This window comes from Psychrobacter urativorans (assembly GCF_904846695.1).
Lineage (GTDB): Bacteria > Pseudomonadota > Gammaproteobacteria > Pseudomonadales > Moraxellaceae > Psychrobacter > Psychrobacter urativorans.
The window spans coordinates 57,672-115,342 of record NZ_CAJHBR010000006.1 but is presented as its reverse complement, the minus strand read 5'-3'; the positions used below and the strand labels follow the sequence as shown (position 1 = coordinate 115,342).

The following is a 57,671-nucleotide window of genomic DNA, read 5'->3' as shown; positions in this document are numbered from 1 at the left end:
GTTGTAAGATGTACTTGCTGTAGTTGGGTTAATCCTGCTGCCCGTAATGCGCTGACCACATTGACGCAAGTATTGCCTGTTGAGGCTTCATCATCGACCATAATAAGGGTCTTGGTTGCTAGCAGCTGGGCCTGAGTCACCTTATCAGCACTTTGATAAATCAGGTGCTGACTGGCATGACTATGGTCTTCGCTAAAAGTGGTCAATAAAACATTGTCGTTATTACTATCATTACCATCATCGTGCTGGGCATGGCGAGTAGAGTTAAGCAATAACGCATTGGGATAGCGTGTTTGCAACGCTTGATGAACGCCAGCGGATAGCCCAACTGCTGTCTCTGCCATACCAATCACTAGGATAGGTTCAGCTAACTCATCAGGGACCAAATTGGCCAAATCAGTAAAGGAGGTACGCATAACACTCGGCGCCACTGGGATATGACGTCCTAAGACTTTTGAGACAAAAAGAAATGCACGCTTAGGATTAATACGCTGGGCAAAGTCTAATAAGTCTTCTAATTGATAAGGCTGCTCGCCAGCACCGGCACGTTTAATAGCCGCATTTATCTGATAGCTTAGCGCCAGCTCACCACGGGGTAGAACGATATTACGTTTGTGAACATTAATAGATTTAGCACCGTTTTCAATCATCGCCTATATATTTCCTATTTTATAAATTCTATAAATAATTTTTATGATATCTAGTACATTATACCCTTAGCCTTACATATTTGGGCTTAGCGGGTTTTTATTTGAAAAATTAAATGGCTTTTTTTAATCTTTATTTTAGTTGTCTTAAACGAAGTTTATTTGTAGGTGCAGCAGTTATTCCTATGGTACAGTTGTACACTATCACTGCTGTTCCTAACTATAATTATCTCGCTCTGCTTTTGCTAGGGAAAATACCCTTAAACCAATAGCTCTATAAAAATACATACCAAATAGGATCTATTTACCCATGAATAATATCATTATAAAAGCATCAAGAAACACGGACAGTGTCGCAAAATGCCCATTATCAACGCAAACCGTTGCGTTTTCCCATTATAACCATCTCTCTGGCCAACTACCTGTTGATCCACAAACCAAGGCCGTAGTCGCCGGCGATATTAGCGCACAGACAACCCAGTGCCTAGACAATATTAAGGCCATCGTTGAGAGTATTGGTCATGTTATGGATGACGTGGTTAAGATCACTATATTTCTAAAAGATATTACTGATATTGCCGCTGTAGATGCTGTTTATGCTACTTTTTTCCAAAGCTATCTGCCAACACGTACCGTGCTAGCAGTAGCAGCGCTTCCTATGGATAAGGCCTTGATACAAATAGATGCCGTCATCTCAAACGGTGAAGGGACTCAGCCACAAGCACCTTGTGATTTAGTAAAAGTGACCAACAACACGGATAATGCGCCAAAAACTAGCGTCTCTACGCAAACCGTCGCTTTTTCTCACTATAATAATATTTCAGCGCAATTGCCAATTGATCCTAAGACCGGCAGCTTAGTTAGCGGCGATGTAAAACAGCAGACCGCTCAATGCTTAAAAAACATTAAGGCTATTTTACAGAGCATCGATGTGCCCATTGATGATATTGTAAAAGTAAATATCTTTTTGACGGACCTGACAAATACTGACGCTGTAAATGAAGTCTACAGCACCTTCTTCCCAGATTCGGCTATTGCTAGAACTGTTGGTTACTGGCCAGCACGCACGGTTAGTGCGGCCACTGCGTTACCGATGCAGGCGCTAGTACAGATTGATGCGGTGGTGTCGCATGGTGATGGGACGCCTCCGCAAGAAGTTGAAGATAGACATGGTATCGTCATAAAAGCTAATAATACTACTAATGCTCCAAAGAGTTCAGTAGCCACACAAACCGTCGCTTTTTCTCACTATAATAATATCTCAGCTCAACTTCCTATCAGTGCTGAATCAGGTAAAATGATTACAGGCGATGTGACGGCTCAGGCAACGCAGTGCTTAGAGAATATCAAAGCAATATTACAAAGCATTGATCATGTTATGGATGATGTGGTTAAAGTCAATATCCAGCTTAAGAACATTGCTGATATCGATGCAGTAAATGATATCTATACTCCGTTCTTTAACAGTGATTTGCCTGCGAGAACAGTCATCGGTGTGTCCGCCATTCCAATGGATGCTTTAATACAAATTGATGCTGTGGTTTCTAATGCTGAAGGTACACCACCAGCTTTATAGCATGTTGTAGATAGTTAATATTTATACAGTTAAGATTTAGCTAGTTAAGGGCAGTAGTCAAGGCTTTTAAGGATAGATACTACTGAGCAACCTGACTTAATAAAAGGGGACTAATAGCCAAAGCTACTAGTCCCCTTTTTAGTGGTAATACTTGCTTTATACTGCTGGCAGAAGTAGCGTTGGCATCGATAAGTAATGCAATATTATCGAACTCAACGGACATTTATCTTCCTTAGTGCAGCGCTTATCAGTAGCTGTTTGCATCCTATTAAAAAATTATCCCTCACAACCTACCAACCATAGCGCACCCCGGCTTTGCTTACTTAGCTGCGGTGTGGTTAGTGGTATATGGCTGGCCATAGAAGAGAGTGAGTGGTTGGCTAAAGCGTTAACCGTATCATCGGTTAAAGCCGTTAGGCTGATACCGGCACTGCTTAACAGCGCAGATAATAACTGAAATTTCACCGCGTAATTCATATTTTGTGCGTGCTCATAGTTTAAACTTGACGTAACCATGCCTAGCACCTCCCCAGTAGGTAATAATAGGGGGCTGCCACTAGAGCCAGGTTGAATCGGGGCAGTAAATTGCATATAGCGGATATCATTGCCAAAACCCGTCAGTCCTGAGACACAACCTTGAGTAACTTGTAGTTGACTGCTCACTCCAGATAAGGGAAAGCCCAAAGTAGTAATAGTCTCACCTAATAGATCATCGCATTGCTGCGCTAACGTTAGATAACTGGGTAGTGGCTCACTAACTTTTATAATCGCTGAGTCGCTACCGATGTCGCTGAGCACTACTTGTGCCTCACGATCAGGATAGCCTTGCTGGCGGATAGCGATCAAAGCTGCGGACTCAATCACATGGTAACAAGTGAGTAGATGATAGCGATCAATAGCAAAAGCAGTACCTGTCCAAGTTTCACCTGCGGTTACTTGTCGTGGCGGTCGCTCATCGCTATTGGACTGTCCTTGCTGCTGGCGTTGGGCTTCTTGTAGCAGGGCATGAGTATCTGGCGGGCGGATATCAAGACTAATCTGAATACGTTGCTCTAGACTTGCCAATCCTTGGCTGGAGGCCTCACCCAATGCCCGACATTTAAACTGCCCATTGCGCTGATAGATCTCTAAAATGATAGCGGCTTTGACATGACGCTCATTGGCAATAAAGTCATAATGAATAGTGTCATTGTTTACCGCTAAGCTAACGGTATTTAGCTCAACAGCCGGTAAATTAAGCGTAGGTTCGTAATAGGCATAGACGATAAGCTGTAAATAGTGGATACCCTGAGTGTTAAAGAGTGTCTGTAAGTCTAGCTGCCAAACCTTTGGCTCATCAGCATTATCCAATTTTGCCCACTCCTTAGGCTCATGTAAATAAGCTGGACTGCAAGCTGCCTTGCGACTCTCGTCTAGAGGTAGCAATAGTAGTCCAAGCTGCTGACCAAATTTGAGCGGATCTGAGGTAGAAAAACTCACTGAACATTGCGCTTGCTCAATAACCGTATTGGCGCCTAAAACTAAGGTCTGTGTACTCATAGCACGTCTCTTCTAGTTTTGCGGTAGGGTGGTTTATCATACTTAGGCGTATTTAGGCGTATTTAGGCGTACTGACACCTACATAGGCTTCACTTTAGTGACGCTAACAAAACAGCTTTACTCTGTAGCATTATAAACCGTGTCCACAAAGTAAATAAATGCTATCTATGCTTGCTAGATTTTTGTTATTTTGCCATGCTACCTTAGTTGTGCTTAGCTGATAATATCCATTATTAAGCCAAGTATGTTCTAAAAGATAATGTTTTGGTAGGTCTTATGGCAAACCCTGTTACAGCCGATTTAGTGACGCTTCGAACCCAATACCTTCGTGTTATGTTAATGGGTGTCAGCGCGTTCGTCATCAATACCACAGAATTTGTTCCGGTAGCTTTACTAAGTGACATTGCCAAAGACTTTTCTATCACTACCGCCCAAACAGGTTTGATGTTGACCCTTTATGCTTGGGTCGTGGCTGCTATGTCGCTACCGCTCATGCTGTTGACCAGTAGGCTTGAGCGTAAGCGCTTACTATTGGCGCTATTTGTAGTATTTATCGCCAGTCATGTACTGTCTGTTTTTGCTTGGAGTTTCCAAGTACTGCTCATTAGTCGAGTTGGCATTGCGTTTTCACACGCTATATTTTGGGCAATTACTGCCGCTATAACTTTGCGCGTAGCACCTGAAGGCAAGAGGGCTATGGCACTTAGCATACTAGCGACAGGAACTTCCTTAGCGCTAGTGTTGGGCGTTCCTATAGGCCGAGTATTAGGCCAATGGTTTGGTTGGCGTACTACTTTTGCGGGCATAGGTATTCTTGCTTTTGTGGTATTTATTCTACAAATAAAATTACTGCCAAACTTGCCTAGTATGTTTGATGGCTCTTTTAGAAAGCTACCAGAACTCCTTAAAAATCGACTATTAGTTTCGTTATATATCTTTTGCTTTGTAGCCTTTAGCGCTGACTATGCCGCTTATTCCTATATCGAACCCTTTATGAATCGGATCGGCTCTCTTAGTGAAAACTCAGTCACCTTTATACTGTTACTATTTGGTGGTGCTGGCCTTATTGGTAGTTATATATTTGGTCGTTGGAGTGATAAATCCACGCCCATGATGATGCTGGTTTCTATAGTACTGATATTAGGGTCTATGTTATTGATGTTATGGTCAGTCAAATCGATATGGTTATTTAGTATGGTTACCGTGATTTGGGGTACAGCCATGATGCTATTAATGCTGACTGTTCAGACCAAAGTCATTGAGATTGATATCAATGCGCAAGATATGGTGATGGCCATGTTCTCGGGCGTTATCAACTTCGGTATTGGGGCTGGGGCGCTACTGGGTGGCTATGCCGTTAGTTATATCTCATTGTCTAGCGTAGGTTTCGTAGGAGCTGGTATTGCAAGCTTGGCGCTCCTACTTATGGTGGTTATGCTAAGACGCTTTCCTGAGTTGCGTTAGAAGTTAGTGTTAAAAAATATCTAAGATAAAATTTAACTAAGTTAACTTTAATCGGCCTATCTTAAGAATATATAGTCAATCCCTTATACAGTATTAGAGTAACAAATAAGGTGCTACTGGGATGAATTTTGTGCAATCTCTACAAGCGCAGCATGCAAGCAAAATTTATACCAGTAGCAGGCGGTAATAGCTGCCCTGTTTTTATTTAGGAGTAGCTAGAGTAAAAGTGCCTTTCCTGTTATAGCTGCTATATTTTTAGTCGTTATATTTTAATCTTTATTTTTTTGAAAACATTAGATCTCAGCCTCAATTTTGACACTAGTCATGATCGAGCGCACTTGGCAGGGCTTAATTAGCTTGATGACGTCTGCTAACTTGGGCTTAGCGGTTAAACCAAGCCAATAACCAAAACCAATTTGGGTTAAGTCTACACCGCTATGAGTAGTATAACTGATGCCCCCAGCAGGGCGACTATTGATTTCGAGGACACGATGCACGCCCTCATCATCAGCCTTAGTCTGTACACTTACGATACCATCACAGCCAAAAGCTTTGATCAAAGGAATAACCACTTCCATCACTGATTCTTCATAGCCTATATGTTGGATTTTGCCAGTTTTATAACGGGTTACAGCAGCTAGCACTTCGCCATATTCACAGACTACATCGATAGAGTATTCTTGTCCTGACAGATAAGGCATTAATAGCATCGGAATAGGACGCTCTTTGATCATTTGACTGTTGTCATAAGCGGCTATAAATTGCGCAGTATTAATCTTCTTCTCTTCAGTAAAATAAAGGTGCTCAAAGCTATCATAAGGCTCATCACAGCTCTTACCAGTATCCAGTCGCCAAAACCCTTGGGCAAAGATACCTATAACAGGTTTGACACATAAAGGCTGATGGTCATGCAGCGTTAATAAAGCTTTTAGCTCAGCAGTATTATCAAAGCGCCAAGCGGCTGCTACTGGAATATCATTAGCATGACACTGCTGCATAAAAGCAAACTTGTCTTCTATCGATGCCAAAGCTGCGACGCTAGTAGCACCTGTTAACAGTCTGATACCTGCAGCTGTAAAGGCTTCACGCTGCGCCTCATAATCTATGCCATTACGACCAGTGAGCAGCACTTTGACATTATTGCGCTTGGCATTTTCTAACACAAACTGCCAGCGCGGGATAGTAATCGAAGGTTGAGATGCTATCTCTTCATCCGCCACAGTAATAGTAGGCTCCCTATATACCTCATCAGCATATTCAAAAATCTCGGGACGATCATGACGATGTGAGGCAATGATAGTGAATGGCACAGGGCTATGAGATTTCAATATTTGTAAGCTGGCAAGCATATCACGTTGGCTAGATTGACCTTCAGCGAGCCAAACGGCTGCTTTTGAATTACTAGGGTTAGTAGTTTGGTCAGTAATGGTTTGACTAGTGCTATTGTTTACAACGTCATTCATAACTTTCTCAGGGTTGGCTTATCAGTATTGAGGTCAGGCTAAGTAGTTGAGAGATTATGCGCAAAACCCACTGTAGATACAACAGTAAATGGTCATAAATGCAGCTTTGAAATCTAACAAAAAGACAGTATAAGCAATACTATGATTATTAAGGTTAGGCTTCAACCGAGCAAGACAGTCGCTTTATTCATGCTACTATAGGTCAATGCTAAAAACCCTGTTACCCCTTAATTATAACGACTTTAAAGGACCAATAGTATGAGCCAAAAGCTGATTGCTGGAGCCAATGCGCCGCTACCAACTGATAATATTAGCATCCGTATCTTGAGCCAGAGCTCTATTGACTGCGCCGCTTATCGCTTAACCACACAAGGTAAAGTGCGCGGTGATGGCGACATGATTTTTTATGGACAGACTAGTAGCGATGATAATAGTGTGAGCTTTCGCGGTCATGATAGCGATGGGTTCTTCGATATCAATTTATCGAGTCAACCTGCCAATATTGATAAGATTGCTTTAGCGTTTTCTAGCGCCCAAACGTTGGCCCAAATTGGTGATGTAGATATTCAAGTATTGCAAGGCAGCCAAGTATTAATGACTTGTCAGCTCAGTAGCGCTGGACGCAACGAGAAAGCTATCATCTTAGCAGAATGTTATCGCCGTCAAGGTAATTGGAAGTTCCGTTTTATCGCTCAAGGCTTTGAGGGCGGGCTAAAACCTTTATCGGAGCACTTCGGGGTAGAGATTGCGGATGAAGCACCTGTACCTGCCGCAGCTATCAACACCTCAAAACCTGCGCAAGCCAATGCTGCCAATAGTCCACCACCTATTCCGGCAGCTTCTTCGATTAACCTCAGTAAAATTACTTTGACCAAAAATCAATCCAGCATTAATCTAAAAAAACGCGACGATTTTGGTAAAATATCAGTCAACTTAGACTGGAATCAACGTCCAAATACGGATAAGGCTGCCCCTAAAAAAGGCTTGCTAGGCGACTTGTTCAAGCAGCATGGCGCTAGTGGTATTGATCTCGATGTTGGGGCAATGATCCACCTTAAAAATGGCGAAAAGACTCTGATTCAAGCCCTAGGCAATCGCTTTGGCAGCTTGCAGTCAGCCCCTTATGTTTGTTTGCGTGCAGATGATAGAACCGGACAAGTTAGTGGCGGTGAATGGCTAGATATCAATGGTCAGCAGTGGGCACAGATTGAAGAGGTGTTTATCTTTGCCTTTATCTACGAAGGCGCACCCAATTGGGCTCAAACTGATGGGGTAGTGACAGTGCATGTTCCTGAGCAGCCACCGATCGAGACTCGTTTAACTGAAGGAGCTGGCAACTTGCCAATGTGTGCGATTGCACGCTTGGTAAACCAACAAGGCAGTATCAACGTTGAGCGTATTAACCAGTACTTTAAAGGCCATCAAGAGATGGACAAAGCCTTTAATTGGGGCTTTAGTTGGAAGCGTGGTCGCAAGTAAGGTTTTTAGCACTAATAATAGGTCAATTACACTCTAGTGACGATTTTGGCAGTCGTTGCTAGAGTGGTCAGTACTTGTTAAACCGCCTATATATTTTCAAGCCTTTATTTGCCTTAAACAACGCTTATGCTTCAAAAAATTGTCATGTTCTAAGCAGCTTATATGCTCTAAAAAACTTAGATACTTTAAACACCTGCTATGTTCTAAACACGTTTTAGGCATGCAGCACCTCCTATAGCCACTATAAAAATGAGATATTTCGATGTGGGAAATATTGCTCCAAATGCTCTCAAGAATGACCCTCATTATTACTATTGCTTATCTAATTACTAGACTGCCTATATTTAGAAAGATGATTTACCAGAGAGTCGGCATAGGGGGATTATTCGTATTAATAATAATATTCGGTATGTTCGGCGTCATCGGTAACTATACCGCTCTTGTGGTAGAGCCTGGCAATCAAAGTGTTGTATCTAATTTGTGGAACCCTACGCTTCAGACAAATAATGCAGTAGCGGACACACGAAATATCGGCATTATTATTGGCGGTTTCTTCGGCGGTCCAATAGTGGGTATAGGCGCATCCATTATTGCTGGTGGGCATCGGTTATTAATGGGTGGCTTTATCAGTGAGGCTACTCTTTGGGTATCTATCTTAGGAGGCTGTCTTGCAGGATGGTTTGGTTACAAGTGGCGCGAAATGCGATTTATTAAACCCAAGTACATGTTTTTTACCAGTATTGTCATTCTAACGGTCCAAATTTTGGCTATTCCCTTTATAGCTGACAATCATCGTGCCGCCTTTGAATTAATTAGTTTTACAGGCCCCCCAATTATTATTGTTAATGGTATAGGAATATGGATCTGTGCCATGATTTTTTATAACGTCGTACAAGAAGAAGAGAGAACCAGAGCCAATCAAACCGTTAAAACCTTTTCAATTGCTGACCGCACTTTCTCCTTATTTCGAGGGGGTTTGAATGAGAAATCAGCTAAAGAAAGCACTAAGATTATCAAGCAATTAACGGGAGTCGAGCATGTTGCGATTACTAGAGGTATTCGTGAGCTGGCTTATACTGGGTCATTGAGTAATCACAAAAGACACGAACAAGAAGATTTGGTCTTACGCAAGCAGGTTTTAGCAACTGGCAAATCAGTGTTAAGGGAACCAAGAGCAAAATGGCTGTTTTCTAAAAAATCTAATAGCAGAGCCTTTATAGTGGTCCCCTTTTATGTCCATGATAAAACCATTGGTACGATCACTTTTTACTACGCAAGCTCGACTCACATTACTTCCGTTGAAAAGGAATTGGTTGAAGGTCTTGGTAAGCTGTTCTCAAATCAACTAGAGCTTGGTGAGATTGAACGTCATAATTTATTGCTACAAAATGCAAAAATTGAGGCATTACAAGCACAGATACAACCGCATTTTTTGTTCAATGCCCTTAATACCATCGTCGCTTTATGTAGAATTGATCCCATGCTAGCTCGAGATTTATTACTGCACTTATCTACTTATTTGCGCAACAATTTATCAGGTATTGCTGATTTTTTAGTACCGATCAGTAAGGAGATGGAAAACGTACAAGCCTATTTGGCTATTGAACAAGCACGTTTCCCAGATAAATTTGAGGTGCATATAGCAATAGATCCTGAGTTGATTGACTATGGCATTCCACCTTTTATCATTCAACCTTTGGTAGAGAATGCGATAAAGTATGGCGGATTTAAAAAGACAAAAGCCAAAGGTAAAGTGAGTATTGACATTAAGAGAGTATCAGAAACCTTGATCTCAATTGAAGTAGCTGATAATGGTGTTGGGGTGGCAGCGGATCGAATAGTAGATTTGGGTGAGCGAGTGGTACAGTCATCTAAAGATGGCAGTGGTACGGCATTATTTAACATAAAAGAACGACTTACCGCATTATATAGTCAAGAGGCTTGCTTTGTAGTAAATAGCGATATGGGTAAAGGGACTAAGGTTATAATTATATTGCCAGTTGAACACTAAGGAAACGTGTCGATGAATGTATATGTTATTGAAGATGAAGTGCTGGCTAGACAAGAATTGATTTACCTACTAAAGGAGACAGGTAAGATCAATGTTATTGGTGAAGCTGAAGACATGCATCAAGCTTTATGGGATATCAATGACAAGCAACCAGATGCCGTTTTTTTGGATATAGAACTCGAGAACGGCAACGGTCTTCAACTTGCCAAACAATTTCGCAATATGAAAAAGCCACCTATGATTGTTTTCGTGACTGCTTATGATGAATATGCGCTGGACGCATTTGAATTAGATGCTATAGATTATATAGTCAAACCCATTGATAGAGTGCGCCTGCTAAAAGCAGTGAATAAGTTAGTGAAGCTGAGTAGTACATCTTATACAGAGAGTAAGGTTGAGATTTTGCCCTTAGTTAGTAAGGACAAGAAACATAGTATTAGTATAAAAGAGGAAGATCGAATTATAGTTATCAATACTAAAGATATCTTATATATAGGAACAGAAAATCGGCAAGCTTATGTTCAAACTATAGAAAAAAAATATATAACTGATACTTTACTTTATAAAATGATGGATAAGCTTGGTGATGATTTTATTCAAGTGCATAGAGGCTATATCGTCAATATAAAACAAATAGCAGCATTAGAGCCTTGGTTTAATCGAACCTATTTAATTATCCTAAAAAACGGCGCTAAAATCTCGGTAAGTCGTTCTTACGTTAAAGTAGTCAAACAACTTCTTGAGTTATAAAAAATAAGGCGGGTAGATGTAATAAACATTTACCCGCCTTATCTGAACAAAGCTATTTAATAATTGGTTATGACCAACCAATCATTTGAGCGACAATTAACGAGCCAATGGCAATCATGGCCCAAACGGCAAAAAGAGGTAAGAAAAAGCGCATCCATTTTTGATAAGGCACACCAGCGATAACTAGGGCCGCCATAAAATATCCGCTGGTAGGGAAGAGAACGTGGGTAAAGCCATCGCCAAGTTGATAGGCTAGTACCGCTGTTTGTCTAGTTACGCCAACCAAATCAGCAAGCGGTGCCATGATAGGCATAGTCACTAGAGCTTGGCCACTGCCAGAAGAGATTACAAAATTAATTGCAGTTTGGACGAAATACATACCAACAGCTGCAAGCTCAGGGGGCAAGTCTCCAACTAAAGTCCCTAAAGAGTGTACAAGGGTATCCATAACGTTGCCATCTTCTAAGACGACAGCGACTGCGCGAGCTAAGCCAACGATAAACGCGCCCATCAATACATCTTTAAAACCTTGGTTAAATCCATCACATATCTCAGTTAGCTTAAGACCAGCAATCATTCCAACGACGATGCCCATGATGACAAAGAGTCCAGACATCTCTATCATAAACCAGCCTTGCTGCAGCACGCCGTATACAAGTACTGCAAATAGAATGAGCGTGGCATAGGCAGCTAGCTTCTGACGAAATGTCATGGTAAGAGCAGTACCACCAACAATTTGATTAAACTCTATTCTCTTTTCACTATCCTCTTCATAGACATAACTTTTTGAAGGATCTTTCTTAATCTTCTTCGCATATCTTATAATAAAGAAAATCACAGCAGTGACTGCTAAAACAAATACGATTGAACGTAATCCCATTCCTGAGAATACTGGTAATCCAGATAGTTTTTGTCCAAGCCCTGTGTTGATTGGATTAAGCACGCCAGCACTAAAACCCGCACCAGTGCCACATAATGAAATCGCAGCAGCCGTTACCGAGTCATAGCCTAAAGCAATAATCAACGGCATAATAACTGGGATATAGACTAATGATAATTCGGGTGTACCAATTAGGGTGGCAATAAAAGCAAATACAGTAGTTAAAACGGCTATTAGCAGTAGACCATTATTGGCAAATTTACGCGCTAGTTTATCAACGACAACTTCAATAATTCCCGTCCTTCTAAGAACCATAAACATACCACCGATGATGAATGTGAAGAACACGACTTCACCGGCATCGATAAGACCCCTAGGCACAGCAGTTAAAAATTCGGTGACCCCAACAGGCGTTTGCTCTATCAGATGGTAGGAGGTGGCATCAATGGTTGTTCTACCTTCTGGTCCAAGGACACGGTCATATTTACCAGAGGGTATAAAGTGGGTAAGAATAGCAGCGATGGCACTGAATACAAATAAGATGACATAGATATGCGGCATCTCGAAATTCTTCTTTTGCCCCACTTTTTTATCAACGCTCGCAATGCTATCAATTTTATGGTCTGACATTTTTTTACTCCAAATAATCCGTTTTAGAGAATATGACTTATACGTCCTGTGTAGGTAAAACTGTATTATAAAAAGTACTGACAGTGTTGGGAATCATACGAAATGGTCATATAGACGACGAGTTGTACATCAGGAGTAACGAGTTGCTCATTAGTGTTATATCCATAAAGCATCAAAAGATAACCAAAGTCTTGAGTTAAGGCTTTATTGATTAGTAGGGTAGGCAGTAGTAGAGCTAAAAATTGATAGTTATAAGGAGCAATAAAAAAGCCCAGCTATTTTAAATAGCTGGGCTTTTTTATTGCTCTATGGTGATTAACTAAGCGTGCGGAGAAATGGCCGGCATCAAGTCATGAAAGGTACGACCAGTAGCAGTTTCGCCAATAGCGTGCATTTTCCACTCATCATTATGACGATAGACTTTAGCCATGATCATAGCAGTATGAGTACCTTGCGATGATAAGTTATAACGAGCTACTTCACTATTATTATCCGCATTAACAATGCGGCAAAAAGCGTTTTCTACGGTCTCAAAGGTTTGACCAGTAAAACTGTTTACTGTAAATACTAGTGAAACCACATTAGCTGGAACTTTTGAGAGGTCAACATTGATGACTTCATCATCGCCATCGCCATCGCCAGTACGGTTATCACCTGTATGTAGGATACTGCCATCTTTGGACTGCAATTGGCTAAACCAAATGGCATCGACGGCTTGTTTATTGCTATCGAACATAATGCAAGAGGCATCTAAATCGATAGAATCACCGCCACCGCTACCGCCGCCAAACAGCTTACCTAAAAATCCGCCTTTCTTCTCTGGCGCTGCTGATTGTGCAACATCCCAGCCTAAGCCTAGCTTAACTTTAGTAAGCGTACCGCCGGCTTCTTTGCTTAAGGATATTTTCTGTCCCTTTTGTAGACTAACTGCCATGTTATATTCCTTATACTAGTCATTAAAATGAATTATTAGAAACGAGCTCTTAAAAATAAACGGTTAATAAAATAGAACTTATAACTTATAGTGCAGCATTTATAAAAGGTTACCTAGCATGCCACTGTTACCGCCACGACCTCCTGAGCTAGTGCCTAGGATACTCTGTAGCCAGCCTTGATAGCTGTCACGATTTCTGGAACAAATAACAACCTTTCCGTTACCTGAAAAATTCAATACCATACCTTCACCGCTAGTAACTGAGTTGATGATATTACTCATAAAGCCTTTTTTCTTACTAGTAGCGACGGAGAGCTTATACTCTAAATTTGAATCCCAGCAAACCACATGACCATTATCGATAATGACATCTTTACCCGGGGTTACTTCAATCTCAAATAATGAGCCAAAACCAGAAACTACTACCTGACCATTACCTTGAGTCTGCATAACCATAAAGCCGCCGGTATCCCCGAATACAGCCCCACCAAGATTGCGTTGAATTTTAGCTTTAACATCAACACCGGTTTGTGCCGCTACAAAGGCACCGTCACTCAAAGTGTACTGCTGAGCACCGACATCTAGTATTTGCATATCACCGTCTAGAGTAGGAGCTAGCAAACAATCTCCTTCGCCATTGACTGCTTCAATCTGTTGCTGAAACAATGATTCATCGTTGGCAAAACGGCGCATTAGTGACTGCACTAAGCCGCCTTGCAGCTTACCTTTAAGCTCAAGGTTAGACTCCATCATCACCATTGCATTGGCTTCACAATAAATCGAATCGCCTTTTTTAAGATTACAATGTAGAAACGGTTCGATGGTACCGATTAAGCTGAATGTTGCCGCCATGGGATGAAAATCCTTATATCAATATTTTAATAGTGCTTTGCTAGGGTTTAAACAATTAGGGTTTAAACGATTATAATTTAACGGTATTTCTTTGTTTTTGTATAGCTGTTTAAAAAAAAGACTTTCACTAGCCCATTAATTTTAAAGCCATCAAATGTGATTATAAAACACAGTTGATGGCTTATTTTAAATTGGCTAAGTTAGCTTTTATTGTTAGACATTAACGCCATAAGATGAAGCTAATGGACCTAAACCGCCGCTGAAGCCTTGGCCTACTGCACGGAACTTCCAATCACTGTTATGACGATATAATTCACCAAAAATCATCGCCGTTTCAGTACTACCATCTTCTGATAGGTCATAGCGAGCGATCTCAGTTTGACCATCGTCATTCACGACACGGATATAGGCATCACCAACTTGGCCAAAGTTTTGGTTACGAGCTTGGCCTTCGTAGATAATGGCACAAAGCGCGACTTTACTGACATCAGCTGGAATGTTAGCTAGGTTTACTTTGATAGCTTCATCATCGCCGTCACCTTCGCCAGTACGGTTATCGCCAGTATGTTCTACAGCGCCATTGTCTGACTTTAAGTTATTAAAAAAGATAAAATCTTGATCGTTACGTACTTTACCGCTTTCATTGACCAAAAAGCCAATAGCGTCTAAGTCAAAATCTTGACCGTCAGTAGCACGTGGATCCCAGCCAAGACCAACGGTAATATTAGTTAAGCCTGGTGCTTCTTTTGATAAGTTTACGTTGCCGCCTTTCGTTAAGCTAATAGCCATAAAAATTGTCCTTTGATTTATTGATTGGATTGATTTTTTGTTGGAGATACTGGTACTAAAAATACTAAGTTCAAAATACAGCTTTTATAACCTTACCTACTATAGTGGTACTACTCATAATTTTACTTACTAGCTAGCTATATTAGTAATTATTATAACTAGCACTCACCATAACTAGCATTTATCATAATTTTTAGCTGCTATGTCAGAAATGATATCAGCAACTATAGTTGGTAAAGAGGCAGCTGCTTAGATAGCACTCATCTACTTGGACTAAGTGAATCAAGCCATAGATATATTTAAGTTTTACTATACTAAGCGCTTACAGACTAAGCAAGTCGTATTTTGTGCATATGTATTACACTTGTATCGTAGTTGAATTATGAGTGGTTCAAACCTTAATCAACTCCTGCTAACTATAGTGAATATGTAGTATTAAGCTCTATAAATCTCAAATTTTAAGCCCTTGTTAGCAAGTCCGGTCAATAAGTGTAAAGGCTATAGTCAAAGTATTGTTTACAAGGACAGCGTTGCGCAGGATAGAGCTTACACAAGGTGAAGAGGCTCAAACTTTGCGCTAGAATCACTTTAGCCATAAGTACCATTTTGCTTTATAATAATGCGCTCTCAGGTTCCCTCAACCCTGATTTAAAAAAAGGACTCTTTGATGAGCATCAGTAATATTTCTATCACTCCGCTTCAATCCATACGCTACAGCCGTGCTTTATTCTGGCTAGTCGGCCTCCATATCTTTATCATTGCTATCAGTAATTATCTGGTGCAAATACCTGTCGGATTATTTGGTTTTATCACTACTTGGGGAGCGATTACCTTTCCGTTTATCTTTTTGATTACTGATCTGACCGTACGTATATTTGGTCAGCAGTTAGCCCGAAGAATTATATTTTTCGCCATGCTTCCGGCGCTGGTTATCTCCTATTATTTCTCTGTAGTCTTTGCAAACGGTCTATTTGTTGGCCACGAGAAGCTATTAGATTTTAATCTGTTTGTGTTTCGCATTGTCTTGGCAAGCTTTGCCGCTTATGTGATTGGTCAGCTGTTAGATATCCAAGTCTTTAACAAATTGCGCCAGCTTAAAACTTGGTGGATTGCACCCCTTGCATCAACGTTTATTGGTAATTTGATCGATAGTCTGTGCTTTTTTGCTATTGCCTTTTATCGAAGCCCAGATGCCTTCATGGCGACCCACTGGATCGAAATTGGCACTATGGACTATCTGTTTAAGATGGTGATGGGGGTGTTGATCTTTTTACCGCTGTATGGTGTGGTATTAGCAAAGTTGCAAAAGATGCTGGCAGGGAAGTAGAAACTAGATGGTGGCTATAGTCAGTTCATTGTAAAAATGATACAGCGAGATTGAGATCGGTTATTTGCAGCCTCTGTCGGCGTAGGCGCAGGTATAGGTATAGGTATAGGTATAGACACAGCAAGCAAAAAAAACTCTTTACAGTCTTGTGTCATAAAGTGAAGTATCTATTCTACCTGGTATCGACTATATAAGTGGACTGCTGACGTTATTGTATATCGCCAGCAAAAACATGACTGATGCTGTATAAAGTATCTGTATAGCAAAAACTGGGTAGCAAATACCGCAGAGCAACTACTAGTATCAGGTTATCGGTTTGTTTAATTGATAGCCGAATATGACTTTTGAGTACGTTCCACTGTCAGCAAAATATTTATAATCTGCCTCTATTGTTAGCCCATCAACTTAACCTAGGCTTCGCCTGACGCACAAAATGGCTGCGCTTTAAATTCGCCAGCACCAATCCCAATAAAATTAACCCCATCGCCAACATCTTCCACCAAGTTACCACTTCACCAGTGAGTAGCACCGACGTTATCATGCCAAATATGGGCACGAGTAGCGCAAACGGTGTTACCTTTGAGGCGTTATTTTCACTCAATAACAATGCCCATAATCCAAATCCAACTAGGGTAGAGATATAGACAATAAAGACAAGTGCCCACCAAGATTTTATTGAGGCGTGCGTAAATGTAGCAACTTGCCAACTATCGGTCTCAAATATTAATGAAGCAATAGTCAAGATCACACAGGCTATTAAGCCGCCCCAAACCACCAGCGATAATGCTGATAATGGCGCTGACTGTGCAGTAGTTACTGGCGCTAGACTTACTCCTGTATTAATAGGTTGAGGTGTATTTGCAGACAGTGGCCTTGCTGCCTGACTCGAAGCCTGTTTGGAGGCAATATTGCCAAAGCTCCAGCCTGTAGCGGCAATCAAAATACAAATAAACCCAAGCAGCGGCATATCCCCGCCTAAGTTGGTCGCAATCACCGCCAGCCCCAATACGCCAATGACCATCCCCACAAGCTGCATTCGGCTAACAGGCTCACCCAGCATAAAATAGGCAAGCGATACAGTGATAAATATCTGTAATTGCAATAGCAGCGCCGTCAAGCCAGCTGAGGCACCAAGGTGCATGGCAGTGAATACAAAGGCGTATTGCATCACAAAGGTGCCGATGGCATAAATTAATAGGGTGCGGTTAAACTTAGGTGGCTTGATAAATAGCACCAAGGGAATGGCAGTAAAAAAGAAACGCATGGCGCTCAGCATCAGCGGCGGAAAGCTCTCAAGCGACCAAGCAATAAAGGTAAAATTGATACCCCAGATTAGGGTGACAATGACAGCAAGCGCAAGGTGTAGTGGGGTCATTGATTATCCTTTGAGTTGGCGTGTTCTGAGGGAGCAGCACGATAATAGCTAGACGGCGTACCCGACTCATTAAATGTATGCCAAGCTCTTCTCAACTGAACATCAGAGCTAAATCCTGTATTATTATCAATCGCACCATCCTCAGCAAAGTTGTGGCAATGGTTCAGTCCTCCTTTAAATAAAAGCTGCAAGTATTGATTAAAAGCACAGCTATTGGTTTAGCCTTAAAAGGACGTTGCGGTAGTACTGGCTATCATTATTTTTTGTTTGATAACCGCTATTGTACAAGCCTTAACATGCTGCTGCGATTTGCTAGGCGCCAATGACCGAACAGATTGGGACATTTTTATGCTATTACCACTTTATGGAGACTGGTTTAATTTTGCTGATTGAATCCTAAATAGGTTTTAGTAGGAAACTTGGTAGGTTGCTAAAAAGTATGCTGGTAGCAGATATAAGCATAATGGCTATGAAAGAGAATCAAATTAAAGACTTTAAAGTGATTCTCAAGCTTTTCATAGAAATAGCAGCTTCTTCTAACGGCTCTCTTGAGTGAGTGTCTAAGATGGCAGTTATAAGCTTAGCTGGCCTTATAAGCTACGTTATCAACCGTAGTGCCTACAAATTCATCGGCTTCGATAGATTTACCGAGAATACGGTTGCCAACGACACCGGAAGTGATAGAGCCACTAACATTCACTAGTGTGCGCATCATATCGATTAATGGCTCGATTGAAATCAACAGTCCGGCTAGCTCTAACGGCATGCCTAAAGTCGATAACACGATGATAGCTGCAAACGTTGCACCACCACCTACACCGGCCACGCCGAATGAGGCGATCATAGAGATGCCCACTACAGAAGCTAGAAACCCTGCGTTCCAAGGGTCAATGCCCATCGTTGGAGCAATCATAATCGCTAGCATGGCAGGATAAACACCGGCACAACCATTTTGCCCAATAGTAGCGCCAAAAGACGCAGAAAAGTTGGCAATAGGCTTAGCCACGCCAAGCTCATTAACTTGCGCATCAATATTTAGTGGAATTGAAGCGGCAGAGCTACGTGAGGTAAAGGCAAAGGTCAGTACAGGAACGATTTTTTTAAAATGCGCAATAGGTGAGCGGCCTGTCAACATGATAATAAACGCGTGCACTATTAGCATGATAAATAGCGCAACATAAGAGGCCAATAAGAACTTGGCCAATTGCCAAATAGCAGTAGCATCAGTGGTGACTATTACTTTAATCATCAATGCTAAGATACCATAAGGGGTCAAGCGGATGATAAAGCGCACCAGAGCCATGATCCAGCTTTGTAAGACATCAATAGTGCGAATAATGACTGCACCTTTTTCGGGATCATTCTTATTGACCGTCAACGCTGCCACACCCAATAAGCTGGCAATGACTACTGCCGCTATCATCGAGGTACTTTCTAACCCGGCGAATGTACCACCGATACTAGTAGGAATAAAGCTTAATATTAAACCTGGAATCGTTAAGTCTGCAACTTCCGTACTGCTCTCTACCATGCTTTGGCCACGAGCGATTTCTGATTGACCTTGCACGATTGAGCTGGCATCAAGATGGAATAAATTGGCGATAATAGCACCATCTAAAGCAGCGATACCGGTAGTAATAAGTAAAGTGCTGATGATCCAAAAACTCATTGAACCGATCATAGAGGCTTTTTCTAAGCGAGCAATAGCGGCCAATATCGAGATGAAGACTAAAGGCATAGCAATCATTTTTAATAAATTCACGTAGCCATTGCCGACGATATTGATCCAAGGTAAGAAGTCAGTCGTATCAACGTTAAGAGCTGAGAGTATCAGACCGTACACAACACCTAAAAATAGACCAACAAACACACTGCGACTCAAGGAATCACTTTGGCGGTGATAACGCCACAAGCCATAGAGCAGTAATATAAAAACAGCAACTAATAATAATAACATCATAATAAAGACCTTAAACACCGAAAAATATAAAGAAAACCTGAAAATCAATCTGGGTCATTATCCTGATCTAGCTCATAAGGTCTAGCGCTAAGTAACGATGTTGTTATTCCATTTCGTTATAAGCATCAAACAATTAGGTTATAAGTCTTTTTTTGTCTGGTTTATAGAGTTAACTATCCTACTAATCACCTCTAATTATCTCCTATGCTATATCTAAAGTATTAGCCATAAAAAAAACAGGCGGTAGCGAATAATTGCTACAGCCTGTTAATTTTCTGACAGTTGTAAATTAAATTGATTTAAATGACTAAATTAATCTAGCTGTCTGACCTTTAAATCAGGATCATTGGTTGCTTTTAAAGCTTCTTGTCGACGATGCTTAAGGGACGCTAATAACGCCCAACCGATAAAGGCAATACCGATAAGACCAGTGATAAGCTCTGGCACATGGAACTTCATCGATATCAACATAATAAGCGCTAAAGCACCAATAGCGTAATGCGCGCCATGTTCAAGGTAGATGAATTCGTCCAATGTACCTTTATCTACTAAGAAGATAGTCATAGAACGTACAAACATCGCACCAATAGCTAAGCCTAACATGATAACGATAACGTCGTTAGTAATAGCAAAGGCACCGATAACACCATCGAAACTGAATGAGGCATCGAGCACTTCTAAGTATAAGAAGCCGATAATCCCGCCTTTCATAATAGCACTACCTGCAGCACCAGTGCTGCCAGTACTACTGCCTTCACCCTCTAATTCTTCTTCTAAGTCGCCCTCTAACATACCAGAAATTACTTGCACCCCTAAGTATATTAAGATACCCCAGACGCCAGCTATTAGCACTGCAGCTGACTGATCAGGTTGAACCCAAGTTAGAGAAATCATCAAAATTACTAGCGCAACAAATACGCTCATAGCATCGACTTGACCAAATTTGGCTAAGCGGCTCTCAAGCCAATCAAACCAGTGTACTTCTTTATCATCAAAGACAAAGTTTAAGAATACTAGTAATAAGAACATACCACCAAAAGCTGAAATTTCAGCATGATGCGCTAGTAGCTTAGCTGAGTATTCTTTTGGATCATTCAAGGCCAAGTCGATAACTTGCATCATTCCTAAGTCAGCGGTGACAGCAACAATGACGATCGGGAATACTAGGCGCATACCAAAGACGGCAACCAAAATACCCACAGTCAAGAAAATCATCTTCCAAAAGTCATCCCAGCCTTTGAGCACTGAAGCATTGACTACTGCGTTGTCGAAAGATAACGAGATTTCCATAACTGCCAAAATAGCAGTAATCGATAGCGTAGATATGAGCCCGCTCATACCGCTATGTGAATACCCCCACCATGCGGCTACCGCTAAAGCGATAGCGGTAAAGATAAAATCTAAATAAAAATGTCTCATGACATGTCCTGTCTGATTGCATAAAGCTAATGTCGTTAAAGCTGGTTTGTCGCTGAGGAAATAACCTAGGCCTATACTATAAAAAGCAGCTATTGCTAGCTACTTTTTGAGTATAGTTATAAATAAAAATCAATAGAAAGATAAACCATTGCCGAAGGTTTTACTACTAAAAAATGCATAGTTTTGCAATTATTTGTACTTCATCCTTAGTCAACCCAAGATATGGGCTAAGGACTGTATATCAATTTTTTATACCCAGCCGCTATTGGATGGTCCACTATCTATTATAAAAATATCGAGACTAAATTGAGAATTAGATATCAACGCCATACTGCTGACACATAGCTTGCAGACCACCAGCATAGCCTTGACCTACTGCGCGAAATTTCCACTCGTTGTTATGGCGATAGACTTCACCGAATACCATTGCGGTTTCGACAGAGTAGTCTTCTGCTAAGTCAAAGCGTACCACTTCAGTGCCCGTTTCTTCATTAACAACACGGATAAAAGCGTTAGCAACTTGACCAAAGTTTTGACTACGTGCAGCCGCATCATGAATGGTAACTGTTACGACGATTTTGTCTACATCAGCTGGGACTTGAGTCAAGTTAACTTTAACCAATTCATCATCACCATCACCTTCGCCAGTGCGATTGTCGCCAGTATGCTCAACAGCACCGTTATCAGATTTTAGCTGATTATAAAAAATGAAATCGTGGTCGCCGCGCACTTTGCCAGCAGTACTCAATAAAAACACACTGGCATCTAGGTCGAACTCGGCCCCTGAAGTAGCACGTTCATCCCAGCCTAAGCCAATAAGTAATTTGGTTAAGTTAGGATCAGTTTTGGTTAGCGATAGGTTACCGCCTTTATTTAATGATAAAGCCATGGTTATGTCCTTTTTATTAGAATAAAATTATTTTAAGAGCAAAGAAGCTAAACGAATGAAGATATATATTATTTAGGAACGGTCTATCATAACAACAATAAATGACCCAATCAAAGCTGATAAGGTCATTGTTATTAAGGTTTATGTAGTTTTGCTATAAATTTAGCTGCTTTGCACAGCAAAATAGCTGGTTAGACGGCTTTGCTGTTGCAAGCGATCAGCGATGACGAATCTCAAAGCTCTGATGAATAGGTTTTTTAACATTGAAGTCGAAACCAATAGTCTCTTGAGTCACATCGACAATATCATAACGCTCAGTCAGCTGCTCATCGAGCTCAAAGCGGGTAAAGTTGTTAGAGAAATACAACACCCCATCAGCAGTCAGGCGATTCATTGCTCGATTGATCAGTGCTGAATGATCACGTTGAACATCAAAGGTACCTTGGAATTTCTTGGAGTTAGAAAAAGTAGGGGGATCAATAAAGATAATATCGAACTGTTCAGTATTGTCTTTAATCCACTCAAAAATATCCGCAGCGACGAACTGATACTTATTACGGCTAACATCAAGACCATTAAGCACGAAGTTTTGCTTACCCCAGTCTAGATAGTTTTGCGATAAATCAACGCTAGTCACTTTTTTGGCACCAGCAAGGGCAGCATGGACACTAGCAGTACAAGTATAAGCAAACAAGTTCAGTACCGCTTTGCCGCGGCTATTGTCTTTGATGCGTGCGCGCATATTACGGTGATCAATAAACAAACCAGTATCTAAATAATCAGTGAAGTTGACATAAAAATAAGCATCGTCTTCACGAGCGATATAGAATTTACCTTTCTTCTCGGTATTGCCTTGCTTACTATACTGGTCATTACCCGACTGGCGAGCACGAGTCTTGATAAACACTTGCTCACGGTTAATGCCTAAAACTTCACGGATACCCATCAAGGCTAAATTAAAGCGCTTTCTAGCGGTTTCAGGTGGGATAGTCTTAGGCGGTGCATACTCTTGTACGTGCACATAATCACCATATAGATCAATGGCAACCTTAAAGTCAGGCAGATCGGCATCATAGACACGTATATTGCTGACTTTCTCTTTAGTAGCTTGTTTTCTGAGGCGACCGAGATTCTTTTGTAGACGGTTGATAAAGTCTTGGCCTTCCTCAGTATCAATCTCACGCTTCTCAAAGCGACTCATTAGATTGCCAACTTGGCCAGGGATTAGCTTGCCGTAACGGAAATAAACCGTGATAGCACCATTATGACAACGCAGAGTTTTTGGCTCGCTAATAGGCAGAATATCGACTTGTTCGACATTGGAAGCCAAGATACCAACCATAGGATCGACGTCGCTACCAGCAAAGCTATCCTGCAGGATAAGCCCTATAGCCTGATAAAGAGGACGAATATTCTCCTCATCGCCTAGACGCTCACCATAAGGCGGATTGGTAATAATCAGTGGATTACTCAATCTACCGTCTTTGACCATCGGACTCAAAGTACTATTAAGTTGATCAAGGGCACGAGTCTCAAGGTCTATCAGCGGTAACAAGTCTTGTAAACCGGCGGCAATTAAGTTTTTCTCAGTAGCTAGTATCGCGCCACTATCGGCATCAAAGCCTAAGATTAGCGGTAGAGTATCCGGTTGCTCGCAAGCAATAGCTAAAGCGTCACGGAATCGGGTTTGTGCCTCATCCACCATCGCCATCCATAAGGTCTCATCGTGATGCTGCCACTGATAAAAACCAAACTGATTGGCGGCCTTATCAATGCCAACCGCATAATCGCAATGCATTAGCAGCGCTTCGATAATAAAAGTACCTGAGCCACACATCGGATCGATTAGCGCATTATAAAAAGGCGTGTTATCAGTCTCATTCTGCTTATGCCAGCCCGCACTGTATAACAGAGCTGCAGCTAAGTTTTCTTTTAACGGCGCATCGGTCATAGCTACACGATAACCACGACGATGTAAGCTAGTACCAGATAAATCTAAATACAGTTCGGCTTGCTTATCATTGACCGTTGCAAAAATAGCAAAATCTGGGTTTTTGCTGTCGACATTTGGGCGGCTGTCATAGACTTCATTAAAAGTATCGGCAATCGCATCTTTGATACGCAACATAGCAAACTGTTGACTGACCGCCACGCGCTTGTCTACTGATAATCGAATAGCAAAAGTCTGCTCAAGCTTAAATTGCTCAGTCCAATTGATCGACTTGGCTAGGCCATATAACTGCTCCGCTACATCATATTCAGCATTGATATTTTTGCGTTTGATCAGCATCAATACTCTAGAGGCCACCCGCGACCACAAGCAAATAGTATATAAATCACGCAAGGATCCGCTGACGTTTAGACGCCCTGTACTTTTGATTTCACTGGCGATACCAAAGCTGGTTAGCTCAGTCTGTAGTGGTGCTTCTAGCCCATCAGCACAAGTGATGATAAGCTCAAGCGCTAAATCTGGCGCTGCTACTGGCAATGAGGTTGATAAAGGCGCTTGCGCAGCTGCGGGCGTGGTTGGTTCGGTCATACGGATACCTGTGTCTAGATAAGCAAATCAGAAAATAAAGCGTTAGCGTTTAACCGGCGATTTTACCATAATTTCGGTCGATAAAGTTTAAAGCACAGAGGTTTAAGCGATATTAGATAACCGTAATAATGGTTAATAAAGCCAATACTCTAATAAGTCTAAAGCAACTCACTCTATTTTCTTTATCACCAAACTATTAATAATATGCCAATAGCATTAACAAGATAATCATAGCCGATTAGCATCCAACAGGGGTAAAGGGATAAGTTATGCGTGGCCTAAAGTGAGAGGGTCAGTTATTATCCTTCACCATTATTTTTAGCCAATAAGGTTTTGTCTTCTACAATTTGAGTAGTAGTGGCAAAAGGTTTAGTCGGGATAGGGTAGTCAACGTCTTTAGGCATAAGCAGACGCATATGCGGATAAGGAGTCGAGATATTAGCGTTGTCAAAGGCACGTTTTATAGCCTCTTGTAGGTTTTCCTTAATCTTAGGCATACGGGCAACTGATGCAGGTTTGACCCAGAATCTGACAATAAAGAACACCCCATACTCACCGATTTCAGCTACTGTGGCTGAGGTTTCAGGACGGCTCAATACTACCTCAGTATCTTCTAATATTCGCATGATTTCTGCACGCGCCGTATCGACATCATCTTCAAAAGCGATACGTACTCGAATATCGAAACGGATAAAGTTTTTGGAGGTGATATTAGTAACTTCAGAAGAAGCAACATTGGAGTTGGGGATGATAATAGTGATGTTATCACGAGTTAGGATATGAGTAGTACGCAAAGAAATAAGCACCACTCGACCTTCTTTGTCATTGATATTAATCCAATCCCCTACTTGGAAGGATTGCTCGAGCAAAATAGTAATACCAGCGATAAAGTTGGCCAATGTAGACTGAGCGGCAAAGCCGACTGCCAAACCAACGATGCCTAAACCGGCTACCAGCGAGACTATGTCGAAGCCAAACTGAGCCATTACGCTGGCTAGACCTAGTACTAATAGCAGTACGGATAGAATGTTTTTGAGTAGCTGTTCAATAGAAGCGTTTAGACCATAATGTTGCAGGACTTTATGAATGATCTGCCCTGATGAGGTCCATAATATGTAATAGATACCGGCCCAAGTACAAGCTTTGGCAGTCGCTTTGACAGTAGTAGGCTCAAAATTAATTTGGCTCATAATCGCAATCAAGCTAGCTACTATCCAAATATAGCGCAGGATGGAGCGAGCAATTTTGGCGCGTCGATCATTAAAGCGCAAACGCATCTTATTATGCTTAATAAAGTAAATAGTTAGCCAATAAAAAAACCCTAATACTGCGAGCAGAATTAAGATTTTTATACCTGTACTGACTAGCTCTACCGCATGCGATGACCAATCTAAAGTGTCTTCTTCTACTGAGCCACCAATCGCTAAATAGAGACTAGTATGCAAATCACGAATGATCTCTTGAAAAAACTCAGTAATTGTAGCTATTGCCATTGTTTGATCCATAAGGGTGGTAGGAATCAGCTTTGATTAGAAGTGTAGCTGAGCCACTATCTAAAAGCCATCTTGCTGTGCATCGTTGGGTTGACGCGAAATCGACATCTTATCTTGCACATCTCGCAAAGCAGTACGTAACCCTTCTAAAATAGTAGGGTGATAAAAAGGCATGTTGAGTAAGTCTTTAACGCTTAAATCATTAGTAATAGCATTGGCTATTATGTGACCAATGTACTCCGCATCAGGACCTACCATGCTAGCCCCTAAGATGGTATGGGTTTTTTTGCAACCATAAACGTGCAGCAGACCACAATTAACCCCCATAACACGGCTGCGTCCTTGATTATCAAAACTCACTTCACCGATAACATACTCAAGCCCTGAATTTTTAATTTCAGGTAGTGACATGCCTACATTAGTAATTTGCGGCTCACAAAAGACGATAGAAAAGGGCACGGCAGGAGCTCTAACGTAGGCATCATCATTGTCTTTACAGACAGCATTACCAGAGCTAAAGCCTTCATCGCTAGCGACATGCAATAACGGAATATGAGCATTAGCATCGCCGATGATATAGACGTCAAGATCGCCAATCTGACCAGTAGCGATATCTAAGTCTTGTGGCTTGTTACTATCATCAAGGACTACCCCTAGATTTTCAACGCCCAACTGCTCAATGTTATTACGTCGTCCAGTGGCTACTAAGACGTATTGGCCTTCCCAGCGGCTCTTGTTATCCTCTTTATCTTTATAGTTAATAAAGGCTTGGAGTTTTTTATCCTCAGTAGTCAAAGTCCCGACCTCAGTAACTTCAGTAGCCAGTTTCATGGTCAGATCACTACTCAAGCATTCAATAGCTTTTTGATTGATAGCTTCATCTTTAAGGCTAGCCACTCTATTGACATTATTGAATAGAGTCACTGCTACCCCTAAACGAGTCATAGCTTGGGCAAGCTCTAAACCTATCGCGCCCGCACCAATGACCGCCATTGATACTGGCAGATCAGAGAGCTCAAATATAGTGTCAGAAGTCAGGAGTGTAGTGCCTAAGTTATTTAGCCAATCGTCAGGGACAAAAGGAGAGCTGCCAGTAGCAACGATAATTTTATCAGCTTTGATTATTTCGTCGTTAACTTCAATCAAACCTTGCTTATTGATATAGGCCCGCCCAGATATCTTTTTGTCCGCAGGCCAGCCTTCAACTTGTTTTTTAACGCTATTAGCGAAGTGATCACGCTCAGCTTGAACTCGTGCCATGACTTGCTTACCATCGATACGTACTTCAGTATGAATACCAAATTGGTCAGAGGACTCAGCTTCATGAGCACGATTAGCAGCAGCGATTAATAGTTTGCTGGGCATACAACCAATAGTGGCACAAGTGGTTGTCCAAAACCCATCATTAATAATAACGATATTTTTAGTTATCTTGCTGGCTTGGCTAAAAGCATTTTGTCCAGCAGTACCAGCACCAATCACTGCAACATCGACATGGCGAGTGATTTTGGTAGTCGATGACTGGTCATCAGCCTTACTAGCAACTTGGTTATCAGATGATTTGCTCATATTATTCTCAACTTAAAAGTAATAATTTTAGGTTATATAGCTTAACGATAAGCTTTGATCGATTATAAATAGTTTAGCTATTATCTAATAATCAGCAATTAGATTAAGTAAAGCTACATAAGCACACAGCACTATAAATGTAGTAGGCTGTTGCAGAAATGTTTTTAACTGAGCCTACTACAACCTAAGCTTGATAACCAAGACACTATATCAACTAGAGCACTAGGTAATGCGCAGCTATTTATTAGGCTAAGGTTTCTAGCAAACGCTCAGCATAATCCTTAGCTCGTAAGTTGCGCTGGGCATGAGTGAGTACTCCTTGCTTATTAAATACAAAGGCTGAGCGCACTAGGCCGATAGTGGTTTTGCCATACATATTTTTTTCTTGAATCACATCGAAGTATTGGCATAGCTTCTCGTCACTATCACTGATAAGCGCAATTTGTAAGTCGTATTTTTCGATAAATTTTTGATGTGATTCTACACTATCACGAGACACACCAATGATGTCGTATTCAAGATCATCAAAAGCATTGAGGTGTTCAGTAAAGTCATTCGCTTGAATAGTGCAGCCAGGGGTATCATCCTTTGGGTAAAAGTAAAGAATAAGCCCTTTGCTTTTATGAGTAAGAAGGTCCACTAAGCTAATATCATCATGAATGAAATGCCCATCTAACTGGCGAACTAGGGTTACTGGAAAAGTAGGTAAGGTGATAACTTCAGTAGTGGCTTTAGCCATGATAAATTCCTTTTTATATTCATTGACAGAGTTAGCTAAAAAGCTGCTAGAACGACAAGCTAATTTAGCAGTTTTACACTTTGCTAGATTATAGGCAACTGCTAGCAACAAAAAAAGACTGACTAAGGTCAGTCTTATTTGTAGGACGATCAACCATAGCTTAATTAAAGCTCTAACTATTTAGCCGTTAAAAGCTTTGCTAAGTTATATTAAGCAGGCTTCTGTGGTTGTTTTAGATTCAGGCCTTCAGTACATTGCTGCAACTCTTTCTGCATCTTTTTTACATAAGACAAGCTTGAAGGGTCTTTTTTGTTTTGCGCGTAGCTCTCAATTTCCCACATTTGGCCAATAGTCATTTGACTACGCACATTGATAGTACAAGTGCACAGTTTAGTTGCAGTATTTTTATCTGCTACTTTATATTTGACGGCGCCACTGACACAGCTATTGATATTGTCTTGCTTGATATCGGCGGCATTAGCTTGCGGCATAGCGATCAGACCGATAACTACTAAAGGTAAAATTTGCAATAACTTCATAAGGTTTCTCTCTCGGACAATATAAACAGTGGGGTTAAAAAAGTAGATAACTAGACATTAGCATCAGTTACTATAATCTGCTATTTTGGGCTAACTATTATAAGGCATGTTGTACACTCACAACTAGATCCTGCTATGGTCTATCGTTCAACACGCCTATTCACAAACTGGCTTTTATTGTTTATAAGCTCATAGCGACGAGCTTAGCCGCTACAATAACAATTATGCTGAGAAAAAAACACTACGCTCCTGCTGTGATGATGCAATCAAATGTTACGCTTTTGTTTAATGAAGCTGTTTATTGGGCATTAATAACTTAAGGACCCATCAAACTGGCTATTATTAGCCTTGATAGCGAGTTGGATCACTGACCTTGGCTTGTGCGAATCCTTGGCGACGCAGTACACAGCTATCACATATCCCACAAGCTAAACCCTGAGCGTCTGCTTGGTAGCAAGAGATAGTCTGAGCATAGTCGACCCCTAGAGTAATACCAAGCTCAATAGTCTGTGCTTTTGATAACTGTTGCAAAGGGGTTTGAATCCTTAGCTGATGACCAGTAACACCAGCTTTAGTGGCTAGATTGGCTAAGCGCTCAAAGGCGGCTATATATTCAGGGCGACAATCAGGATAGCCTGAATAATCCACTGAGCTGACACCGATGACAATATGATTGGCATCAGTAACTTCCGCTACCGCTAGGGCGTAAGATAGAAAGATAGTGTTGCGTGCTGGTACGTAAGTATTAGGAATGGCATCATTATCAACTTCATTATCGACGCTTGCATCAGCAGCCGCGTTGGTACTTTTAGTCGTGAGCTTATCAGCAGTAGTGAACTTATCAGTATCACCATCAGGTATGCTCATGCTGTGATCAGTCAGTGATGAACCCCCCAGCTGGCCGATATCGAGGTCTATAATACGATGAGCGACACCAGCATTTTGGGCGATAGCTTTAGCGGCTACCAGCTCACTATTGTGGCGCTGACCATAATCAAAGCTTATAGCAGTAACACAAGCATAGCGCTCTTTAGCCCAATAAAGACAAGTTACTGAGTCCAAGCCACCGGACAGTAGCACTACAGCATTTTGAGTATTAGAATTACAATCAAAATCAGTGATCGGCATAGTGTTAGTCATAATAATATTTATCGTTAATAGGCAAGGGAGCTATTTTAGCAAAATTATTATCATTACAACACCGTAGCTTAGAAGACTATTAAAGCTGCATAACTATTTTTTTTAGCCTGTTAATAATATTTGTTATAATTGTCGCTACTCTAGATAGCATAACTATTATCAGGCCCTCCATTATGCGGTTGCTTTGGCAGTTTTTATACCCTAATCCCTTTGAGCCCAGTCCTTTATTATCCAACTTGTATAGATATTGAGTATTTTATGACCGCAGCCACTGTTTTTACTCCCGATCCTTCTACTGCCGAGCAGCCAGCCATAAGCTCTGTGCCTATGAAGCTAACAGCGGACTTTGGCAAACTACAAAAAAAGCTACGTCGGCAAGTGTCATTAGCTATTCACGACTTCAATATGATTGAAGAAGGGGATGTGATAATGGTCTGTGTTTCTGGCGGTAAGGATAGCTATACTTTGCTAGATATATTGCTACTATTAAAAAAAGCAGCTCCTATCAACTTCGATATTGTTGCGGTTAATTTGGATCAAAAGCAGCCAGGCTATCCAGAAGAAGTGCTGCCTAATTATCTAAACCAGCAGGGAGTGCCGCATTATATTTTAGAAAAAGACACTTATAGTATCGTCAAAAGCGTAGTGCCCGAAGGCAAAACTTATTGCTCAGCATGTTCGCGTCTGCGCCGTGGTTCGCTGTATGGTTTTGCCAAACAAATTGGCGCTACTAAGATTGCGCTCGGTCATCATCGCGATGATATGCTGGCCACTTTTTTTCTAAATTTATTTCATGGTGGTGCGCTAAAGTCTATGCCGCCCAAGCTACTCAGTGATGATCAGCAGAATATCGTTATTCGACCTTTAGCTTATGTCGAGGAAAAAGACATTATCAGCTATGCAGGTCTAAAAGAGTTTCCTATTATTCCTTGTAACTTATGCGGCAGCCAAACCAATTTGCAACGCGCTATCATCAATGACATGCTGCGCGAGTGGGATGATGCCCATCCGCAGCGTTTAGCCTCAATTTTTAAGGCTATGCAGAACGTAGCTCCCTCGCAATTAGCCGATCGTGAGTTGTTCGATTTTGAAACTCTCAAGATAGATCGTAATGCTACTGAGCGTCTGTTTGAGGGGCATAATATTCAAGTCGGACAAACTGCTAGTCTTACGGAAATGGGTATGCCTATTGCCCCAGAGATGCAAGACTTTAAGGCTAAAAATGACTTAACTAACCATAGCCATAGCCATAGCCATAGCCATAGCCATAGCCATAGCCATAGCAATGGCTCCCTAGCAGAGCAAGGTAGCATCGACAATCACCGAATTCCAACCATCAACCCAGTATTATCTTAAGCTTAAAGCTAAAAAAGTTTTAGTGAGTATGGTTGAAACATGAATCGAAGCCCAATAAAAAACCAGCGATTAGACTAGTCGCTGGTTTTTTATTTAAAGGCTCAACAGGCTTCGCTGCACAAAATTTTATGAGCGTTAGCTAGGTTTTTCAAATACCGGTAAGGGGTCGAAGCTAACCTTTGCACGCGGCAGCTTTGCTACATCACGCATGCGCCAATCCTCTTTACCATCATTACTAACTTGTAGATAATATTTAGCTTTTACAGGATCAAGATTGACAGCTGGTGCGCTATATTTATTAGCGCTCTCATGATGCAAGACTACATCACGATCTTTTTTGATGTCAGTAGCATGAGATATAGATAGTGCCAACTCATCAGGGTAGACGAGTGGGGTACCATTGAGTAGCTTACCGGACTGCAGGCTTTGCTCAGGATAATTAAGATAAAAGGTAATATCGCCATTATCTGCAAACTGCATTTGACCATGTAGGTCTAAATCATAAGTAAGCTTATCGCGGGATACATCATGATATAAAGTTTTGCCATCCATATACCAGTCATCACGTACCACGCTATCACGGATTTGATAAGAATAATAAACGAACCAAAGACAAGCCACTACCACGAATGCTGGCAGACCAATCACAAAGATAATGACCATGTAGTTCTTGTACCATGGCTGGCTATCTTGGTGCTTAAAATTCGGTGATTGTGTAGGAGTAGACATATAATACCTATTTAACGCATCAGTTTATAAACGCAACTGCTAAATGCAGCCCACTTAATGCTAATTAATAACCGCATCAGTATAGCCTGATTTAGTAGGCACCGCATCTGCTAAGCACTCTATAAATAAGTACTTAGCAGGAAATGATAGGTGAGTTGTAGGGCTAAAAAAGTTGTCTATTGATAACTTACTGGCCTTGAGTTGTGAAGACGTTGTCTTTGCTAACTTTATACTGACCATCTTCACTTACCACGTTGAGAGTGACAGGTGTTTGACCTTCATCGACAATAGCAGGATCACCATAAATACTTACTGCCATATCAAAGCTCTCACCAGCATCGAGGGGAACGTCATTAAAGCGTAATTGTAAGCTCAAGCCATCTTTAGGCGCTAAAGTAATCTTATAAGTATGCTCATTTTGAGTTTTGTTAGTTAATTTGACGACGTAACTGTTCTCAATCATTCCTTGAGTATTCAACGACGATAGCTGATTACGATCACGGCGAATATCAATCTCTAGAGGCACACGATCGGTTAGCGCATAGACTAAACCGCCACATAGCACTAGCAGTAGCGCTAGATAAGCGAACAGCCGCTTACTAAATACCCGAGTATTCTCTTTTTCTGCTAACTGGCGCTCAGTAGTGTAGCGAATCAAACCACGCTTATAGCCGACCTTGTCCATAACCTCATTACACGCATCGATGCAAGCAGCACATTGAATACAGCCCACTTGTAAGCCATCACGAATATCGATACCAGTAGGGCAGACTTGCACACACATTTGGCACTCAATACAGTCGCCTAAGTTCTCAGGATGAGTGCCTTTTTTGCGAGTACCACGTGGCTCACCACGCTCATAATCATAAGAAACGATTAAGGTGTCTTTATCGAACATAACACTTTGGAAGCGACCATAAGGGCAGATCTGGATGCACATTTGCTCACGCATGTAACCTGCGTTAGCATAAGTTGCAAAGGTAAAGATAAACATCGATACCCATATCCAAGTTGGCCAGTTTGGAATAGGGATTAATCCTATCAGCTGCCAACTTTGATAAATTTGGTCAGTACCAGCCACGTAACTTACAAAAGTTGCTGCAGTGATTACCGATAGAGCTAACCATATAAAATAAACTAAACCACGCTTAAAGGCTTTAGTTGCGCCCATAGGAGATTTATCAAACTTGATACGCTTATTACGATCGCCAATAACCCACTTTTCAACGTGCTGATACAAGTGGGTCCAAATGGTCTGTGGACAGGCATAACCGCACCATACTCGTCCAGCATAGACCGTTACCATGAATAAGGTAAAGGCAGCAATAAGTGCAAAGGCGGCAATAAAATAGAAATCCTGAGTCAAGAAGGTCATGCCAAAGATATAGTAATGCTGCGACGGAACATCAAACCATATAGCCTGTCTACCATCATATCGCAGCCAAGGTAACAATAAAAACAGTGCTAGAAAGAAATACATACTAACCAGACGAATGTTTTGATAAAGACCTGTGACAAAGCGAGGATGGATGCGATGCTTAGTAGCATCAAGATCAATCTGCTGCGTAGGAATTTTATTAGAGTGTTGTGCTGACATAAACTTGCCTCTTTAAAAAAAGAATCAGTCTGCTGGCATGAGTAACGAACATAAATTATAGCTATTGAATGTATAAATCTACGCTTTTATCAATGTCAGTAAGGAGTTGAAACTTGCATCATGGCTACCACTTATAGCTACTGTTGATGATACTTAGCATCTAAATATCGATACAGTTTCAACGACCAAATGATCGATTGTATATAACCAACAACAATTGAAAATATGTTGATCATCCACTAATTACTATAAAAAAATGTCTTAATAAATAGTTATTTGAGTCACTATTTTAGCATTACCCTTACTGTAAATGGGGAGATGTAATAAAAAATAGTCACTATATTCAGGTGGTTGATAATTGTTTTTACTTTTTGTAGTTACTACCTAATAATAATAAAAAGGAGAACTGTATTAACAGTTCTCCTTTATTTCACATCCTATCTAACACTAACCACTGACGCTTAACTAAAATATTATAGACTTTAGTTAGCGCTGCTTACTTTTACTGCAGCTACAGGAGCAGTAGCACTAGCGGTAATATTGGCATCAGCTTTAACTGTCTTAGCATTTTTGTCTGACAGCGAGTAGACATAAGCAACGACTAACATAATACGCTCATTACCTAGCTTAGTTTCCCACTGTGGCATAACACCAGCGCGACCATAACGTAAAGTATTACGTACTGTCTCACGATCACCACCATATAACCATACTTGATCAGTAAGGTTAGGAGCGCCAGCTGAAATCATACCTTTACCATCTTTACCATGACAAAGCGCACAGTTTTGAGCAAAAATAGCGCTACCTTGAGCTACTAAGGTTTTATCAAGTTCGCCATTAGCTTTGCTACCATTGTTGGCAGATAAAGATAAAACATATTCAGAAGCGGCACGCACACCTTCTTCACCAATCTGTTCACGCCAAGCTGGCATACCGCCGACACGTCCATTATGAAGTGTGGCTAGAAGATTACTGGCATTGCCGCCATATAACCAGTCACCATCCGTCAAGTTGGGATAGCCAAGTGCACCTTTGGCATTAGAGCCGTGACAGACTGCACAATTCTGCAAGAACAGACGGCTACCAACTTTTAAAGCACCTGGGTCTTCAGCCAGTTTCTCAACAGCTGGGGCAAGCTCTTCAATTTTCTTATCTATTTGAGTCTGTAAGTCTGCTGGTGGTGTCTCACTGCGACGCATAGTCGCTTGAAGAACAGAAAGTTCATTCAAGGTTTCAGTAGCACTAGTAGCATTTGCTTTAGCTAAAATAGACTTCTCAAAGTTATCAGTGAATACTTTATTGTTTTGTTCAAGCTCACTATAAAGCTCATTTTTCGAGGTCCAAGGCACTGTGTCGCCATCGACTTCTACTGTTGCGATGCCATGCCAAGTACCAGGGAACATAGCTGGGAAGAATACCCAATAAACTATACCCCAGGCTATTGAGCCAAAAAATATTACTAACCACCATTTAGGAAGTGGTTTATCGTATTCTCGAATACCATCATAGTCATGACCAGTAGTACCATCTTCTTCTACTTCAGGTTTAAACTTGAGTACCATTAACAGTATGCCAAGAATAAATAACCAACACGAAAAGGCAATTATGGTAATCCAAGAACTCCAAAAAGCTGTCATCTTTCATCCTTATTGCGCTGCTCTTCAGATAAAGTATCTACAACCTCATCGTCAAGCGCAAGCTGTGCATCTTCTTCGAAGCGTTTTTTGTTTTTTGGCGAATACGCCCACCATGCAACACCTATAAAGGCAACAAAAGCTGAAACAGTTGCAATTGTTTGTAATTCACCAATGCCCATTAGCGCTGTCCTTCCATTGCAGTACCTAACTGTTGAAGATAGGCGACTAAAGCGTCAAGCTCCGTAGCGCCAAGTACAGCATCAGGAGCGCCGTCTATGTCCTCTTGAGTGTAGGGAACACCGAAACGGTCACGGAATAAACGCATCTTAGTTTGCACGTTAGTACCGTTGATCTCATTTTCTGCAAGCCATGGAAATCCTGGCATAATTGATTCAGGTACTAATGAACGTGGGTTCATTAAATGTTGCTTCTGCCAGTCTTCTGAATAGCGTCCGCCAACTCGTGCTAGATCTGGTCCAGTACGTTTAGAACCCCACAAGAAGGGATGATCCCAAGTTGATTCAGCAGCACGTGAGTAAGGGCCATAACGTTCAACTTCTGCACGTAGCGGACGTACCATCTGTGTATGGCAAACATGACAACCTTCACGAATATAGATGTCACGACCTTCAAACTCAAGTGCAGTCCACGGTTCCATAGAAGGTAGCGGTGCGTTCACACCACCTTCTTCAGGACCTTTGTTATCATAAATTAGCGGTACAATCTCAACTAAGGTTGCAAAGCTGATTGCGATAACGATACCGATAACCAACAAGCCTGTGTTTTTTTCAATAATCTCATGCGGTGTACCAGCCATGATCGTTCCTTATATTTTAGCCGTTTTCGACTCATTGACACTAGGGTTATGATCAGTTGGATCAGCGATATCTACAGGCTTACCTTCTGGCATTTTAAGGGTTTTATAACAGTTATAAGCCATTACGAACATGCCTGAAACATAAAGTAGACCGCCGAATGCACGACCGATATATGGGAAATGTGAGAACTCAACCGTGTCAACGAAACTATATACTAAAGTACCATCAGGGTTAGTAGCCAACCACATCATACCTTGGCCGATACCTGAGATCCACATCGAAACGATATAGAAAATAGTACCTGCTGTTGCTAGCCAAAAGTGAGTAGTAATCAAGCTGATAGAGTACATTTTTGGCTTATTATAAATACGAGGTAACAACACATATAACGAACCTATAGTGATCATACCTACCCAGCCAAGTGCGCCTGAGTGTACGTGACCAATAGTCCAGTCAGTATTATGCGATAAGGCGTTGACGGTCTTAATAGACATCATCGGCCCTTCGAACGTTGACATCGCATAGAAGGATAAAGCCACGATCATAAAGCGAATAATTGGATCGGTACGTAGTTTATCCCAGCTTCCTGATAGAGTCAGAACACCATTAATCATACCGCCCCAAGAAGGTGCAAATAGGATAATAGAGAACACCATAGCTAATGACTGTGTCCAATCTGGCAAGGCTGAATAATGCAGATGGTGACCACCAGCCCACATATACGAAGCAATCAATGCCCAAAAGTGAACGATAGAAAGGCGGTAAGAGTAAATAGGACGACCAATCTGTACAGGAACGAAGTAGTACATCATTCCTAAGAAAGCGGCAGTTAGGTAAAAGCCTACTGCATTATGTCCATACCACCACTGCACCATCGCATCGGTTGCACCACCAAATAGAGAGTAAGACTTAAACGCACTAACAGGGATAGCCATACTATTAACAATATGCAGTAATGCAATTGTGATAATAAAGGCGGCAAAGAACCAGTTAGCCACATAAATATGTGAAGTTTTGCGCTTAATCAAAGTACCGAAGAAGACGATGGCATAAGATATCCACACTAAGGCGATCAAAATATCGATCGGCCACTCTAGTTCAGCATATTCTTTAGTAGAGGTTAATCCTAATGGAAGAGTGATGACAGCGGATACGATAACTGCCTGCCAACCCCAAAAGGTAAACCAAGCAAGGTAGGGGGCAAATAGTCTAGTTTTACAAGTACGCTGGACAATATAATAGGAGGTAGCGAACAAGGCTGAGCCACCGAATGCAAAAATAACAGCATTAGTATGTAGTGGTCTTAAACGACTAAAAGTCAGCCATGGTGTATCAAAGTTAAGCGCTGGCCATGCCAATTGTGAGGCAAGGAAAACACCGAGACTCATACCGATAATGCCCCATACTACGGCCATAGTAGTAAAAAATCGTATAATAGTGATTTCGTACTCACGGTCCACTGGAGCGACTGCTGTGTTTTGTAAACTCATTGGATGATTCCTTTACAGCCTGAATGATCAACAGTGTTAACTAAATATTCACCGTGCCCTCATTATAAAAAATAATTTTATAACTAGTTAACGATCGCGGTAAATGCGCGTTATAAATTGTTGTCTGATTTATTACTTTAATATTATAACTTATCAAAACAAGGCTTTAGCCAACTGATAGTAGGATTATATATAACATTGAAGTAACAACAAAACTGCCGTCTTTTGAAATCAAATCGAGGTTTGATAGGGTGCATTAGTACTTATATAATTAACTGGTCTAGCGTCGATAAAATAAGTTGTTAATTATAGAATTAAGCTGGCGGCGGCTGACAAAAAAATATTTGCGTAATGTTTAGTTAAAACTCCCGACTCTGTTTAAGGTATTGTAACGCAATCTTAATGAAATATCATCAAACTCATGCGCCAAAATACAAACTCTTTGGTAAATGATTTAACTGATAGCTTTTAATAATTCGCTGATAAAGCGCTGCGGAATACTGGAAAACAGTACAATAAAGCATTACATATATAGGCACTCATAATAACAAAAAAAATCAATATATCAATATGAAATGTAAGGAATTAAATTCGAATAGCTGATTAGTAAGTAAAATCAGCTGACTACCTAGGTTGCATACCGTTACAAAACACTAATATTTTATTGCTTACAGGTTGCTGATACTATTCATCCGGGTTAACCCTCTTTACTTCTCCAAAAACCACGGCATAATAATGGAGAGCCTTCGATTATCTTATCTAATAGCTCTATTAGTTGATCTAGTGGATAAGAAGGATCTTATCGAGGTTACAAGAACTACTTTTAGTTTACGAACTACTCAATCATAAAGGATAATGAAATGGCTCTTTTTTTAACTGACGAATGGTTTGCACAAGTTGAAGAATTTGGTAACGAAGCAGGTGAGTTGAACTTACCACCAGCTCTTGCCAGTATGGTTATTAATCTTAAAGTTGCTGATGGCAGTGAGACTATCGAAGCTAGCTTCGCTAATGGCTTATTGCATCGTGTCTTGAATGACCAAGCAACGACTACACTATTATTAGATCGTGCTACGCTTGAATCTACCATTACTAATTTTGACATGAATGAAATCATGGGCGCTTTCATGAGCGGCAAGATTCGTGTTGAAGGCGATATGTCGCAGTTGATGGCGCTACAAACGGCTCGTCCTAGCACTGAACAAAAAGAGCTATTTAAGCGTATCAAGTCAATCACTACTACCGCTTAAGCTATTTCTGTAGCTAGATTATTATTTGATGTTAGCCTGGCCGTTGGTGACAATATAGTCTTTGAACGCTATTCTTTCAACGCTATATAGTTATAAGGTTTTGGCAGCAATCGTAACTACGCAAAAAGCCCTTAATATAGTTAAGGGCTTTTTTATGGGCCAGCTTATCGATTTAAGCCAAGGTTTGCTTAGCTAGCAGCTACACGTTGCAGCTATGCTGACTACATTAGCTTGGCTAACTGGCTCGCGATTGAGTTTGCAGTTGCAACTTAGTATTTTGTTTGTTTTGATTTTCTTTATAAATAGCTGCTTGTAGCCAAATATTAGCTTGAATATAGTTGAGTACACCAATGGCTTGAGTTTGTGGGGTACTAAGCGCAGCGATACGAACCACGAATGGATCGGCATTTTGCTCACGTAAGATAACCACATCGAACAGTATAATATCTTTGCCATTGAACTGACACTGTTGCTTACCTAACACTTGTCCTTGACACCAAGCTTCGTCCTCTTGACCTAAAGTATCACCGAATAAATAAGCACACATATGGCCTAGGTTGATTTCTACTGGCTGCATTTGCTCTTTAGTGGTTGGCTGCCAGTCTTTAACTTGCTCTTGGATGTCAGTAGGTACTTGACCGTTATTGGCTGCCACGATATCGTTAAAAGCACGGTGAGAGCGAATGGCTTCTTGATCTTCAACCATGATCACTTCTTGTTGTTCGCTGATAGTAATCTCATGCGCCCAAGCACTGAAGTTGACAAAATAAGAAGTGCCTTGCTGATATAAATGGCGATTGGCGGTATAAAGCTGATCAAAGGCATAGATTATACTGCCATCAGCGGTTCGTAGACGCAGTACCGCATCATGAGTAGTCTCATTGACGATCATACGCTCAATAGTACAATTAAGACCGTACAGACTATCGACACAAGGGTAGGCGTTGACAAAACGTTCAGGTTTACCGTTTTTCATCGCTAATACTTGATTGATATGGCAAGGTTGATCCTCAGAGAGCAATAAGCAGCTATCTTCAGCACTGACATTGCTATTGAGACCTTTAGGCATTGTAGCTTGCTCAATCATCTGCTGTAACCATTCAGGTACATCATGACTCATGTCATCGGTTAAGATACGCCAATGATCAGCATGACCAGCCGTTTGGGCCTCGGTTAAAGTGATTTTGGTAGGAGATTGTAGGTTTTTATAATGATAATTAGTAGTCATGAAAATACTCAAACTTAAGTCAGCTGTGAAGTTTGGACTTAAACAGTTCAACAAACAACACTGATGGGTTAATGACAATAATCCTTTACATACAATATATAGGTATAGACTTAACTAATAGCAAGGGCCCTATAAAAAATAATAACAAAGCAGTACTTTTTTAAAAATAGCGCTTTTATTTTACTGTTAAGGATGACGTTTAATAGCACATTTTAGACAAATTGTGTCAAACTATCTCCTTTTTGCTAGCCTCAACCTTATAAACACCAAAATACAAAATCATATAAAGTGTCAATACAGCATCAAATAATTAGCAGGTCTGTCTAAAACCATATCTAATCCTCAGCGCAAGGCTACATCATTATCCTAGCATTTGTGCTGCTGTGGTTAGATAAGATAAAGAGTTTGAATATGTTTCGTCCTTTAGCCTTATTTATTGGTCTACGCTATACCCGAGCAGAGCGCAGTAACCGCTTTATCTCTTTTATATCGCTTATTTCAATGGTCGGTCTGACTCTTGGGGTGGCGGTATTGATCACTGTATTGTCAGTGATGAATGGCTTTGATCGCGAGCTCAAAACCCGTATTTTGGGTATGGTGCCACAAGCGACAGTTATCTCAACTGAGGTTATTAGTGACTGGCAGCAACTGGCTGATGAGATCAAAAAAGATCCAGAAGTCGTCGCTGTAGCGCCTTTTATTCAGCTGCAGGGTATGCTGACTTCCAACGGTCAAGTGGCTGGCATCATGGTCACTGGGATCGATCCTGATTACGAGAAAAAAGTCTCAATTATCAACGATAACATGACTGAAGGCAGCATCGATACCCTAAAAAGCGGTGATTTCAGTATCGTATTGGGTGAGGAGATGGTTCAGTCGCTAGGGTTACGTATCGGTGATAAAGTCACGCTAGTATTGCCAGAAGCATCACCGTCAGCAGCTGGGGTTATTCCGCGTTTTAAACGTTTCACTTTGACAGGTATATTCAGTATCAGTCCGGAAGTAGATAGTTTGATGGCCTTTATTCCAATGAATGACGCCGCAAAATTACTGCGCTTGCCTCCTGGTGCTCAAGGGATTCGCCTAAAGCTAAATGATATCTTTACTGCACCTATGGCTGCACAAAAAGCTGCTGCTATAGCACCTGATCAGCTCTATCCCAATGACTGGACGCAGACGCATGGTAATTTATTTGGTGCTATCCAAATGGAAAAAGCTATGGTCGGCTTGCTGTTATTTTTGATTATTCTAGTAGCGGCATTTAATATCGTGTCCAGCTTGGTAATGCTAGTCACTGATAAAAAAGCCGATATCGCTATCTTAAAAACTTTTGGCGCCTCGCCAAAGTTGATCACTCAAATATTTATGGTGCAAGGAGTAGTGATTGGCTTTATTGGCACTATCGCTGGCACGATTTTGGGCATTATATTTGCGTTAACGGTTGGTGACATCCTAGGTTTTATTAACCAAACCTTTGGTCTGAATCTATTCGATGCTTATTTTATCAACTACTTACCTTCGGAGCTGCGTTTTGTCGATGTGGCATTGATAACTGGGGCTTCATTTGTCTTAAGCTTTTTGGCGACTATTTATCCAGCACGTCGAGCCGCTAGGATTCAACCAGCGCAGACCTTGCGTTACGAATAATCGCGATAAAAGAAATAATAAGTTGAATTGTAATATAAAAAAAGGAAGTGCTATGTCTGCTATTTTAGAGGCGACCAACATCAGCAAAATATATGATGAAGGCGCCGTACGCACGCAGGTATTAACTGGTTTAGACTTGTCGGTAAGACCTGGCGAACGCATAGCCATCGTTGGCACTAGTGGCTCAGGAAAGAGTACCTTATTGCACCTACTCGGTGGTTTGGATACGCCTACTAGTGGCGAAGTGTGGCTGCATGGCAAATGTCTTAATCACATGAATGAGACTGAGCGTGGGTTAATGCGTAACCAGCATTTAGGGTTTGTTTACCAGTTTCATCATCTATTGGCGGAGTTTACTGCTATAGAAAACGTAGCTATGCCGTTATTGATGCGTCCAAAAGTCTCTACCGCTGATGCTCGTAATCAAGCGATTGAAATTTTAGAAAATGTCGGATTGGGTCATCGGTTAGAGCATAGACCAGGTGAGCTGTCAGGTGGTGAGCGTCAACGTGTCGCTATTGCGCGTGCGTTAGTGACTAAGCCCTCGCTAATATTGGCAGATGAGCCAACGGGTAACTTAGATTATGACAATGCGCAAAGTGTTTTTGCCATGCTTTCTGAGTTACAAAGCACTATGCAAACTGCGCTATTAATGGTGACTCATGATCGCAACTTGGCAGCACTGGCTGATCGACAGCTGTTACTGCGTAATGGTCAGTGGGAACAGTATTAGTAGCAAGGGCTCTAATGGATGCTGAATATTCAGTGGCTATAAGCTCAGTAGTAGTGTGAGTCGTCTCTAATCTAAGTGGCTAGTGGAATTTATTTTTGCTAGCGGCTTTGCATAATTATTCTAATGGCTGTTTTAACGGTTTGTCTTTTGCTGATTTGCCCTTACTTTTTGCATCTTGAGGACGTTTTTGCCAACTGACGATAGTTTTATAACGCCAAATAGCTTTAAAAGCTAAACCACAAATCAAGCTGCTTAGGATGGCTAATAATGTCAATCCTAAACAAAACGCTCCGATCGATACCACCCCTTTATAAGTGATAAAGGGGTTGGCCCCATCAGATATTATCCATAAGCTAAAGTCAGTAATCATCCGCCCAATCAGCCGCAAACTGATCATTGGCACATCAAGAATCTTGGCACCTACATAGTAACCAGCATAGAATACCGGTAAGGTTGTGAGCGGATTGGTGATCCAAGTCAGACCAAGAGCCATTGGTACGTTGGCACGAAAGACGAGCGCTCCGATCAATGCCAGTAGCATCTGTCCTGGCAAAGGAAAAAAAGCACTCAGTACCCCTATATACACCGCTTTATTCAAACTGTGGCGATTAAATTGCCAAAGCCGTGCATCGGTTAGGTACGGTGCAAACAGTTTTAAGGTGCGACTCTCAAGAAGTTTTTCAGGGGTGGGCAGCAGGTTTTTTAGGTGTTTTTTTGGCACAGGCTTGCCTTTGATCATGGTGTAAGGGTCACCACTACTGACATTAAGTGGCTGATAGTTAAAGATATAATAAGTAAAATAGCAACGGTTATGAAGCAGAGCTTCAGCTGTAATGGCCAATGATTGCAACAACTGCATTCAGTATAGGGTAATATAAATATAAATGCTATTGTTCAGGCTAAGCTATAAGGCAATCGTAGAGCGAGGCTAATGAGCATAAGGGTTGTAATAGTTTCACCTTATTTTATACAGTTCGCTCAGCCAAGTTTACCCTCTGACTTATTGGACGATCTAGCGTATTTGGCGAAGTAGGTCATTAACTAAGGAGTGCTAGTGTATTGGTTACTAAGCATACTTATCTTAACGGTGATGATCGCCGTCTTAGCTATTGCCAGTAGTAATACCTTGCCAGCCAGTTTGCTATCGTTAGACATAGCTAGCCTATCAATTTTGCCTTATCTATTAGGTATGTCGTTAGTTTTAATAGTTATCAGTCAAAGAGGTGTAGCCCCTGTTGCTACTATCCTAAGCACTAATTTATCTACTAAAAAAACCTCATTGATCTTTAGCTGGTTGTCTCAAGCACTGTCTTCCTTATGTATGGTCGCTTTAGTCACTCTATTAGTCATGGCTAGTGCCTTGCAAGCTTTGAGTAGTCATCAGCGTGCTGAAAATACTAAGCTAGCCTTATCAATGCGAGTGCAAGCGCTAGTGACTATAGAGGGTATCAGCGATAGCTTATATGATCCTACTAGCAACAGCGGTTATCGGCAAGTGGCCACTCTCAGCTATTTAGCGCCGCTCACTGCTGAATTAACTGCGCAGGAATTAGCGACTATAACCGTTGAGCAGTTACCGCTAAACGCTAGCAATAAGGATGGCTTTAAGCAAAAATTCAATGATCTCTCTATTAACAATAACCAAGTCGCAACTTATCGAGTGCTACTTAGTGCTTATCCCAAAATAAACACCAGCAGCAATAATCTAGCCACTGTTAACCGCTTGCAGCCAGGTGATCAGCTAATGATGAGCTTATCACTGGTGCCCCTGGCAACCTCAGAGCAAGCCCTCAATAATGCGACTGGCTTCGATAGTTATCGTTGGCTACGAGGGCGTCATATTGACGGGATGGCTAATATTATAAGCGTTGGTGTTCCTATCAATAACCTTGCTAATACGGTTAATAGCGCCCAAATGGCTACTGCTAGCGCCGCAGCCGATAATGCTATCGCACCCCTGACTGTTTTATCAAATACTAGCCTCAACTTTAAACGTTGGCGTACTAAAATTGATCAACAGCGCTGGCAATTGCGTCAGAGCTTTTATCAACACTGGCCATCATTAAGCCCAGCACAGCAGCAAGCCAATGCGGTTGCTTTGAGTCTATTGACTGGCGATCGTAGTTTGATAAGTCGTGAGACTAAAGACTTATATCAGCTAGCAGGTATCTCGCATTTATTAGCTATTTCTGGCACTCATGTTTTGTTTTTAGCCATTATGCTGGCAGGTCTAGTAGTGCTAGCCTCGGATCGATTTTGCCCGATACTATATAGCTATTTGCCACGCTGGCAACTGCGCTGGGGAGTGATGATCAGTGCCGCTTTTATTTATGCTTTGTTCACCGGGTTCGATGTACCTGCAGCGCGTACGGCGTGGATGTTACTGGCTGTTGGCCTCGTGCGTTTATCCTTACTACCAGTGAGCGCTATGCGAGTATTATTAGCCTTAGCAGTACTGCTAGCTTGGTTTGATCCTTATGTGCTATGGCAAGCGGGATATTGGCTGTCCTTCGTCGCCGTAGCCCTAATACTGAAATACGATAATGGCTTGCAGCAACAGCACTCGGATAATAGCTTTAACAACAGCCGGCAGCTTGTTAGTAAACACCAGCAAAACTGGCGAAATAATAGCCTTATTTATAGTATTTTGACAAAAACTTGGCCGTTAATTAAGCGTCTGTTCAAGCTACAGTGTTGGTTATTTATAGCGCTGCTACCGATTACTCTATTGCTGTTTGGCAAAGCTTCATTGTGGAGCTTAGTGATTAACTTGTTCGCTATAAGTTTGTTCGGTTGGGTTATCATACCGCTGAATCTATTGGCAGGGCTGTGCTATCTTTTATGGCCCTCTGTTGCATCCACTATTTGGCTGTTAGTCACCACTATAATGGTGAATGTGCATCAGCTAATAGCTTGGTTGACTTCGTTGCCAGCAGTCAGTAATGCTTGGCTATACACTCCAGTAAACACTGCTATATTATTGATGGGGTTGTTAGTATTATTACCTTGGCTTTTGCCGCCTAAGTTACTCAGTCGCTGGCTAGCATTGCCACCGCTAAGCTTGTTAATAATAACCCTCTATGCCAATCAACAGCGATTGAGCTCAATGCCAACTTTATATATTTTACCTACTAACGACAGTTATTTGACCGCGGCTGTATTACAGTATCCCGTTGATGCTATTAAAGTGAAAGATTTTAACCGCGATGATAAAAGTGCTCAGCAAAGCTCAGATAGTATCAGTTGGCTAATCTTAGCCGATCACCGACCTAAAGCTGCACGCACTACCGCAAGCCTACTGACAGCCGATCAGTTATCTGCGACTTTAACGCAGCAGCTAGGAACACTAGCCATTAAGCGTTTAGAGGGGATAGTGGTGCAAACTGGCTCAGCTACAACAATGACTAAGCAGGATCATAAGCAGCAGAGCATGGTTAAGATCCCACATAGCCCAGAGGGCTTATTAGCCCTGACCGCTAGGCAGTTGAGTCAAAGCTTACCTACTAAGCACTATTGGCAAGCAGGCGAGCACAAGAGACTGCCAGCTGCTAAGCAACGCGTTATTACGCATGATCGATTAGCAAATAAACCTACTAGCAAGTCCTTTAATAGTGACTTAGCTATTAGCGCGCAACACTGTGCAGCAGGGAAGGTTTGGCAGTCAGCAAATGAAGCACTGACCATAAAAGCGGTTACCGGTTGGCCGACGATAGCTGATAGCAGTGTTTGGGATTGCAGCTTACTTATACAAAGCGATGAGCCTATCGATATCTTACAGTTCAACCCGGCTAATCCTGTACAATCGCCAGCACTAACCAGTCAAATATTAAGACTGGCGGCATCGTCATTAACAGCATCGCCAGCGCATAAGCACGCGCAGCAAAATAAATCGCGGTTGATATTAGATGTAGCCACCCATCGGCGTCTTTGGCAACTGTGGCAACTAATGTGTACAGCAGATGAGCTAGACGTCAATAATGGTAAGTCTATTAATGCTATCAAGGATAGCGATGTTCAGGATCAGCACAATCGCTTAAGTAAGCACTCAAATCATTGGTTAAGCCATAGTTCCTCAGCGGTACCTAGTAGCGTGTTGATAGCGCAGCGAGTTGAGCAACTACTAAGCTATGATAATAAGCCATTAGCAGTGGCCTTTGCTGCTACTGCTAGTTTCGATACTGATACTGATACTGATACTGATACTGATACTGATACTGTTACCGATAGTAATGTCGATGTTAATAGCCATGACAATACTATAAAATAAAAGCCGCTGTAATAGAATGGCTAATACAACAGTCGGCGTTAGGCTTATGTTTGGTTAGCTTTTGTGCTGTCACTACTATTGAACCCTAAACTAAAGATCACCATAACCAATAAGCCGCTTATAGAATTAGCAAAGCGTTTAGGATGATGTAGCACTTATTTTTATTGCTTTACCTTTTTTTAAATATTGTTTTTAAATATTGTTTCTAACCTAGGAAGTTATATGCCTAACTGGCCACCAGATCCCAATAAACGTCCTGATAATTCGGTCAACCAGCCTGTACCTCTGCAGCAGCAGCCAAGTGGTCAAGAATGGCGTCTTATCGAAAACACTTTACTAGCCAGTATACAAGAGCAACGTCGCGCGCGGCGCTGGAGTATTTTCTTTAAACTGCTGACTTTTGGCTACATCCTACTGATATTTTTGACCCTCGGACGTGGTTGCAGCAGCAGTGCACCAACCGGACTTGAAGGTGTCGATACTAGTAAACCACACTTAGCGGTAGTTGAGCTACAAGGCACTATCAGTAGTGGTGATGTGGCTAATGCTTATGATGTTAGCAAAGCCTTGACTCAGGCGTTTGAGAACCCTAATTCAAAAGCAGTAGCACTCGATATCAATTCGCCAGGCGGCTCGCCAGTACAGTCTGATGAAATTTGGCAAACGATGAGGGATTTGCGTAAAGAATATCCTGATAAAAAACTCTATGCGGTAATCGGTGATATTGGCGCATCAGGCGCTTACTATATTGCCTCTGCTGCTGATGAGATATATGTCAATCCTTCTAGCTTAGTTGGCTCGATAGGGGTCATTATGCCGAGCTACAATATTGAAGGGTTAATGGATAAAGTCGGGGTTAAAGATCGTACTATCACTGCTGGTGAGTATAAAGATATTTTAAGCTTAAGCCGTCCGCTTACTGATTATGAAGAAAAGCATGTCGAAAGTGTGTTGGCTAATACTCATAAACACTTTATAAATGCTGTAAAAGAAGGTCGTGGTAATCGTCTTAAAGATCCAGAAAAGAATAAACTATTCTCAGGACTGTTCTGGACTGGCGAGCAGTCTATTGCATTAGGTTTAGCAGACAAAACTGGTAGTATTGCTAGCTTAGAGAAAAAATTAGAGCTGAATAATGTAGTAAATTATACCCCAACCGATCCATTCCGCTCGTTTATGGATCGCTTTGCGGTACAGATGGGTGCTGGAGTAGGGTCGAGTATCAACTTCGATATCTTACCTAAAGAAGAAAATAACGCGCAAATGCGCTAATAGATGTGCTGATAAAGCTGAGCTATGGATAATAGCTCAGCTTTTTAGTGTCTAGCAGTTCAACAAGCTATAATCAGTTGATGGGTCACAAATATTGTTAGCATTGATTGCTATTGACCGTTATATTTTCCATGATAGCCCATAAGTATAATTTAAGTTTAGTGAGAATAGTTTATGAGTATTATTAATGCGCAGAGCTTCGCTGCCCTTGCTGTATCAAAAAAAACCAACAAGCCAGTTATCCATTTTGCTCATGCTAACGGTATGCCAAGCCCAGTCTATAAAGCGTTCTTTGCTGAGTTAGAGGCTTTTTTTACTATCGAATACATCGCTATGCTAGGTAACCATCCTGACTATCCGGTTGATAATCATTGGCGCAGCTTAACTCAGCAAGTGGTCGATAGCGTAAAAGCTACTTGTGAGGATCATCAAGTATCGCAAGTAGTTGCTGTTGGTCATTCGCTCGGCGCTATGTGTACCCTACAAGCATTGTATCGTGCGCCGCAATACTTTAACCAAGCGGTATTGATGGATCCGCCTTGGCTGTATGGCAAGATTAGCTTGTTATGGCACTTAGCTAAGACTACAGATAGATTACCGCTGATGAATCATCGTTTGATGGATAAGTTATCGCCAGCTGGCATCTCCAAAAAGCGCCGTGACGTTTGGGAGAGTCGTGAGGATGCTCATGATAAGCTACGTGGCAAAGGCTTTTTTAAGGACTTTGATGAACGCAGTTTTGCCGGTTATATCGAGCACGGCTTACACCAGCGCGCGGATGGCAAAGTTACTTTAGCGATTCCTAAAGCCAGTGAAGTTGCAGTATTCCGTACTAACCCTTCGCTGTATTGGCTAAAGCCAAACCATAGTCCTAAGCCACCAGTAACGCTTATCATTGGTGAAGATAGTATTTTTTTAAAGCGCAAGTTCCCCCAGCAAATAAAAGCGCGCTTGGGCATTCCTTATCAGACTCATAAGGGGGGTCATATGTTCCCATTAGAGCACCCAGAGTCAGTATCTGCGCAAGTACTAGAGGTCATTGCTCAACAACTAGCTTGATAAATAAAGCCTATAACTTCACTACTGTTTCTATCGTTTTATTGTTCTGTCACTTTGATAGACTTTACTGACAGATAGCTATCTACTGAATTTTTGAGTGACCATGCTATGCCCAATTCTCCTAAAGACCGTCTTGAGGTTATAAGCGCACCAATTAGTGGAGGCTTAACGCCGTCACCATTGTTTTCACGCTTTGGCGTAGCTGCCTTAATAATCGGCATGGTAATAGCGTTTTTTATTAGCCAGTTAATAGGCGTCTATGGGGCTGGTAAACTACTGTTACCTGCTGATAAGTCGTTAAGCTTAGGTGACCTCTTTTATTTTGGTAGTAGTGATGGCACTATAGTGAGTCTTTCAGTAATCGTTAGCTGCGTGTTAATAGCATTACTAATCATCGTTATTATCCGCCTAAAAAAAGCCGATCTGAGGCAGTATTTGGCGCTCAAACCATTTTCTTGGGCGCTAGGGATAGGGATGTTTAGCCTGCTACTGATATTTATGGTGGCTTCTCAGGCGTTGACTTACTGGTTAGACAAGTCACCATCAGATTTTGTAGATCCTTTATATCAATCGGTAAGCTCAGTGGGGTTGTTAGTTTTTGCGCTAGTGATTGTGGCGCCAATTTATGAAGAGTTGGTATTTCGCGGTATACTTTGGCAGGCTATTAGTGAGCAATTCACAAAAAGCAATTTAGAGTCACAGCCAAAAGGGCATCCGCAGCAAAAACCAACCGTTAAAGGCGCGCTAATAGCCAGTATTTTGACTAGTCTAATCTTTGCCGTTATTCACTTGCAGTATGGCATTTATGAGATCAGTACTATCGTATTGCTGGCTTTGATATTCTGCTACGCTCGTTATAAATCAGCATCGTTGCTACTGCCGATACTGCTGCACATTATCAATAATGGGGCAGCAATGTGGCTTTATTTGTCGCAAGTAAGCTGACGCTGCTCTTGTTGCTGGATGTGTTGCTGGGTTTGGACCAGTTAGCTAAGCATCAGGGTTTAACGCTAGTACTTCATCAGCGGCTTTTTCAATATCGGCAATAGTCAAACTAGGCTTGCCACTCAATGCCTGTCGCCAGCGCCGTGCACCACTCAACCCTTGAAACAAGCCTAGATAGTGCCGTGCCATAGTCGATAGGGGCTCACCTTCAGCCACTTGCGCGCGCAGATGTGGATATAGCTGTTGCAAAATCTCGGAACGTTTAGGTATTGGCTGATCCCATAAACTATTGGTCTCTGCTAATAGATAAGGATTATGATAAAAAGCCCGCCCAATCATTACCCCATCGATATGTTGTAGATGAGACTGAACCTCTTCTATAGTCTCAATACCACCATTAATTTCTATTATCAGCTCAGGATAGTCCTGCTTAAGGCGATAAACATCCTCGTAACGCAGCGGCGGAATTTCGCGGTTCTGTTTAGGGCTAAGCCCCTGCAGCCAAGCGGTACGAGCATGGACGATAAAACGTTTACAACCAGCTTCGGCAACCGTCTCTACGAACTGCGCCATAAACTCGTAGCTATCAAAATCATCAATACCGATGCGATGTTTGACCGTCACCGGGATATCAACAGCCGCTTGCATATGCTTGACTAAGTCAGCTACAGTATTCGGCTCAGCCATCAAACAAGCCCCGATCTTATTATGCTGCACCCGATCTGATGGGCAGCCAACATTAATATTGACCTCATCATAGCTATGCTGTTGAGCAAACTCGGCACATTGCGTCATCTCATTGATGTCAGCGCCACCAAGCTGCAATACTACAGGATGCTCTTGTTCAAAAAAGCGTAAGTGGCGTTCACGATTACCATACAGCAATGCTCCAGTGCTGATCATCTCAGTATAAAGATAAACTTGCGGGTTAAACAATCGAGCAAAATATCGATAATCTGTGGTAGTCCAATCTATCATCGGGGCGACTGACAAGCGCTTGTTAGTCATATCAACGGTCATTATAGACAGTCCTTTTAATACTTAGTAGTTTCAGTTTATTAGCGAATATTCAAGGTTTGATAGCGGCTTAAATAATTTTATTTATTTGCTTAAATTCAGGTAAGCGATAAAAATAAAGTCCCATAATAATGCCAATTAAACCAATAAAGGCAATATAGAGTGCGGGGGAGAAGCTGACAATTAGCGTGGCATAACCAAGGCCAAATGGAACTAAGGCACCCACAATGGCGTACATTATATTATAAGAAAAGGCAAAACCGGTTGAGCGTACGTTGGTTGGAAATAACTGCACAAAGATCGCGGGTATCATACCTATAATACCGGCAAAAAAACCTAGCAGTGCATACATGATCAAAATGTAATCGCCACCAGCTTGTAGATGATAATAAAAAGCGAATATTTGACCGATCAATAACACACAGCCAATGACCAAAATTCTACCAAAGTTTTCGTAGTTAGATATTAGCCCATAAAAAATACAGCCAAAAATCATAAAAATAATACCAAGACCATGTGAGAACTCGAACAAGTCGCTATCTAAAGCGAAGCGTAGCTCAATAAGATCAGGCAGGATAAGAATGACTACAGTGGTGACACTAGCAATGATTAAAGTGAGCATTAAACCGACGAATATAGAATGTTTGCAATGCTTAAAGAGTAGGGTAAAAGGTCTTTCGATATGATCAGCAGGTCTTACTGTTTTCATAGCCAAGAAAAACGGAGATTCACTGACAAAACGCCAAGTTAATAATGGCAAAAAGCTTAATGTCGCTGCGACTATAAAGGGAATGCGCCAGCCATAATCGATAAGCTGATCGGGACTCATAGAACCTGTTAGCCAGGCAAAGAAAGCATTAGAAAATAGCACCCCTACAAAAAAGCTGGCCGAGACATAGCTACAGCCAACAGATAGGTATTGTCTAGGAAGATGTTCAGCAATGAAGATCCAAGTTAAAGGTACAAAGACGCCAAACGCCATTCCTTGTACTAGCCGTAACAAGATAAATAAAATCGGTGCTGCTAAGCCCCATTGTTGATAAGTAGGTAAGCATGCCATAGCCAGTAAGCTACTAGCAGTAATAAGCATAGTAGTAAATAATACTGGTTTTCGACCTATAGTATCACCATAACGACCAAAAAAAATGCCACCAAGAGGGCGTGCTAAATAACCAACCGCAAACAAGCCCAGTCCTTGTAATTTGTTAATACTTGGATCTATATTGGCTGGGAAAAAAGTAAGAGAGATAAAGTCTGCCATATATAAATAAATCAGAAAGTCAAAAAATACTACGGCACTACTAGAGCAGATAAATAGCACCATGTTTTTGTCTTTAGAAGACATCAACGCATATTGAGGACGGGAAGGCATTGTATCGTTTATCCATATATCAAAATAATAATGGCGCTCATTAACCTTATGCTAATGAGCGCAGTCGTAAACTATAAGAGCTATAAACAAGGTAAGTATTTATAGCTCGGTAAATCAATTGAAAGTATCTTATCTAAATAATGTCAGCTATCAGCTATAGTAACCAATCGATAGGTAACCAAGACATAATAGTCAGCCAAACATGGTCGGTAATATCAACTTTTGGTTCCGCTCCATAAATTACTTCTTGGCCATTCTCGATGGTATGCCACTGCAACGCACCACTATCTAATATTTTGACTTCATAGGCTTGACCTAATAGATCATCACTGAGCGCTTCGTGCAATTGGTGTGCCAGCTCATCATCATTAATAATGACTCCCATTTCAGTATTAATATTAGCAGAGCGGGGGTCAACATTATAGGAGCCAATAAACACTTGGTGGTCGTCAATAGCAAAAGTCTTAGCATGTAAACTAGTTGATGATTGGCTACGAGCTTTCCACAGCTTGTTCTCACGCTTGTCTTCACTGGCAGTTGACTTCAGCTCATATATTTTTATACCAGCGCGCAGCATTTTAGGTCGCCACTGGCTATAACCAGAATGCACAGCCGTCACGTCAGTGGCATCGAATGAGTTGGTCAATATTTTTATATCGATACCAGCGTTAGCCAATTTAACTAAAGTATCTACGCCATCTTTAGTAGGGACAAAATACGATGAGATAATAGTCAACTGTTTAGTGGGGCGCCCAAGCAGTGTGCGCAGCTGCTGTACTAAATTAGTACTAGCAGGCACACTCTTAGTGAGTTTGCCGACATCATCACCCAAAAACTGCATGTCTGTCCAACGAAAAGGCACACGTTTATTGATTAAGTCAGTATCAATAGAAGAGTCTTCAATAGCCGTCTTATACATTGATAAGCTGCTACGCAGCTCATTATCTGTATCGCCTTTAATTTTATCTAAAGCCGGCAAAAAGTCTTTAGTAGTGTTTTTGTCTAGGGTGACTAAAGTTTCGATATCAAAAGAGATAGGCGCTGACCAATAGCTTGCAAAACTATTATCAATGTCAGCGACGACTTTACCTATAAGTAAGACATCTAAGTCAGCAAATTGACTGCTTTGATCGTTGCTTAGGTACTCATCACCGATATTTCGACCGCCGATGATAGTGATTTGCTTATCAAAAGTCATGCTTTTATTGTGCATACGTCGATTGATACGTGGCAAACCAGTAACGAAGTTCAAAGCCTGAAACTTGCGATACATCAGGGGATTAATAATACGCACGGCAATATTGGGATGACTAGCAAAGCGTAATAAATGCTGATCAAACTTGGCCGTATTGTTAAAATCATCCAGCAGTAAGCGTACAATGACCCCGCGCTCAGCCGCTTCCCATAAGTCTTTTAGCAGCAGTTGACCGGCTTGGTCATCGTGCCAAATATAATATTGCACATCAATATTACGAGTAGCCATACCCGTTAAGATGCTGCGAGCGGCAAAAGCATTAGCCCCAGTCACAATAGGATGGTAGCCAGATAAATCAGGGTGAATCTCATTTTGAGAACTGATGGCACTTACTAAATCTGTATCAGCACCTGTTATCCCTTTAATAGGTCGCTGAGGCTGATCTTGCTGATATAACGCACTGACTCGAGCGGATAGCTGTTGGCTTTCAAAGAGATGCGGTTGTTTAGGTAAGATTTGGCAACCAGTCACCCCTAAGCCCAGTGCCATCACTAGAGTTAGCGATAGTTTTCTAGGGTTTATAATCAATGTTGACATAATAGGTTTACCTCAAATAGCTTCAGCAGTATTTATTAGTGAATGTTCAACACGCCCTAGTGTTTGTGCCATTTTTTATTAGAGTTATAAGGGTTATAATAACACTGCTGGTAGGGTAAATGTCAGCGCTGGCAAGCTTAGCAGTTGTAGCAACATCTGCCTATTATAAATACGTTAATTTTACTAAGGGCAACTATGAGTTTCAGCTTTAAGCTAATTTACAGTTGTTAGTTTAACCGCCCACTTAACAACTCAGTCCGTCAAACAATAGAGCAGCAAACTAGCCCTATAGCTTCCATTTTAGCTAGCATGGCTAAGGTAGAAAAATCGCTGATGTACTTATACTGCTTACAAGCTACAAGTGAATAATGGCTAAAAAACCACTGAAGAATGAGGAAACTATGACTCATCAGCTAGGCAAAGAGTTATTATCACTTAAGGTATGTTCAGTTGCTCTTGGGCTAGGGCTGCTATCAGCATGCAGCCTAAAAACAGAAGTGCCTCCAATCAATCCTAATCCTACTGACGAAATCATTATTTATGGATCTCTACCTTCAGACCAAGGGTTAGATCTACAGATGACAGCGCGCTTTGAGTCTACCAACAAACGTTGTGGCAACTACGTTGACATCTCGCATGTATATCAGCTTAGCGAAACCCTAAGTATTAAGTTGGAAAAAAACGCTAATCAATATCGAGCACATTTTTTTCGCGATGCCATTATGAAAGGGAAGTGTGATTGGGCTTTGATCTATGTTGAAACTAAATTGACTCATAAACAGGCTGGCAATAACTGGGATAAGTTTTATAACCCCACCGCCAAGGACTTGGCGACCAAGCGCTTTGCCAGTACAATGTATAACCAAGAAGATCATCTATTCAAAATAGAGTGCGCATTAGAGGCTGATAGTGGGTCAGACAGTAATAGTCACTCACCGGCTAATAAAGCTCTACAATGCCAAGGTCCAGCAGTGTTTTTGATGCCTCAAATTCACAGGTATCAAGTGGACTACTATTATTCTGAAGGTTTATAGATGATTGATAAATAGCGACATGATATGATGAAACAGCCTTTAATTCACTGAGTTATTTATGGGCGAAAAATAAAAACATATCAAGGTGGAGCCTATTGAACAACTGACCACAGCAGTATTTAGTTGTGAGTGTTCGACAGGTTCTAGTCAAAATTAACAGTAATGGATTATTTATGAGTAAGTCGCAAGTGCAAGAAGATAGCAATTTAGATCCAAACTGGCGCTCTGATGCTTTAGACCTAAGCCTAGATTATGGGATGCAAACTATCGCCGTACGTGCAGGACAGCATCGTACTGACGAAGGCGAACATTCTGAGGCGATTTTTACTACTAGCTCCTATGTCTATAGCTCAGCGGATGACGCGGCAGGACATTTTGATGGTACCAAGACTGGTAACGTTTATTCACGTCATACTAACCCTAGTGTACGTACCTTTGAGCGTCGATTGGCCGCTTTAGAGAATGGCGAACGTGCGGTAGCTACAGCTTCTGGTATGGGCGCAATTTTGACTATGTGTATGGCTTATCTAAAAGCCGGCGATCATTTATTGGCTGCTAATCAACTGTTTGGCTCATCGATTGGTTTGTTTAATAACTATATGGCTAAGTTTGGCGTTGAAGTCAGTTACGTTGATTGCTTCGATAATGAGGCGTGGGCCAATGCTATACAGCCTAATACTAAGCTTATCTATTGTGAGAGTCCCAGCAATCCGTTAGCACAAATATGCGATATTGGCTTTTTGAGTGAGCTGTGCAAAGCTAATGACATTTTATTAGTGGTCGATAACTGCTTTGGTTCCCCAGCTATTCAGCGCCCCTTAGATCTAGGGGCGGATGTGGTTATTCATTCCGCTACTAAATATCTTGATGGTCAAGGCCGAGTCCTTGGCGGTGCACTAGTGGGTAGTGATGCATTGATGCAAGAGGCCTTTACTGTAGTACGCTCAGGGGGTATCAGTATGAGCCCATTTAATGCATGGGTGTTTACTAAAGGCCTTGAGACCTTAAAATTACGTATGCAAGCGCATTGCAGCAATGCCAATCAAGTGGCGCAGTTCTTAGACAGTCATCCTAAAGTAACTACCGTACATTTCTCAGGATTACCTAGTCATCCAGCGCATGAGTTGGCCAAACGCCAGCATCATATGAAGGATGGTTTTGGCGCTATTATGGGCTTTGAAGTTGCTGCCACTGCTAGTCTGGATGCCAAAGCGGCCGCTTGGCACGTTATTGACTCGACTAATATGATATCTATTACTAATAACTTGGGCGATACCAAAACCACCATTACTCACCCAGCGACTACTACCCACTTTCGTTTGACTGCTGAAGCTCGTGCTGAAGCTGGGGTGAAAGATGGCTTGATTCGTCTGTCAGTAGGGCTAGAAGATGTTGAAGATATCATCAAAGATTTGGCGCGCGGTTTAGACAGTTTATAAAGATTGCTTTACAGTTGCTATCAGATAACTGCTATCCGATAATTGCTGTTAATGCTGTAGTTGAGGGGACAATAAAGCCGAGTTAAGCTTTAAAAAGCTAAAGGTAATCACCATATCAGCTCTGTTAAACCAGTGCCCTAAACCAATAAAAATTTCTTACTATCTAAATGTTATTTAACTATTATCTAATTATCATCAATTAAGAGGCTATTATGAATATTCAAGCATTAATGCAACAAGCACAAACTATGCAAAAAAAAGTAGAAGCTAATGTTGAAACCGCCAAAAAAGAATTGGCTAATAAAGAAGTGCATGCTGAAGCGGGTAGTGGTCTAGTAAAAGTTACTATGACTGGTCGTCATGTGGTCAAGCGTTTGACTATTGATCCTAGTCTATTAGAAGATGAGCCAGATATGATCGAAGACTTGATCGCTGCTGCTATCAATGATGCGGTTCGTCAAGCTGACGAGTTATATGAGCAAACCATGACTGGCGCAACTTCAGGTATGGGCTTGCCACCAGGTATGCAAGGTATGTTCTAAAGCACAGTACTTAAAGTTGAACTTACAGTTGAACTTTAAGTTAAGGTTTGAGCGCTAAGTGGTTGCAAATACTAACTATTGAAGTCAAAAATGGGGTTGTTATCGACAGGATACGACCCCATTTTTATAGCTGCAAAACGAAATTTATTGATTCTATTTAAAGACAAATAATGTAAAGATAAACAAAGGAAGATACTTTGCTTACCCCAAAATTTGATCAGTTAGTTAAGCAGTTGCGGATTTTACCTGGTGTGGGTCAAAAGAGTGCTCAGCGTATGGCGCTACATTTATTGACCAAAAAACGCCCGCAAGGGATGGCGTTAGCCCAAGCGCTTGATGAGGCAATGCGAGATATCATTGAGTGTCAGCGCTGCCATAGTTTCAGTGATGATCCTATCTGCCCGCTGTGCCAAGACCCAAGGCGAGATGACAATCTATTATGTG

47 protein-coding genes (2 of these 47 cut by a window edge) are annotated in these 57,671 nt (G+C 41.4%); 18 read left to right on the top strand and 29 right to left on the bottom strand.

Features of this window, described 5'->3' with window-relative positions; genetic code table 11:
• Nucleotides 1-650, bottom strand: the 5' portion of a protein-coding gene (locus tag JMY09_RS06285; protein WP_201622739.1) for a phosphoribosyltransferase domain-containing protein. 649 nt of this gene lie to the left of the window's left edge; only the first 650 of its 1,299 coding nucleotides appear in the window; it begins with the start codon at nucleotides 648-650; its stop codon lies off the left edge, out of view.
• A 307-nt stretch (nucleotides 651-957) separates the two neighbouring features.
• Between JMY09_RS06285 and JMY09_RS06280 the strand changes: the two genes are divergently transcribed.
• Nucleotides 958-2,223 carry a RidA family protein gene (locus tag JMY09_RS06280; protein WP_201622738.1) on the top strand — a complete coding sequence of 422 codons (1,266 nt, stop codon included), beginning with the start codon at nucleotides 958-960 and terminating at the stop codon, nucleotides 2,221-2,223.
• 79 nt (nucleotides 2,224-2,302) lie between these two features.
• Here the strand turns inward: JMY09_RS06280 and JMY09_RS06275 are convergent, their stop codons facing one another.
• Nucleotides 2,303-2,446, bottom strand: coding sequence for a hypothetical protein (locus tag JMY09_RS06275; protein WP_201622737.1), 144 nt, complete (start codon nucleotides 2,444-2,446; stop codon nucleotides 2,303-2,305).
• 53 nt (nucleotides 2,447-2,499) lie between these two features.
• Entirely contained in the window at nucleotides 2,500-3,762 is a 1,263-nt protein-coding gene (locus JMY09_RS06270; RefSeq protein WP_201622736.1) for a S1 family peptidase, read from the bottom strand.
• A 276-nt stretch (nucleotides 3,763-4,038) separates the two neighbouring features.
• Between JMY09_RS06270 and JMY09_RS06265 the strand changes: the two genes are divergently transcribed.
• Nucleotides 4,039-5,226 carry a sugar transporter gene (locus JMY09_RS06265; protein ID WP_201622735.1) on the top strand — a complete coding sequence of 396 codons (1,188 nt, stop codon included), beginning with the start codon at nucleotides 4,039-4,041 and terminating at the stop codon, nucleotides 5,224-5,226.
• Between the two features lie 293 nt (nucleotides 5,227-5,519).
• Here the strand turns inward: JMY09_RS06265 and JMY09_RS06260 are convergent, their stop codons facing one another.
• A complete protein-coding gene (locus JMY09_RS06260) occupies nucleotides 5,520-6,575 on the bottom strand; it encodes an ATP-grasp domain-containing protein (protein ID WP_227677204.1) in 1,056 nt (351 codons plus the stop codon).
• A 372-nt stretch (nucleotides 6,576-6,947) separates the two neighbouring features.
• On the opposite strand from JMY09_RS06260, the gene JMY09_RS06255 reads away from it, so the two are divergent.
• From JMY09_RS06255 to JMY09_RS06245, 3 genes are all read left to right on the top strand, one after another.
• Nucleotides 6,948-8,168, top strand: a complete 1,221-nt coding sequence (locus tag JMY09_RS06255; RefSeq protein WP_201622733.1) for a TerD family protein — start codon at nucleotides 6,948-6,950, stop codon at nucleotides 8,166-8,168.
• A gap of 262 nt (nucleotides 8,169-8,430) precedes the next feature.
• A complete protein-coding gene (locus JMY09_RS06250) occupies nucleotides 8,431-10,179 on the top strand; it encodes a LytS/YhcK type 5TM receptor domain-containing protein (RefSeq protein ID WP_201622732.1) in 1,749 nt (582 codons plus the stop codon).
• 12 nt (nucleotides 10,180-10,191) lie between these two features.
• Nucleotides 10,192-10,929, top strand: coding sequence for a LytR/AlgR family response regulator transcription factor (locus tag JMY09_RS06245; protein ID WP_201622731.1), 738 nt, complete (start codon nucleotides 10,192-10,194; stop codon nucleotides 10,927-10,929).
• Nucleotides 10,930-10,996: 67 nt separating this feature from the next.
• Here JMY09_RS06245 and JMY09_RS06240 read toward each other — a convergent pair whose 3' ends face one another.
• From JMY09_RS06240 to JMY09_RS06225, 4 genes are all read right to left on the bottom strand, one after another.
• Complete coding sequence (locus tag JMY09_RS06240; protein WP_201622730.1) at nucleotides 10,997-12,439, bottom strand: YfcC family protein; 1,443 nt, start codon at nucleotides 12,437-12,439, stop codon at nucleotides 10,997-10,999.
• Between the two features lie 319 nt (nucleotides 12,440-12,758).
• The gene (locus JMY09_RS06235) at nucleotides 12,759-13,373 is read right to left on the bottom strand and encodes a TerD family protein (RefSeq protein ID WP_201622729.1); all 615 of its coding nucleotides are present in this window, start codon (nucleotides 13,371-13,373) and stop codon (nucleotides 12,759-12,761) included.
• Between the two features lie 99 nt (nucleotides 13,374-13,472).
• Nucleotides 13,473-14,225 (bottom strand): TIGR00266 family protein, encoded by a 753-nt coding sequence (locus tag JMY09_RS06230; protein WP_201622728.1) that lies wholly within the window; start codon nucleotides 14,223-14,225, stop codon nucleotides 13,473-13,475.
• Between the two features lie 213 nt (nucleotides 14,226-14,438).
• A complete protein-coding gene (locus JMY09_RS06225) occupies nucleotides 14,439-15,014 on the bottom strand; it encodes a TerD family protein (RefSeq protein WP_201622727.1) in 576 nt (191 codons plus the stop codon).
• A gap of 667 nt (nucleotides 15,015-15,681) precedes the next feature.
• Here JMY09_RS06225 and JMY09_RS06220 point away from each other — a divergent pair.
• Nucleotides 15,682-16,341: a 7-cyano-7-deazaguanine/7-aminomethyl-7-deazaguanine transporter gene (locus JMY09_RS06220; RefSeq protein ID WP_201622726.1), complete on the top strand. Its 660-nt coding sequence runs from the start codon at nucleotides 15,682-15,684 to the stop codon at nucleotides 16,339-16,341.
• A 400-nt stretch (nucleotides 16,342-16,741) separates the two neighbouring features.
• On the opposite strand, the gene JMY09_RS06215 is transcribed toward JMY09_RS06220, so the two are convergent.
• From JMY09_RS06215 to queC, 10 genes are all read right to left on the bottom strand, one after another.
• A complete protein-coding gene (locus JMY09_RS06215; protein ID WP_201622725.1) occupies nucleotides 16,742-17,716 on the bottom strand; it encodes an EamA family transporter in 975 nt (324 codons plus the stop codon).
• Nucleotides 17,717-18,296: 580 nt separating this feature from the next.
• Nucleotides 18,297-19,676, bottom strand: a complete 1,380-nt coding sequence (locus JMY09_RS06210) for a cation:dicarboxylate symporter family transporter (RefSeq protein ID WP_201622724.1) — start codon at nucleotides 19,674-19,676, stop codon at nucleotides 18,297-18,299.
• A 312-nt stretch (nucleotides 19,677-19,988) separates the two neighbouring features.
• Nucleotides 19,989-21,095 carry a DUF475 domain-containing protein gene (locus tag JMY09_RS06205; protein WP_201622723.1) on the bottom strand — a complete coding sequence of 369 codons (1,107 nt, stop codon included), beginning with the start codon at nucleotides 21,093-21,095 and terminating at the stop codon, nucleotides 19,989-19,991.
• A gap of 313 nt (nucleotides 21,096-21,408) precedes the next feature.
• Nucleotides 21,409-21,984, bottom strand: a complete 576-nt coding sequence (locus JMY09_RS06200) for a TerD family protein (protein ID WP_201622722.1) — start codon at nucleotides 21,982-21,984, stop codon at nucleotides 21,409-21,411.
• 217 nt (nucleotides 21,985-22,201) lie between these two features.
• Nucleotides 22,202-24,523, bottom strand: coding sequence for a bifunctional 23S rRNA (guanine(2069)-N(7))-methyltransferase RlmK/23S rRNA (guanine(2445)-N(2))-methyltransferase RlmL (rlmKL, locus tag JMY09_RS06195; RefSeq protein ID WP_201622721.1), 2,322 nt, complete (start codon nucleotides 24,521-24,523; stop codon nucleotides 22,202-22,204).
• Between the two features lie 299 nt (nucleotides 24,524-24,822).
• Nucleotides 24,823-26,016, bottom strand: coding sequence for a mechanosensitive ion channel family protein (locus tag JMY09_RS06190; RefSeq protein WP_227677197.1), 1,194 nt, complete (start codon nucleotides 26,014-26,016; stop codon nucleotides 24,823-24,825).
• A gap of 60 nt (nucleotides 26,017-26,076) precedes the next feature.
• Nucleotides 26,077-27,585 (bottom strand): dihydrolipoyl dehydrogenase, encoded by a 1,509-nt coding sequence (locus JMY09_RS06185; protein ID WP_201622719.1) that lies wholly within the window; start codon nucleotides 27,583-27,585, stop codon nucleotides 26,077-26,079.
• Nucleotides 27,586-27,829: 244 nt separating this feature from the next.
• A complete protein-coding gene (locus tag JMY09_RS06180; RefSeq protein WP_201622718.1) occupies nucleotides 27,830-28,324 on the bottom strand; it encodes a peroxiredoxin in 495 nt (164 codons plus the stop codon).
• 209 nt (nucleotides 28,325-28,533) lie between these two features.
• Nucleotides 28,534-28,863: a hypothetical protein gene (locus JMY09_RS06175; RefSeq protein WP_201622717.1), complete on the bottom strand. Its 330-nt coding sequence runs from the start codon at nucleotides 28,861-28,863 to the stop codon at nucleotides 28,534-28,536.
• Nucleotides 28,864-29,205: 342 nt separating this feature from the next.
• Nucleotides 29,206-30,003, bottom strand: a complete 798-nt coding sequence (gene queC, locus JMY09_RS06170; RefSeq protein WP_201622716.1) for a 7-cyano-7-deazaguanine synthase QueC — start codon at nucleotides 30,001-30,003, stop codon at nucleotides 29,206-29,208.
• A 327-nt stretch (nucleotides 30,004-30,330) separates the two neighbouring features.
• On the opposite strand from queC, the gene ttcA reads away from it, so the two are divergent.
• A complete protein-coding gene (gene ttcA / locus JMY09_RS06165) occupies nucleotides 30,331-31,359 on the top strand; it encodes a tRNA 2-thiocytidine(32) synthetase TtcA (RefSeq protein WP_227677203.1) in 1,029 nt (342 codons plus the stop codon).
• Between the two features lie 135 nt (nucleotides 31,360-31,494).
• On the opposite strand, the gene JMY09_RS06160 is transcribed toward ttcA, so the two are convergent.
• The 6 genes from JMY09_RS06160 to ccoN all read right to left on the bottom strand — a co-directional run bounded on the left by JMY09_RS06160 (nucleotide 31,495) and on the right by ccoN (nucleotide 37,630).
• Entirely contained in the window at nucleotides 31,495-32,088 is a 594-nt protein-coding gene (locus JMY09_RS06160; RefSeq protein ID WP_201622714.1) for a FixH family protein, read from the bottom strand.
• 187 nt (nucleotides 32,089-32,275) lie between these two features.
• Complete coding sequence (ccoG, locus tag JMY09_RS06155; RefSeq protein ID WP_201622713.1) at nucleotides 32,276-33,685, bottom strand: cytochrome c oxidase accessory protein CcoG; 1,410 nt, start codon at nucleotides 33,683-33,685, stop codon at nucleotides 32,276-32,278.
• Between the two features lie 482 nt (nucleotides 33,686-34,167).
• Nucleotides 34,168-35,322 (bottom strand): cytochrome-c oxidase, cbb3-type subunit III, encoded by a 1,155-nt coding sequence (ccoP, locus tag JMY09_RS06150; RefSeq protein ID WP_201622712.1) that lies wholly within the window; start codon nucleotides 35,320-35,322, stop codon nucleotides 34,168-34,170.
• The gene (locus JMY09_RS06145; RefSeq protein ID WP_201622711.1) at nucleotides 35,319-35,501 is read right to left on the bottom strand and encodes a cbb3-type cytochrome oxidase subunit 3; all 183 of its coding nucleotides are present in this window, start codon (nucleotides 35,499-35,501) and stop codon (nucleotides 35,319-35,321) included. The genes ccoP and JMY09_RS06145 overlap by 4 nt, the downstream gene beginning before the upstream one ends.
• Nucleotides 35,501-36,139 carry a cytochrome-c oxidase, cbb3-type subunit II gene (ccoO, locus tag JMY09_RS06140; protein ID WP_201622710.1) on the bottom strand — a complete coding sequence of 213 codons (639 nt, stop codon included), beginning with the start codon at nucleotides 36,137-36,139 and terminating at the stop codon, nucleotides 35,501-35,503. The genes JMY09_RS06145 and ccoO overlap by 1 nt, the downstream gene beginning before the upstream one ends.
• Before the next feature lie 9 nt (nucleotides 36,140-36,148).
• Nucleotides 36,149-37,630, bottom strand: a complete 1,482-nt coding sequence (gene ccoN, locus JMY09_RS06135; protein WP_201622709.1) for a cytochrome-c oxidase, cbb3-type subunit I — start codon at nucleotides 37,628-37,630, stop codon at nucleotides 36,149-36,151.
• 860 nt (nucleotides 37,631-38,490) lie between these two features.
• Here ccoN and JMY09_RS06130 point away from each other — a divergent pair.
• The gene (locus JMY09_RS06130; protein WP_201622708.1) at nucleotides 38,491-38,880 is read left to right on the top strand and encodes an SCP2 sterol-binding domain-containing protein; all 390 of its coding nucleotides are present in this window, start codon (nucleotides 38,491-38,493) and stop codon (nucleotides 38,878-38,880) included.
• Nucleotides 38,881-39,115: 235 nt separating this feature from the next.
• On the opposite strand, the gene JMY09_RS06125 is transcribed toward JMY09_RS06130, so the two are convergent.
• Complete coding sequence (locus tag JMY09_RS06125; RefSeq protein ID WP_201622707.1) at nucleotides 39,116-40,108, bottom strand: hypothetical protein; 993 nt, start codon at nucleotides 40,106-40,108, stop codon at nucleotides 39,116-39,118.
• A gap of 411 nt (nucleotides 40,109-40,519) precedes the next feature.
• Between JMY09_RS06125 and JMY09_RS06120 the strand changes: the two genes are divergently transcribed.
• Nucleotides 40,520-41,755, top strand: coding sequence for a lipoprotein-releasing ABC transporter permease subunit (locus JMY09_RS06120; protein ID WP_201622706.1), 1,236 nt, complete (start codon nucleotides 40,520-40,522; stop codon nucleotides 41,753-41,755).
• A 52-nt stretch (nucleotides 41,756-41,807) separates the two neighbouring features.
• Nucleotides 41,808-42,488, top strand: coding sequence for a lipoprotein-releasing ABC transporter ATP-binding protein LolD (gene lolD, locus JMY09_RS06115; RefSeq protein ID WP_201622705.1), 681 nt, complete (start codon nucleotides 41,808-41,810; stop codon nucleotides 42,486-42,488).
• Nucleotides 42,489-42,603: 115 nt separating this feature from the next.
• Here lolD and JMY09_RS06110 read toward each other — a convergent pair whose 3' ends face one another.
• Nucleotides 42,604-43,209, bottom strand: coding sequence for a DUF2062 domain-containing protein (locus JMY09_RS06110; RefSeq protein ID WP_227677196.1), 606 nt, complete (start codon nucleotides 43,207-43,209; stop codon nucleotides 42,604-42,606).
• A 333-nt stretch (nucleotides 43,210-43,542) separates the two neighbouring features.
• On the opposite strand from JMY09_RS06110, the gene JMY09_RS06105 reads away from it, so the two are divergent.
• From JMY09_RS06105 to JMY09_RS06090, 4 genes are all read left to right on the top strand, one after another.
• Nucleotides 43,543-46,755: a ComEC/Rec2 family competence protein gene (locus tag JMY09_RS06105; RefSeq protein ID WP_201622704.1), complete on the top strand. Its 3,213-nt coding sequence runs from the start codon at nucleotides 43,543-43,545 to the stop codon at nucleotides 46,753-46,755.
• 222 nt (nucleotides 46,756-46,977) lie between these two features.
• On the top strand, nucleotides 46,978-48,027 hold the full coding sequence (gene sppA / locus JMY09_RS06100; protein WP_201622703.1) for a signal peptide peptidase SppA: 1,050 nt from the start codon (nucleotides 46,978-46,980) through the stop codon (nucleotides 48,025-48,027).
• 174 nt (nucleotides 48,028-48,201) lie between these two features.
• Nucleotides 48,202-49,086 (top strand): alpha/beta fold hydrolase, encoded by an 885-nt coding sequence (locus JMY09_RS06095; protein WP_201622702.1) that lies wholly within the window; start codon nucleotides 48,202-48,204, stop codon nucleotides 49,084-49,086.
• Nucleotides 49,087-49,194: 108 nt separating this feature from the next.
• Complete coding sequence (locus tag JMY09_RS06090) at nucleotides 49,195-50,031, top strand: CPBP family intramembrane glutamic endopeptidase (RefSeq protein ID WP_201622701.1); 837 nt, start codon at nucleotides 49,195-49,197, stop codon at nucleotides 50,029-50,031.
• Between the two features lie 45 nt (nucleotides 50,032-50,076).
• Here JMY09_RS06090 and dusA read toward each other — a convergent pair whose 3' ends face one another.
• The 3 genes from dusA to JMY09_RS06075 all read right to left on the bottom strand — a co-directional run bounded on the left by dusA (nucleotide 50,077) and on the right by JMY09_RS06075 (nucleotide 54,212).
• The gene (dusA, locus tag JMY09_RS06085) at nucleotides 50,077-51,051 is read right to left on the bottom strand and encodes a tRNA dihydrouridine(20/20a) synthase DusA (protein ID WP_201622700.1); all 975 of its coding nucleotides are present in this window, start codon (nucleotides 51,049-51,051) and stop codon (nucleotides 50,077-50,079) included.
• Nucleotides 51,052-51,118: 67 nt separating this feature from the next.
• On the bottom strand, nucleotides 51,119-52,420 hold the full coding sequence (locus JMY09_RS06080) for an MFS transporter (protein WP_201622699.1): 1,302 nt from the start codon (nucleotides 52,418-52,420) through the stop codon (nucleotides 51,119-51,121).
• A gap of 154 nt (nucleotides 52,421-52,574) precedes the next feature.
• Complete coding sequence (locus tag JMY09_RS06075; protein ID WP_201622698.1) at nucleotides 52,575-54,212, bottom strand: phospholipase D family protein; 1,638 nt, start codon at nucleotides 54,210-54,212, stop codon at nucleotides 52,575-52,577.
• 401 nt (nucleotides 54,213-54,613) lie between these two features.
• Between JMY09_RS06075 and JMY09_RS06070 the strand changes: the two genes are divergently transcribed.
• The 4 genes from JMY09_RS06070 to recR all read left to right on the top strand — a co-directional run.
• A complete protein-coding gene (locus tag JMY09_RS06070) occupies nucleotides 54,614-55,246 on the top strand; it encodes a hypothetical protein (RefSeq protein ID WP_201622697.1) in 633 nt (210 codons plus the stop codon).
• 173 nt (nucleotides 55,247-55,419) lie between these two features.
• A complete protein-coding gene (locus JMY09_RS06065) occupies nucleotides 55,420-56,685 on the top strand; it encodes an O-succinylhomoserine sulfhydrylase (protein ID WP_201622696.1) in 1,266 nt (421 codons plus the stop codon).
• A 212-nt stretch (nucleotides 56,686-56,897) separates the two neighbouring features.
• Nucleotides 56,898-57,227, top strand: a complete 330-nt coding sequence (locus tag JMY09_RS06060) for a YbaB/EbfC family nucleoid-associated protein (protein ID WP_201622695.1) — start codon at nucleotides 56,898-56,900, stop codon at nucleotides 57,225-57,227.
• A gap of 197 nt (nucleotides 57,228-57,424) precedes the next feature.
• On the top strand, nucleotides 57,425-57,671 hold the beginning of the coding sequence (gene recR, locus JMY09_RS06055; protein ID WP_201622694.1) for a recombination mediator RecR. Its footprint extends 347 nt past the window's final position; the window shows 247 of its 594 coding nt (coding positions 1-247); the start codon lies at nucleotides 57,425-57,427; the stop codon falls past the right edge of the window.

What these genes read in the sequence shown, in the direction of transcription:
- JMY09_RS06280 (WP_201622738.1), top strand. Translation starts at nt 958, where the DNA reads ATGAATAATATCATTATAAAAGCATCAAGAAACACGGACAGTGTCGCA.
- JMY09_RS06275 (WP_201622737.1), bottom strand. Translation starts at nt 2,446, where the DNA reads ATGTCCGTTGAGTTCGATAATATTGCATTACTTATCGATGCCAACGCT.
- JMY09_RS06270 (WP_201622736.1), bottom strand. Translation starts at nt 3,762, where the DNA reads ATGAGTACACAGACCTTAGTTTTAGGCGCCAATACGGTTATTGAGCAA.
- JMY09_RS06265 (WP_201622735.1), top strand. Translation starts at nt 4,039, where the DNA reads ATGGCAAACCCTGTTACAGCCGATTTAGTGACGCTTCGAACCCAATAC.
- JMY09_RS06260 (WP_227677204.1), bottom strand. Translation starts at nt 6,575, where the DNA reads ATGCTTGCCAGCTTACAAATATTGAAATCTCATAGCCCTGTGCCATTC.
- JMY09_RS06255 (WP_201622733.1), top strand. Translation starts at nt 6,948, where the DNA reads ATGAGCCAAAAGCTGATTGCTGGAGCCAATGCGCCGCTACCAACTGAT.
- JMY09_RS06250 (WP_201622732.1), top strand. Translation starts at nt 8,431, where the DNA reads ATGTGGGAAATATTGCTCCAAATGCTCTCAAGAATGACCCTCATTATT.
- JMY09_RS06245 (WP_201622731.1), top strand. Translation starts at nt 10,192, where the DNA reads ATGAATGTATATGTTATTGAAGATGAAGTGCTGGCTAGACAAGAATTG.
- JMY09_RS06240 (WP_201622730.1), bottom strand. Translation starts at nt 12,439, where the DNA reads ATGTCAGACCATAAAATTGATAGCATTGCGAGCGTTGATAAAAAAGTG.
- JMY09_RS06235 (WP_201622729.1), bottom strand. Translation starts at nt 13,373, where the DNA reads ATGGCAGTTAGTCTACAAAAGGGACAGAAAATATCCTTAAGCAAAGAA.
- JMY09_RS06230 (WP_201622728.1), bottom strand. Translation starts at nt 14,225, where the DNA reads ATGGCGGCAACATTCAGCTTAATCGGTACCATCGAACCGTTTCTACAT.
- JMY09_RS06225 (WP_201622727.1), bottom strand. Translation starts at nt 15,014, where the DNA reads ATGGCTATTAGCTTAACGAAAGGCGGCAACGTAAACTTATCAAAAGAA.
- JMY09_RS06220 (WP_201622726.1), top strand. Translation starts at nt 15,682, where the DNA reads ATGAGCATCAGTAATATTTCTATCACTCCGCTTCAATCCATACGCTAC.
- JMY09_RS06215 (WP_201622725.1), bottom strand. Translation starts at nt 17,716, where the DNA reads ATGACCCCACTACACCTTGCGCTTGCTGTCATTGTCACCCTAATCTGG.
- JMY09_RS06210 (WP_201622724.1), bottom strand. Translation starts at nt 19,676, where the DNA reads ATGATGTTATTATTATTAGTTGCTGTTTTTATATTACTGCTCTATGGC.
- JMY09_RS06205 (WP_201622723.1), bottom strand. Translation starts at nt 21,095, where the DNA reads ATGAGACATTTTTATTTAGATTTTATCTTTACCGCTATCGCTTTAGCG.
- JMY09_RS06200 (WP_201622722.1), bottom strand. Translation starts at nt 21,984, where the DNA reads ATGGCTTTATCATTAAATAAAGGCGGTAACCTATCGCTAACCAAAACT.
- rlmKL (WP_201622721.1), bottom strand. Translation starts at nt 24,523, where the DNA reads ATGACCGAACCAACCACGCCCGCAGCTGCGCAAGCGCCTTTATCAACC.
- JMY09_RS06190 (WP_227677197.1), bottom strand. Translation starts at nt 26,016, where the DNA reads ATGGCAATAGCTACAATTACTGAGTTTTTTCAAGAGATCATTCGTGAT.
- JMY09_RS06185 (WP_201622719.1), bottom strand. Translation starts at nt 27,585, where the DNA reads ATGAGCAAATCATCTGATAACCAAGTTGCTAGTAAGGCTGATGACCAG.
- JMY09_RS06180 (WP_201622718.1), bottom strand. Translation starts at nt 28,324, where the DNA reads ATGGCTAAAGCCACTACTGAAGTTATCACCTTACCTACTTTTCCAGTA.
- JMY09_RS06175 (WP_201622717.1), bottom strand. Translation starts at nt 28,863, where the DNA reads ATGAAGTTATTGCAAATTTTACCTTTAGTAGTTATCGGTCTGATCGCT.
- queC (WP_201622716.1), bottom strand. Translation starts at nt 30,003, where the DNA reads ATGACTAACACTATGCCGATCACTGATTTTGATTGTAATTCTAATACT.
- ttcA (WP_227677203.1), top strand. Translation starts at nt 30,331, where the DNA reads ATGAAGCTAACAGCGGACTTTGGCAAACTACAAAAAAAGCTACGTCGG.
- JMY09_RS06160 (WP_201622714.1), bottom strand. Translation starts at nt 32,088, where the DNA reads ATGTCTACTCCTACACAATCACCGAATTTTAAGCACCAAGATAGCCAG.
- ccoG (WP_201622713.1), bottom strand. Translation starts at nt 33,685, where the DNA reads ATGTCAGCACAACACTCTAATAAAATTCCTACGCAGCAGATTGATCTT.
- ccoP (WP_201622712.1), bottom strand. Translation starts at nt 35,322, where the DNA reads ATGACAGCTTTTTGGAGTTCTTGGATTACCATAATTGCCTTTTCGTGT.
- JMY09_RS06145 (WP_201622711.1), bottom strand. Translation starts at nt 35,501, where the DNA reads ATGGGCATTGGTGAATTACAAACAATTGCAACTGTTTCAGCTTTTGTT.
- ccoO (WP_201622710.1), bottom strand. Translation starts at nt 36,139, where the DNA reads ATGGCTGGTACACCGCATGAGATTATTGAAAAAAACACAGGCTTGTTG.
- ccoN (WP_201622709.1), bottom strand. Translation starts at nt 37,630, where the DNA reads ATGAGTTTACAAAACACAGCAGTCGCTCCAGTGGACCGTGAGTACGAA.
- JMY09_RS06130 (WP_201622708.1), top strand. Translation starts at nt 38,491, where the DNA reads ATGGCTCTTTTTTTAACTGACGAATGGTTTGCACAAGTTGAAGAATTT.
- JMY09_RS06125 (WP_201622707.1), bottom strand. Translation starts at nt 40,108, where the DNA reads ATGACTACTAATTATCATTATAAAAACCTACAATCTCCTACCAAAATC.
- JMY09_RS06120 (WP_201622706.1), top strand. Translation starts at nt 40,520, where the DNA reads ATGTTTCGTCCTTTAGCCTTATTTATTGGTCTACGCTATACCCGAGCA.
- lolD (WP_201622705.1), top strand. Translation starts at nt 41,808, where the DNA reads ATGTCTGCTATTTTAGAGGCGACCAACATCAGCAAAATATATGATGAA.
- sppA (WP_201622703.1), top strand. Translation starts at nt 46,978, where the DNA reads ATGCCTAACTGGCCACCAGATCCCAATAAACGTCCTGATAATTCGGTC.
- JMY09_RS06095 (WP_201622702.1), top strand. Translation starts at nt 48,202, where the DNA reads ATGAGTATTATTAATGCGCAGAGCTTCGCTGCCCTTGCTGTATCAAAA.
- JMY09_RS06090 (WP_201622701.1), top strand. Translation starts at nt 49,195, where the DNA reads ATGCCCAATTCTCCTAAAGACCGTCTTGAGGTTATAAGCGCACCAATT.
- dusA (WP_201622700.1), bottom strand. Translation starts at nt 51,051, where the DNA reads ATGACCGTTGATATGACTAACAAGCGCTTGTCAGTCGCCCCGATGATA.
- JMY09_RS06080 (WP_201622699.1), bottom strand. Translation starts at nt 52,420, where the DNA reads ATGCCTTCCCGTCCTCAATATGCGTTGATGTCTTCTAAAGACAAAAAC.
- JMY09_RS06075 (WP_201622698.1), bottom strand. Translation starts at nt 54,212, where the DNA reads ATGTCAACATTGATTATAAACCCTAGAAAACTATCGCTAACTCTAGTG.
- JMY09_RS06070 (WP_201622697.1), top strand. Translation starts at nt 54,614, where the DNA reads ATGACTCATCAGCTAGGCAAAGAGTTATTATCACTTAAGGTATGTTCA.
- JMY09_RS06065 (WP_201622696.1), top strand. Translation starts at nt 55,420, where the DNA reads ATGAGTAAGTCGCAAGTGCAAGAAGATAGCAATTTAGATCCAAACTGG.
- JMY09_RS06060 (WP_201622695.1), top strand. Translation starts at nt 56,898, where the DNA reads ATGAATATTCAAGCATTAATGCAACAAGCACAAACTATGCAAAAAAAA.